The organism is Microbacterium sp. Y-01, from assembly GCF_003856715.1.
In the GTDB taxonomy this organism is placed as follows: domain Bacteria; phylum Actinomycetota; class Actinomycetes; order Actinomycetales; family Microbacteriaceae; genus Microbacterium; species Microbacterium algeriense.
In genome coordinates this window covers 1,477,580-1,534,301 of the sequence record NZ_CP024170.1, presented here as the reverse complement: position 1 = coordinate 1,534,301, position 56,722 = coordinate 1,477,580, and the positions used below count along the sequence as shown (strand labels likewise).

54 protein-coding genes and 1 tRNA gene (1 of these 55 only partly in view) are annotated in these 56,722 nt (G+C 69.7%); 19 read left to right on the top strand and 36 right to left on the bottom strand.

The window, feature by feature from the left end:
* The 16 genes from CSX12_RS07140 to prmC all read right to left on the bottom strand — a co-directional run.
* A protein-coding gene (locus CSX12_RS07140) for a protein phosphatase 2C domain-containing protein (protein ID WP_124895339.1) crosses the window boundary here: on the bottom strand, window positions 1-503 show its 5' portion. The gene continues 295 nt to the left of window position 1, outside the view; 503 of the gene's 798 nt are visible here — the first part of the coding sequence; the start codon lies at window positions 501-503; its stop codon lies beyond the left edge, outside the window.
* 81 nt (window positions 504-584) lie between these two features.
* Complete coding sequence (locus CSX12_RS07135; RefSeq protein ID WP_124895338.1) at window positions 585-1,568, bottom strand: aldo/keto reductase; 984 nt, start codon at window positions 1,566-1,568, stop codon at window positions 585-587.
* 89 nt (window positions 1,569-1,657) lie between these two features.
* Window positions 1,658-2,491 (bottom strand): large exoprotein, encoded by an 834-nt coding sequence (locus CSX12_RS18600; RefSeq protein WP_206427146.1) that lies wholly within the window; start codon window positions 2,489-2,491, stop codon window positions 1,658-1,660.
* Between the two features lie 133 nt (window positions 2,492-2,624).
* Complete coding sequence (gene yaaA, locus CSX12_RS07125) at window positions 2,625-3,371, bottom strand: peroxide stress protein YaaA (RefSeq protein ID WP_124895337.1); 747 nt, start codon at window positions 3,369-3,371, stop codon at window positions 2,625-2,627.
* A gap of 96 nt (window positions 3,372-3,467) precedes the next feature.
* Entirely contained in the window at window positions 3,468-3,728 is a 261-nt protein-coding gene (locus tag CSX12_RS07120; RefSeq protein WP_017203126.1) for a F0F1 ATP synthase subunit epsilon, read from the bottom strand.
* A 2-nt stretch (window positions 3,729-3,730) separates the two neighbouring features.
* Window positions 3,731-5,185, bottom strand: coding sequence for a F0F1 ATP synthase subunit beta (atpD, locus tag CSX12_RS07115; RefSeq protein ID WP_017203127.1), 1,455 nt, complete (start codon window positions 5,183-5,185; stop codon window positions 3,731-3,733).
* Window positions 5,186-5,206: 21 nt separating this feature from the next.
* Complete coding sequence (locus CSX12_RS07110) at window positions 5,207-6,106, bottom strand: F0F1 ATP synthase subunit gamma (RefSeq protein WP_017203128.1); 900 nt, start codon at window positions 6,104-6,106, stop codon at window positions 5,207-5,209.
* 19 nt (window positions 6,107-6,125) lie between these two features.
* Window positions 6,126-7,766 (bottom strand): F0F1 ATP synthase subunit alpha, encoded by a 1,641-nt coding sequence (atpA, locus tag CSX12_RS07105; RefSeq protein ID WP_017203129.1) that lies wholly within the window; start codon window positions 7,764-7,766, stop codon window positions 6,126-6,128.
* Between the two features lie 47 nt (window positions 7,767-7,813).
* Complete coding sequence (locus CSX12_RS07100; RefSeq protein WP_017203130.1) at window positions 7,814-8,605, bottom strand: F0F1 ATP synthase subunit delta; 792 nt, start codon at window positions 8,603-8,605, stop codon at window positions 7,814-7,816.
* Window positions 8,605-9,183, bottom strand: a complete 579-nt coding sequence (locus tag CSX12_RS07095; RefSeq protein WP_017203131.1) for a F0F1 ATP synthase subunit B — start codon at window positions 9,181-9,183, stop codon at window positions 8,605-8,607. The genes CSX12_RS07100 and CSX12_RS07095 overlap by 1 nt, the downstream gene beginning before the upstream one ends.
* 27 nt (window positions 9,184-9,210) lie before the next feature.
* On the bottom strand, window positions 9,211-9,447 hold the full coding sequence (gene atpE, locus CSX12_RS07090; RefSeq protein ID WP_017203132.1) for an ATP synthase F0 subunit C: 237 nt from the start codon (window positions 9,445-9,447) through the stop codon (window positions 9,211-9,213).
* Window positions 9,448-9,490: 43 nt separating this feature from the next.
* Window positions 9,491-10,276: a F0F1 ATP synthase subunit A gene (atpB, locus tag CSX12_RS07085; RefSeq protein ID WP_026049849.1), complete on the bottom strand. Its 786-nt coding sequence runs from the start codon at window positions 10,274-10,276 to the stop codon at window positions 9,491-9,493.
* Between the two features lie 143 nt (window positions 10,277-10,419).
* Window positions 10,420-10,938: a hypothetical protein gene (locus tag CSX12_RS07080; protein ID WP_017203134.1), complete on the bottom strand. Its 519-nt coding sequence runs from the start codon at window positions 10,936-10,938 to the stop codon at window positions 10,420-10,422.
* Window positions 10,935-12,107 carry an MraY family glycosyltransferase gene (locus CSX12_RS07075; protein ID WP_124895336.1) on the bottom strand — a complete coding sequence of 391 codons (1,173 nt, stop codon included), beginning with the start codon at window positions 12,105-12,107 and terminating at the stop codon, window positions 10,935-10,937. The genes CSX12_RS07080 and CSX12_RS07075 overlap by 4 nt, the downstream gene beginning before the upstream one ends.
* Window positions 12,104-12,799: an L-threonylcarbamoyladenylate synthase gene (locus CSX12_RS07070; protein WP_124895335.1), complete on the bottom strand. Its 696-nt coding sequence runs from the start codon at window positions 12,797-12,799 to the stop codon at window positions 12,104-12,106. The genes CSX12_RS07075 and CSX12_RS07070 overlap by 4 nt, the downstream gene beginning before the upstream one ends.
* Window positions 12,800-12,851: 52 nt before the next feature.
* Complete coding sequence (gene prmC / locus CSX12_RS07065; protein WP_124895334.1) at window positions 12,852-13,712, bottom strand: peptide chain release factor N(5)-glutamine methyltransferase; 861 nt, start codon at window positions 13,710-13,712, stop codon at window positions 12,852-12,854.
* Between the two features lie 99 nt (window positions 13,713-13,811).
* Here prmC and cysK point away from each other — a divergent pair, with 99 nt between their 5' ends.
* Window positions 13,812-14,750 (top strand): cysteine synthase A, encoded by a 939-nt coding sequence (gene cysK / locus CSX12_RS07060; RefSeq protein WP_017203138.1) that lies wholly within the window; start codon window positions 13,812-13,814, stop codon window positions 14,748-14,750.
* Window positions 14,751-14,757: 7 nt separating this feature from the next.
* Window positions 14,758-15,327 (top strand): serine O-acetyltransferase EpsC, encoded by a 570-nt coding sequence (gene epsC / locus CSX12_RS07055; protein ID WP_124895333.1) that lies wholly within the window; start codon window positions 14,758-14,760, stop codon window positions 15,325-15,327.
* Between the two features lie 4 nt (window positions 15,328-15,331).
* Here epsC and CSX12_RS07050 read toward each other — a convergent pair whose 3' ends face one another.
* Complete coding sequence (locus CSX12_RS07050; RefSeq protein ID WP_124895332.1) at window positions 15,332-15,748, bottom strand: phage holin family protein; 417 nt, start codon at window positions 15,746-15,748, stop codon at window positions 15,332-15,334.
* 32 nt (window positions 15,749-15,780) lie between these two features.
* Window positions 15,781-17,328, bottom strand: a complete 1,548-nt coding sequence (locus CSX12_RS07045) for a CitMHS family transporter (protein ID WP_124895331.1) — start codon at window positions 17,326-17,328, stop codon at window positions 15,781-15,783.
* A 145-nt stretch (window positions 17,329-17,473) separates the two neighbouring features.
* Here CSX12_RS07045 and CSX12_RS07040 point away from each other — a divergent pair, with 145 nt between their 5' ends.
* On the top strand, window positions 17,474-19,126 hold the full coding sequence (locus tag CSX12_RS07040; RefSeq protein ID WP_206427145.1) for a sensor histidine kinase: 1,653 nt from the start codon (window positions 17,474-17,476) through the stop codon (window positions 19,124-19,126).
* A complete protein-coding gene (locus tag CSX12_RS07035) occupies window positions 19,123-19,776 on the top strand; it encodes a response regulator (RefSeq protein WP_124895330.1) in 654 nt (217 codons plus the stop codon). The genes CSX12_RS07040 and CSX12_RS07035 overlap by 4 nt, the downstream gene beginning before the upstream one ends.
* 19 nt (window positions 19,777-19,795) lie before the next feature.
* Here the strand turns inward: CSX12_RS07035 and prfA are convergent, their stop codons facing one another.
* The 5 genes from prfA to lysA form a co-directional block, all read right to left on the bottom strand.
* Window positions 19,796-20,875 (bottom strand): peptide chain release factor 1, encoded by a 1,080-nt coding sequence (gene prfA / locus CSX12_RS07030; protein ID WP_124895329.1) that lies wholly within the window; start codon window positions 20,873-20,875, stop codon window positions 19,796-19,798.
* A gap of 11 nt (window positions 20,876-20,886) precedes the next feature.
* Complete coding sequence (rho, locus tag CSX12_RS07025) at window positions 20,887-22,812, bottom strand: transcription termination factor Rho (RefSeq protein WP_124895328.1); 1,926 nt, start codon at window positions 22,810-22,812, stop codon at window positions 20,887-20,889.
* A gap of 164 nt (window positions 22,813-22,976) precedes the next feature.
* A complete protein-coding gene (gene thrB / locus CSX12_RS07020; RefSeq protein WP_124895327.1) occupies window positions 22,977-23,936 on the bottom strand; it encodes a homoserine kinase in 960 nt (319 codons plus the stop codon).
* A gap of 2 nt (window positions 23,937-23,938) precedes the next feature.
* Window positions 23,939-25,243 carry a homoserine dehydrogenase gene (locus tag CSX12_RS07015; RefSeq protein WP_017203147.1) on the bottom strand — a complete coding sequence of 435 codons (1,305 nt, stop codon included), beginning with the start codon at window positions 25,241-25,243 and terminating at the stop codon, window positions 23,939-23,941.
* A gap of 21 nt (window positions 25,244-25,264) precedes the next feature.
* Window positions 25,265-26,683 carry a diaminopimelate decarboxylase gene (lysA, locus tag CSX12_RS07010; protein ID WP_124895326.1) on the bottom strand — a complete coding sequence of 473 codons (1,419 nt, stop codon included), beginning with the start codon at window positions 26,681-26,683 and terminating at the stop codon, window positions 25,265-25,267.
* Window positions 26,684-26,835: 152 nt separating this feature from the next.
* Here lysA and CSX12_RS07005 point away from each other — a divergent pair, with 152 nt between their 5' ends.
* Genes CSX12_RS07005 through CSX12_RS06990 form a run of 4 tightly spaced genes read left to right on the top strand, consistent with a single transcriptional unit; the run spans window position 26,836 to window position 30,169 of the window.
* Window positions 26,836-27,894, top strand: a complete 1,059-nt coding sequence (locus tag CSX12_RS07005; protein ID WP_192576770.1) for a YihY/virulence factor BrkB family protein — start codon at window positions 26,836-26,838, stop codon at window positions 27,892-27,894.
* A gap of 59 nt (window positions 27,895-27,953) precedes the next feature.
* Entirely contained in the window at window positions 27,954-28,841 is an 888-nt protein-coding gene (locus CSX12_RS07000; protein ID WP_124895325.1) for an alpha/beta hydrolase, read from the top strand.
* Window positions 28,834-29,415, top strand: a complete 582-nt coding sequence (locus tag CSX12_RS06995) for a TetR/AcrR family transcriptional regulator (protein ID WP_124895324.1) — start codon at window positions 28,834-28,836, stop codon at window positions 29,413-29,415. The genes CSX12_RS07000 and CSX12_RS06995 overlap by 8 nt, the downstream gene beginning before the upstream one ends.
* Window positions 29,416-29,419: 4 nt before the next feature.
* Entirely contained in the window at window positions 29,420-30,169 is a 750-nt protein-coding gene (locus CSX12_RS06990) for an alpha/beta fold hydrolase (protein WP_124895323.1), read from the top strand.
* Window positions 30,170-30,178: 9 nt separating this feature from the next.
* Here the strand turns inward: CSX12_RS06990 and CSX12_RS06985 are convergent, their stop codons facing one another.
* On the bottom strand, window positions 30,179-31,024 hold the full coding sequence (locus CSX12_RS06985) for an LmeA family phospholipid-binding protein (RefSeq protein ID WP_124895322.1): 846 nt from the start codon (window positions 31,022-31,024) through the stop codon (window positions 30,179-30,181).
* Window positions 31,025-31,064: 40 nt separating this feature from the next.
* Entirely contained in the window at window positions 31,065-32,729 is a 1,665-nt protein-coding gene (gene argS / locus CSX12_RS06980; protein ID WP_124895321.1) for an arginine--tRNA ligase, read from the bottom strand.
* A gap of 93 nt (window positions 32,730-32,822) precedes the next feature.
* Here argS and CSX12_RS06975 point away from each other — a divergent pair, with 93 nt between their 5' ends.
* The 4 genes from CSX12_RS06975 (at window position 32,823) to CSX12_RS06960 (ending at window position 35,841) form a co-directional block, all read left to right on the top strand.
* A complete protein-coding gene (locus tag CSX12_RS06975) occupies window positions 32,823-33,638 on the top strand; it encodes an SGNH/GDSL hydrolase family protein (protein ID WP_225855799.1) in 816 nt (271 codons plus the stop codon).
* A gap of 16 nt (window positions 33,639-33,654) precedes the next feature.
* Window positions 33,655-33,727: transfer RNA gene (locus CSX12_RS06970), tRNA-Arg, on the top strand.
* 226 nt (window positions 33,728-33,953) lie between these two features.
* A complete protein-coding gene (locus tag CSX12_RS06965; protein ID WP_017203158.1) occupies window positions 33,954-34,448 on the top strand; it encodes a DUF1269 domain-containing protein in 495 nt (164 codons plus the stop codon).
* Between the two features lie 4 nt (window positions 34,449-34,452).
* The gene (locus CSX12_RS06960; RefSeq protein ID WP_124895320.1) at window positions 34,453-35,841 is read left to right on the top strand and encodes a DUF1254 domain-containing protein; all 1,389 of its coding nucleotides are present in this window, start codon (window positions 34,453-34,455) and stop codon (window positions 35,839-35,841) included.
* Between the two features lie 22 nt (window positions 35,842-35,863).
* Here CSX12_RS06960 and CSX12_RS06955 read toward each other — a convergent pair whose 3' ends face one another.
* The 5 genes from CSX12_RS06955 to CSX12_RS06935 all read right to left on the bottom strand — a co-directional run bounded on the left by CSX12_RS06955 (window position 35,864) and on the right by CSX12_RS06935 (window position 41,999).
* Window positions 35,864-38,077 (bottom strand): heavy metal translocating P-type ATPase, encoded by a 2,214-nt coding sequence (locus tag CSX12_RS06955; RefSeq protein WP_124895319.1) that lies wholly within the window; start codon window positions 38,075-38,077, stop codon window positions 35,864-35,866.
* Between the two features lie 74 nt (window positions 38,078-38,151).
* Window positions 38,152-38,415, bottom strand: coding sequence for a YHS domain-containing protein (locus CSX12_RS06950; RefSeq protein WP_017203161.1), 264 nt, complete (start codon window positions 38,413-38,415; stop codon window positions 38,152-38,154).
* 20 nt (window positions 38,416-38,435) lie between these two features.
* Window positions 38,436-40,760, bottom strand: a complete 2,325-nt coding sequence (locus tag CSX12_RS06945) for a heavy metal translocating P-type ATPase (RefSeq protein WP_124895318.1) — start codon at window positions 40,758-40,760, stop codon at window positions 38,436-38,438.
* 76 nt (window positions 40,761-40,836) lie between these two features.
* Window positions 40,837-41,790 (bottom strand): heavy-metal-associated domain-containing protein, encoded by a 954-nt coding sequence (locus CSX12_RS06940; RefSeq protein ID WP_124895317.1) that lies wholly within the window; start codon window positions 41,788-41,790, stop codon window positions 40,837-40,839.
* A complete protein-coding gene (locus CSX12_RS06935; RefSeq protein ID WP_017203164.1) occupies window positions 41,787-41,999 on the bottom strand; it encodes a heavy metal-associated domain-containing protein in 213 nt (70 codons plus the stop codon). Before CSX12_RS06935 ends, CSX12_RS06940 begins: the two co-directional genes overlap by 4 nt.
* A gap of 204 nt (window positions 42,000-42,203) precedes the next feature.
* Here CSX12_RS06935 and CSX12_RS06930 point away from each other — a divergent pair, with 204 nt between their 5' ends.
* On the top strand, window positions 42,204-43,151 hold the full coding sequence (locus CSX12_RS06930) for an HAD family hydrolase (RefSeq protein WP_124895316.1): 948 nt from the start codon (window positions 42,204-42,206) through the stop codon (window positions 43,149-43,151).
* A gap of 50 nt (window positions 43,152-43,201) precedes the next feature.
* Here the strand turns inward: CSX12_RS06930 and CSX12_RS06925 are convergent, their stop codons facing one another.
* The 4 genes from CSX12_RS06925 to CSX12_RS06910 form a co-directional block, all read right to left on the bottom strand.
* Entirely contained in the window at window positions 43,202-45,535 is a 2,334-nt protein-coding gene (locus CSX12_RS06925; RefSeq protein ID WP_124895315.1) for an arylsulfatase, read from the bottom strand.
* A gap of 80 nt (window positions 45,536-45,615) precedes the next feature.
* Window positions 45,616-46,905: a hypothetical protein gene (locus CSX12_RS06920; protein WP_124895314.1), complete on the bottom strand. Its 1,290-nt coding sequence runs from the start codon at window positions 46,903-46,905 to the stop codon at window positions 45,616-45,618.
* Window positions 46,906-46,951: 46 nt separating this feature from the next.
* Window positions 46,952-47,293 carry an SHOCT domain-containing protein gene (locus CSX12_RS06915; protein WP_124895313.1) on the bottom strand — a complete coding sequence of 114 codons (342 nt, stop codon included), beginning with the start codon at window positions 47,291-47,293 and terminating at the stop codon, window positions 46,952-46,954.
* A 1-nt stretch (window position 47,294) separates the two neighbouring features.
* A complete protein-coding gene (locus CSX12_RS06910; RefSeq protein ID WP_017203169.1) occupies window positions 47,295-47,729 on the bottom strand; it encodes a DUF6325 family protein in 435 nt (144 codons plus the stop codon).
* A 216-nt stretch (window positions 47,730-47,945) separates the two neighbouring features.
* Here CSX12_RS06910 and CSX12_RS06905 point away from each other — a divergent pair, with 216 nt between their 5' ends.
* The gene (locus CSX12_RS06905; protein ID WP_124895312.1) at window positions 47,946-48,332 is read left to right on the top strand and encodes an SHOCT domain-containing protein; all 387 of its coding nucleotides are present in this window, start codon (window positions 47,946-47,948) and stop codon (window positions 48,330-48,332) included.
* Between the two features lie 4 nt (window positions 48,333-48,336).
* A complete protein-coding gene (locus CSX12_RS06900) occupies window positions 48,337-48,780 on the top strand; it encodes a DUF6325 family protein (protein ID WP_124895311.1) in 444 nt (147 codons plus the stop codon).
* Between the two features lie 32 nt (window positions 48,781-48,812).
* Here CSX12_RS06900 and CSX12_RS06895 read toward each other — a convergent pair whose 3' ends face one another.
* Window positions 48,813-51,269 (bottom strand): LuxR C-terminal-related transcriptional regulator, encoded by a 2,457-nt coding sequence (locus CSX12_RS06895; protein WP_124895310.1) that lies wholly within the window; start codon window positions 51,267-51,269, stop codon window positions 48,813-48,815.
* Between the two features lie 169 nt (window positions 51,270-51,438).
* The gene (locus CSX12_RS06890; protein WP_017203173.1) at window positions 51,439-52,068 is read right to left on the bottom strand and encodes a hypothetical protein; all 630 of its coding nucleotides are present in this window, start codon (window positions 52,066-52,068) and stop codon (window positions 51,439-51,441) included.
* Window positions 52,069-52,208: 140 nt separating this feature from the next.
* Here CSX12_RS06890 and CSX12_RS06885 point away from each other — a divergent pair, with 140 nt between their 5' ends.
* The 4 genes from CSX12_RS06885 to CSX12_RS06870 all read left to right on the top strand — a co-directional run bounded on the left by CSX12_RS06885 (window position 52,209) and on the right by CSX12_RS06870 (window position 56,659).
* Window positions 52,209-53,042: a mechanosensitive ion channel domain-containing protein gene (locus CSX12_RS06885; protein ID WP_124895309.1), complete on the top strand. Its 834-nt coding sequence runs from the start codon at window positions 52,209-52,211 to the stop codon at window positions 53,040-53,042.
* Window positions 53,043-53,058: 16 nt separating this feature from the next.
* Window positions 53,059-54,204, top strand: coding sequence for an AI-2E family transporter (locus tag CSX12_RS06880; protein ID WP_241160581.1), 1,146 nt, complete (start codon window positions 53,059-53,061; stop codon window positions 54,202-54,204).
* Window positions 54,205-54,306: 102 nt separating this feature from the next.
* Window positions 54,307-55,986, top strand: coding sequence for a SulP family inorganic anion transporter (locus CSX12_RS06875; RefSeq protein WP_124895308.1), 1,680 nt, complete (start codon window positions 54,307-54,309; stop codon window positions 55,984-55,986).
* A 1-nt stretch (window position 55,987) separates the two neighbouring features.
* Window positions 55,988-56,659 carry a GAP family protein gene (locus CSX12_RS06870; RefSeq protein ID WP_124895307.1) on the top strand — a complete coding sequence of 224 codons (672 nt, stop codon included), beginning with the start codon at window positions 55,988-55,990 and terminating at the stop codon, window positions 56,657-56,659.
* Window positions 56,660-56,722: the final 63 nt, after the last annotated feature.

Here is a 56,722-nt window from a genome sequence, read left to right as displayed (position 1 = left end):
TACGGATGCCCCTCCGCCTCCTCGGGGCTGAGCTTGCCGGCGGCGATGAGCTCCTGCACCACGGAGTGATCCGTGGTGACCTGCACGAGCCGGTCGTCGCGCAGCAGATACACGCGCGAGTCGCCGATGTTCAGCGCCACCCAGTGGGCTTCGTCGCCCTCGGAGTCGAGGAAGACCCCGGTGAGGGTCGTGCCGGTGCCTTCGTCGGTGGTGTCCGGGTGATCCGCGATGTCCCCCACCGCCAGCTCGAGGGCGTTCTCGATCCCGGGTCGACCGACCTCGCCCGCGGCGACCAGCGCCTGCAGACGACTGACGGTGCTCCGGCTCGCGATCTCGCCTCCGGCATGACCGCCCATGCCGTCGGCGACGATGAAGAGCGGGTAGTCCGCGAGGAAGGCGTCCTGGTTCGTCTCCCGTCGACGCCCCTGATCGGTGACGCCCGCCCAGGACAGCAGCAGGGGACGCTGCGCAACCGTGACGCGTTGCGTCTTCGTCTCAGCCACGTGCTGCCTCCGGTGGGTCTGCGACGGATCGGGCGGTCGCAGGATACTCACACATCGTAGTAGAACTCCTCGCCACCGCGATCACACCCGGGCACCCGGATCCTCCACCAGCGGGAACATCTCGTCGATGAGCCGGCGGTCCTCGTCGTCCGGTCGCCAGGCGTCACCGGCCGCGGCGTTGGCCTCGACCTGCGCTGCGGACGTCGCGCCGGCGATCACGCTCGACACCGAGGGGCGCGCCAGCAGCCAGCCGAACGACGCCTGCAGCATGGTGATGCCGCGCTCGTCGCAGAACGTCTGGAACGCTTCGAGCGCGTCCCAGGGCGCGTTCTCCCAGACGTGCCGCCGAGCGGACATGATCCGACTCGATGCGGGACCGCCGTCGCGATGGAACTTGCCGGTCAGGAGTCCGTTGTGCTGGGGGAAATAGGGGAAGAAGCCGAGGTCGTAGCGCTCGACCGCCGGCAGGACCTCGCGCTCGGCCGCGCGGGCCAGCAGCGAGTAGTGGTTCTGCGCCGAGATGAACCGCCCGGTGGAGCGGGCACGCGTCGTGAACTCCGCTTCCGCGACCTGCCACCCCGTGAAGTTCGAGTGCCCGTAGTAACGGACCTTCCCCTCGCGCACGAGCTCGTCGAGGGCGTCGGTCGTCTCGGCGATCGGCGTCTCCGGATCCGGCAGATGCAGCTGGTAGAGATCGATCCAGCCCGTGCGAAGGCGGCGCAGCGACTCCTCCACCGCTCGGCGGACGTACCGACGCGAGCCGCGGGCGGCGGGGAACGCGTATCCCATGTCCCGTTTCTGACCGAACTTCGTCGCGAGCACGATGCGGTCGCGGCGGCCTTCGAGGGCCTCCCCCATCAGCGTCTCGCTCGCTCCGGGTTCGGCACCGTACATGTCCGCGGTGTCGAAGAACGTGATCCCGTTGGCGATGGCCGCATCGATCACCTCGCGCGTGCCGCGAAGGGATTCGGTCGCGGTTCCCGCCCGCCCGAAGTTGTTGCAGCCGAGACCTGTGGATGTGACGAGCAGACCGGACGCGCCGACGCGACGCTGGGACAAGACCATGGGATCCACGTTAGCCGTCGCGGCGGACGGCGGACCACCGCGAACGGCTCAGGGCCCCCGACCGGAGTCGAGGGCCCTGAGTCAGGACGTCACGCGGGAGGCTGCGTGGGATCGTTCGGCGATGCCGGCGGCGCGGCCGGAGGAGCCGGCGGAGCCGCCGGGGGCGCGGTCGGCGGAGCAGGCGGAGCGGCGGGCGGAGCCTGCGGAGGTGCCGGCGGCGTCGTCGGGGGCACCGGAGGGACCGGGGCGCCGGTGGCGGGAGCCGCGGGAGCTGCCGGCGGAGCGTAACCGGGCTGCGCGGGCGGGGCGTAGCCCGGCTGGGCCGGCGCACCGTATCCGGGCTGCGCGGGCGGGGTGCCGTAGCCGGGGCCAGCGCCGTAGCCGGGCTGCTGCGGGGCTGCGGTCGGCTGGGTCGGGATGCCGTCCCAGACGGTGCGGTCCCCGAGCAGCGAGTTGGCGGCCCACGAGGCCGGCTGGATGTTCGGGTTCCAGCGGGAACCGTCGAAGGCGTTGATGCCGAGCCACACGGGCGGGAGGAAGAAGTACAGGATGACCCAGACGGCGTCCTTCTGGAGCTTCAGTCCGACGCGCCATGCTGCGATCAGGTCGAGCACGCGCGCGGCGATGCCCACGAGCGGGAGGATCAGGAACCAGCCCAGGAAGGGGATGATCGCCCCGATGATGCCGGCACCGATCAGGTAGAGCACCAGCCACGGGCTCAGATCGCCCAGCTTGTAGAAGATCATGGTGTTGTAGACGGGCACCCACGCACGCCACTTGCCCTGGACCCCCGCCTTGTCGAAGATCCGCATGTAGAACCACGAGTAGAGCGCGTAGATCAGCAGCGGCAGGACCGTGTACAGCAGCGCCAAGGCGACGATCGCACCCCCCGACAGGCCGTCATAGCCGTAGTAGTCGTCCATGTTCCCTCCAAGGAAATCGTGATGCGGGCGTTATGCGCTGATCACACTAGCGCGTCCGGGGGTCGCACGCATGCGCCGTTGGACCCGCGCGGGCGCCGCGCGCCATCGTGGCACGCGGTCCGACCACGGATGCTCACTCCGAGACGACGAGTTCCAGCACGCCGGACGGGTCGGCTTGGCGGAGCTCGAGCCCGTTCTCCTCGGCCCAGCCGCGCAGCGCGCGGAGCGATCCGATCCGTGGCCGGTCCTCTGCGAGGGCCCGCACGAGCAGGCCCTTCGACTTCTTGTTGAAGTGATTCAGCGCCCTCCCCTGGTCGGTCACGACACGGACGTACGCGGACGGCACGGTCGCCGGCACCGGACCGAGCGCCACGTAGGCCTCGCTGCGCAGATCCAGGATGAACGGCGGGGCTTCGGCGGCGATCGCCGCAGAGGTCGCTTCAGCCCAGAGGCGGCGGAGCGCGGGAACGCCGGGCAGCGAGGTGCCGGCCGCCAGGCGGTACGGCGGGATCGGGTCGAGAGCGCCGATCGGACCCAGCGGAGCGCTGTGGATCCACACGTGCGCACCCAACCAGCGACGTGACGCGGCCGGCAGCGAGCCGGCGTCGAGGGCGTCGAAGAGCACGCCGGTGTAGCGATCGACCGCCGGCATGGTGGGAGCGCCGAGCAGCGTGCGATTGTGCGCGATGTCGCCGAGCTGGCGGTCGCTCAGCTTGAGGACGCGACGGCTCGCGCCTTCGTCGGCGGCGAGCTCGCTCAGGGCCGCGAGCACCGCCGCGCGTTGCGGCCGCAGGGAGGGAAGGGCGAGCCGGTCGAGGTCGAGCGGGACGCCGTCACCGCCCTCGCGCTTCGTCTCGGACGGTGGGAGCAGGATCTTCATGGAACCTCGGTACATGCAGACGCGTCCGCCCCGGGTGCTTCCTCTGCTCGTGAACCGAGCGAGGAGCATCCGAGGCGGACGCGATGAGACGAGCTGCTAGGCGATGAGCGCCGCGTTGCCGGCGACGATCGTCAGGCTGTCGCCCTCCATGGAGAGGAAGCCGTCCTGTGCGTTCGCCAGCACCTTGGTGCCATCCGACTGGGTGATGCGGACCTGGCCCTCGGCGAGGATCGCCAGAACCGGCTCGTGCCCGCTCATGAAGCCGATCTCACCCTCGACGGTCTTGGCGACCACGAGGCTCGCCTCTCCCGTCCAGACCTCCGCATCAGCGGAGACGAGGCTGACGTGCAGCGCCATGGTCAGCCGTTCTCCTTCTGGATCTTCGCCCACTGCTCTTCGACGTCGGAGATGCCGCCGACGTTGAAGAAGGCCTGCTCGGCCACGTGGTCGAAGTCTCCGCGGGTGATCGCGTCGAACGACTCGATGGTCTCCTTGAGCGGGACGGTCGAACCCTCGACACCGGTGAACTTCTTCGCCATGTAGGTGTTCTGCGAGAGGAACTGCTGGATGCGACGTGCACGCGACACGACGATCTTGTCTTCCTCGGAGAGCTCGTCGACACCGAGGATGGCGATGATCTCCTGCAGCTCCTTGTTCTTCTGGAGGATCTGCTTGACCGTCGTCGCGACGCGGTAGTGGTCCTCGCCCAAGTAGCGGGGGTCCATGATGCGCGACGTCGAGGTCAGCGGGTCGATGGCCGGGTACAGACCCTTCGAGGCGATCTCACGAGAGAGCTCGGTCGTCGCATCGAGGTGGGCGAAGGTGGTCGCCGGAGCCGGGTCGGTGTAGTCGTCGGCGGGCACGTAGATCGCCTGCAGCGAGGTGATCGAGTGGCCGCGCGTCGAAGTGATGCGCTCCTGGAGGAGACCCATCTCGTCGGCCAGGTTCGGCTGGTAGCCCACGGCCGAAGGCATGCGGCCCAGCAGCGTGGAGACCTCGGAGCCGGCCTGCGTGAAGCGGAAGATGTTGTCGATGAAGAGCAGCACGTCCTGCTTCTGCACGTCGCGGAAGTACTCCGCCATCGTCAGAGCCGACAGGGCGACGCGCAGACGCGTTCCCGGCGGCTCGTCCATCTGGCCGAAGACGAGGGCGGTCTTGTCGAAGACGCCCGCCTCCTCCATCTCGTGGATCAGGTCGTTGCCCTCACGGGTGCGCTCACCGACACCGGCGAACACGGAGACACCACCGTGGTCCTGTGCGACGCGCTGGATCATCTCCTGGATGAGGACGGTCTTGCCGACGCCGGCGCCACCGAACAGACCGATCTTTCCACCCTGCACGTAGGGGGTCAGGAGGTCGATCGACTTGATGCCGGTCTCGAACATGGTGGTCTTCGACTCGAGCTGGTCGAAGTTCGGAGCCTTGCGGTGGATGGGCCAGCGCTCGGTCACCTCGATGGTCTCACCGGGTTCGCCGTTGAGGACCTCGCCGATGACGTTGAAGACCTTGCCCTTGGTGATGTCGCCGACCGGGACCGAGATGGCCTCGCCCGTGTCGCGGACCTCCTGGCCGCGGACGATGCCGTCCGTCGGCTTCAGGGCGATCGCGCGGACGAGGTCGTCGCCGAGGTGCTGAGCGACCTCGAGGGTGATCTCGGTGGACTCCTCGCCGATGACGATCGTGGTCTTCAGTGCGTTGTAGATGTCGGGGATCGAGTCATGGGGGAACTCGATGTCGACAACCGGACCGTTGACGCGTGCGACGCGCCCGACGACCGCGGTCGCCGGCTGGTCAGCCGTGGCGGTGGTGGTCATTTTCGTCTCTTTCCTGATGGTCTATTTGCTCGACGAGAGGGCGTCGGCGCCGCCGACGATCTCCGCGATCTGCTGCGTGATCTCCGCCTGGCGCGCGTTGTTGCGCAGACGGGTGTAGTCGGTGATGAGCTTGTCGGCGTTGTCGCTGGCCGACTTCATCGCCTTCTGCGTCGCCGCCTGCTTCGCGGCAGAGGACTGCAGGAGTGCGTTGAAGACGCGGCTCTGGATGTACACCGGCAGGATCGCGTCGAGAACGGTCTCGGCGTCCGGCTCGAACTCGTACAGCGGGTAAACGGTGTTACCGGCCTCCGACTCATCGGCTTCCGTGATCTCCAGCGGAAGCAGGCGCACGGACTCCGGCGACTGCGTCATCATGCTGACGAAACGGTTGTACACGAGGTGGATCTCGTCGACGCCGCCGTCCTGCCCACCGCGGGAGAAGGCCTCGAGCAGTGTCGCCGAGATCTCCTCCGCCGTGTGGAACGACGGGGTGTCGGTGTCGCCCGTCCACTCCGCAGCCGCCGCGATGCGGCGGAACTGGAAGTAGCCGACGGCCTTGCGACCGACGAGGTAGAACACCGGCTCCTTGCCCTGCTCGCGCAGGAGCTCGGCCACCTCGAGACCCTCACGGAGGATCTGCGAGTTGAAGGCTCCGGCCAGACCGCGGTCCGAGGAGAAGATCACGACCGCGGAGCGGTGGATCGTCTCGGGCTCACGGGTGAGCGGGTGATCGACGTTCGAGTGCGTCGCGACGGCCGACACGGCCCTCGTCACGGCCCGCGCGAAGGGAGTGGACGCCTTGACGCGTGCCATCGCCTTCTGGATGCGCGAAGCCGCGATGAGTTCCATCGCCTTCGTGATCTTCTTGGTCGTCTGAGCAGAAGAGATCTTCTGCTTGTAGACCCTGAGTTGAGCGCCCATATGTCAGTACCCCGCGCAGTTACGCGCGACGACCCTTGACGATCTTCTCCTGGTTGACGTCCTCAGCCTCAGCTGCAGCGTGCTCCTCGTGGCCGGGGGCGCCGATGGCGTGGCCCTTGCCGCCCTGGAACTCCAGGAGGAAGTTGTCCGTCTGCTTGTCGAGCTCTGCGACCGTGTCGTCATCCAGCACGTTGGTCTCGCGCAGCGTGTCGAGCACCTTGGTGTTGCGACGCAGGTAGTCGAGCAGCTCGCGCTCGAAGCGCAGCACGTCCTCGACCTCGATCGAGTCGAGCTTGCCGTTCGTTCCGGCCCAGATCGACACGACCTGCTCCTCGACGGGGTACGGCGAGTACTGCGGCTGCTTGAGCAGCTCGGTCAGACGGGCACCGCGCGACAGCTGGCGACGCGAGGCGGCGTCGAGGTCCGACGCGAACATCGCGAACGCCTCGAGCGAGCGGTACTGCGCCAGCTCCAGCTTCAACGTTCCGGAGACCTTCTTGATGGACTTGACCTGAGCGTCACCACCGACACGCGAGACCGAGATACCCACGTCGACCGCCGGACGCTGGTTGGCGTTGAAGAGGTCGGACTGCAGGAAGATCTGGCCGTCGGTGATCGAGATCACGTTGGTCGGGATGTACGCCGAGACGTCGTTCGCCTTGGTCTCGATGATCGGGAGACCCGTCATGGAGCCGGCGCCGAGCTCGTCGGACAGCTTCGCGCAACGCTCCAGCAGACGCGAGTGCAGGTAGAAGACGTCACCCGGGTAGGCCTCGCGGCCCGGCGGGCGGCGCAGGAGGAGGGAGACGGCACGGTAGGCCTCGGCCTGCTTCGACAGGTCGTCGAAGATGATGAGGACGTGCTTGCCGCCGTACATCCAGTGCTGGCCGATAGCCGAACCCGTGTAGGGGGCGAGGTACTTGAAGCCGGCGGGGTCGGATGCCGGAGCGGCCACGATAGTGGTGTACTCCAGGGCGCCGGCCTCTTCGAGCGCGCCCTTCACCGAGGCGATCGTCGAGCCCTTCTGTCCGATGGCGACGTAGATGCAGCGCACCTGCTTGTTGACGTCGCCCGACTCCCAGTTGGCCTTCTGGTTGATGATCGTGTCGATCGCGATGGCCGTCTTGCCGGTCTGGCGGTCGCCGATGATCAGCTGACGCTGGCCGCGGCCGACCGGGATCATCGCGTCGATGGCCTTGATGCCGGTCTGCATCGGCTCGTGCACGGACTTGCGCTGCATGACGCCGGGCGCCTGCAGTTCGAGCTCGCGGACGCCCTCGGTGGCGATCGAGCCGAGGCCGTCGATCGGGTTGCCGAGCGGGTCGACGACGCGACCCAGGTAGCCGTCGCCGACCGGGACGGAGAGGACCTCACCCGTGCGGGTGACCTCCTGACCGGCCTCGATGCCGGTGAAGTCGCCGAGGACGACGACGCCGATCTCGTGCTCGTCGAGGTTCAGCGCGAGGCCCTTGGTGCCGTCTCCGAAGGTGACGAGCTCGTTCGCCATCACACCCGGCAGTCCCTCGACGTGCGCGATGCCGTCGGCGGCGTCGATGACCGTGCCGACCTCCGTCGCTGCGGCGCCGGTGGGCTCGTATGCTGCGGCGAAGTCCTTCAGCGCGTCACGGATGACGTCGGGGCTGATCGATAGTTCTGCCATTGTCTTCCCTTTGTATCTGGGTGCGCGGTTCCCCGCGCGAAGTCGTGTTAGCCCGCGAGCTTCTGGCGAAGGTCGGCGAGTCGTGCGGAGATGCTGCCGTCGATCACGTCGTCGGCGATCTGCACGCGCAGGCCTCCGACGACGCTGGGGTCGATGACGAGGTTGAGGGACACCTGGCCGCCGTATCGCTGCGAGAGCGTCTGGCCGAGTCGCGTGCGCTGCGCGTCGCTGAGCTCGGTCGCCGTGTGCACCGTGGCCACGAGGCGGCCGCGCTGGCTCGAGACGATACGCATCGCCCGGCTCAGCAGCTGCCGCACCCGGCGCTCGCGCGGCTGACGCACGAGGGACGTGACGATGAGGGCCGTCGGAGCGCTGGCAGAGGCATCGACGAGGAGACGCTCGACCAGGGCGGCCTTCGCGTCCTCTCCCCCGAGCCGGCTGCCGAGAGCGAGCTCGAGCTCCGGGTTCGCCGCGATCACCCGCGAGAAGCCGAAGAGCTCTCCCTCGATGTCCGCGCCGGACTCGGCGATGGTCGCCGCCCGGATCGCGAGCTCCTCGAGACCGTCGATCAGCTCGGACGCGTTCGACCAGCGTTCAGCGACCGCGGTGCGCAAGACGTCCTGCGCCGCGGAGCCGTACTGCCCGAACACCGCGGACACGACGTTCTGCCGGGCCGAGGCCGGAGCCGAGGGGTCAGCCAGCGCGCCGCTCAGCTGAGACGATTCGCCCACGGCCCGCGCGGCCGCGAACAGCTCGCGCGCGGTCTCGAGGGTGACGTCCTTCGCTGCGGCAAGCGTCTGAGTGGATGCCGCGAGTGCCTGAGCGGTCGCGCTGCCCATTACGACTGCCCGCCCGGTACCTGAGCCTGTCGAAGGTCGGATGCTTCGAGATCGGCGAGGAAGCGGTCGACCACGGCGGCCGCGCGAGCGTCGTCGGAGAGCGTCTCGCCGACCACGCCACCGGCGAGGTCGAGAGCGAGCGAGCCGACCTCGCTGCGCAGGGAGACGAGAGCCGTCTGGCGCTCGGCCTCGATCTGCGTGTGCGCGGTGGCGGTCAGACGCGCTGCCTCGGCAGCGGCGGTCTCCTTCGCCTCGGCGACGATCTTCTTGCCGTCCTCGCGGGCGGCCTCGCGGATCTCGCCGGCCTCGGTACGCGCCTCAGCGAGCTGACGCGTGTACTCCTCGAGTGCCGCCTCCGCCTGCTTCTGCGCCTCGTCGGCCTTGGCGATGTTCCCCTCGATCGCGGCTGAGCGCTCGTCGAGCATCTTCGTCAGGCGAGGAAGGGCGACCTTCCACACCACGACGAGAATGATGAGGAACCACAGGCCCGACCAGATGATGTCGTACCCCGCGGGGAGCAACGGGTTGGGGGATTCCCCCTCCGCTGCCGCGAGGTTCGTGACAAGAGCGTTCAGCATCCTGTCTCCTTCAGAAGTCGGTGGGGATTACGGGAAGGGGATGAATCCGACGGCGATGCCGACGAATGCAAGCGCCTCGGTGAAGGCGATACCGATCCACATCAGGACCTGCAGGCGACCCGCCAGCTCGGGCTGACGGGCGACACCCTCGATCGTCTTGCCGACGACGATGCCCACACCGATGGCCGGACCGATCGCGGCGAGGCCGTAGCCGACCGAAGCGAGGTGGCCGTTGATTTCAGCGAGAACCGTAGTTGCGTCCACGGGTTTTTCCTTTCGTTGGGTGGGAGGGCTGTTGCCCGCCCGCTCAGTGCTCTTCTGCGACCGCGAGCTGGATGTAGACCGCGGTGAGGACGGTGAAGACGTAGGCCTGCAGGACGGTGACCAGAATCTCGAAGAGAGTGAAGGCACCGCCGAAGGCGAGGGTTCCGACACCGAGAACGGCCCAGCCGCCGCCTGCGGTGAAGAAGAAGAACTGGGTCGCTGCGAAGCACAGCACCAGGATCATGTGACCGACGACGAGGTTCATCAGCAGTCGCAGGGTGAGGGTCACCGGGCGGATGATGAACGTCGAGATGAGCTCGATCGGCGTGACGATGAAGTAGACCGGCCACGGGACGCCCGAGGGGAACAGGGCGTTCTTGAAGAAGTTCTTCGGGCTCTTCTTGATGCCGGCGTAGATGAAGGTGACGTAGCTGACCACGGCGAGCGTGAGCGGCACCGCGATGATGGCCGTTCCCGGCATGTTCAGGCCGGGGATGATGCCCGTCACGTTCATGAACAGCACCATGAAGAAGATCGTGGTGAGGATCGGCAGGAAGCGGTCGCCGTCCTTGCGGCCCAGCAGGTCGTGCGCGATGCCGCCGCGGACGAAGCCCAGGCCCATCTCCACGACGCTCTGGAACCGGCCGGGGACGACCTTCATGCGCCGCGTGCCGAGCCACAGAAGAAGGACGACAGCGATCACCGAGAGGAACTGGATCAGCTGGATCCGGGTCACCGGGAGCGGCCCGACGTGGAAGAGGATCGGCGGGAAGAACTCGTCGATCGAAGGGCCGTGGAACTCGCCGTCGGAGGCAAGTCGGGGGGTCAGGGTCGCAGCAAGATTAAACAGCGCGGGCTCCAGCTTCGGGGCACCGGTCTAAACCGGGGCGACGATGGTCGGTGTGCAATCAGCGCAAGCGCTCGCGGGCGAGCGGCGGGCACGTTTCAACAGTATCAGAATCTGAGGGTGCCCTAAGACCGCGGGCCCTCTTCGACGGGTCCCTCATCGATGTGATTCGCCGTGCCGGGAGCGCGATCCTCCGGAACCTCCGTCGGCAGCGTCGTGTCGCTGACGCTCGGCAGCCGCATCTGCGTGAGGACGACGACATCGATCGCGAGAGACATCAGCACTCCGGCCACGATCGACAGGAAGAACACCATCGGGTCGAGCCACGGCTGCCCCGCGAGCAGGATCATCACCAGGACGAACACGCCCAGCTTCAGCAGCCAGCCGCCGAGGACGATCGCGAAGAAGAGCTGCACGTAGAGCGGGTCGCCGTACCAGCGGTTGGCGATCAGGATGCTGATGCCGGTGATCGCGAGGAAGAGCGCGGCGAGCAGGACGCCGAGCAGCCCGCTGACGAGCCCCTCCCCCTGCGCCACGAGGAATCCCACGCCGCCGGCGACGACCGCCAGGACGCCGGTCGCCACCGCCGACCAGATCAGGGTGCGGCGCAGGATCGGCGTGCTGGAAACAGGACTCGGGCTCATGAGGGCTCCACGGGTGTCGGGTCGGGTTCGGCGTCCGCTGCGCGGCGACCGCTGCGGCTGGGGCTCAGGGTGATGAAGAGGCAGGCGGCGATGCCGAGGATGCCGAAGCCGACGCCGGGAAGGTACTGGCCGGGCCAGTCCTCCCGCGCGCCGACGTACATCAGCAGCACGGCGAGCGAGATCACGGCGGTCCAGGCGTAGAAGATCAGCACGGCGTCGCGATCGCGGTGGCCGAGGTCGAGCATGCGGTGATGCAGGTGCTTGCGGTCGGGCGAGAACGGTGAGCGCCCCGCGCTCATCCGGCGCAGCACCGCGAGGCCGAAATCGAGCAGCGGAAGCAGGACGACCAGCAGCGGAAGCAGGACGGGCAGGAAGGCACCGACCAGCTGAGACCGCCCGAGGCGCTCGGGGTCGAGGGCCGAGGGATCCATCTGGCCCGTGATCGCGATCGCCGACGTCGCCATGAGCAGCCCGATCACGAGCGCGCCCGAGTCGCCCATGAACAGCTTCGCCGGACTCCAGTTCAACGGCAGGAAGCCGAGGCAGGCGCCGATCAGCACGGCAGCGAGGAACGTCGACAGGTTGAAGTAGCTGGAGGCGCCGGAGTCGCGGGTGAAGATGTAGGAGTAGGCGAAGAAGACGCCGTTCGAGATGAGGCACACCCCGGCGACGAGTCCGTCGAGACCGTCGATGAAGTTGACCGCGTTCATCACGATCACGATCGCGAACATCGTGATCGTGATGCTCAGCCAGCTCGATACGACGATCAGGTCCCCGAACGGCAACGACAGGATCTGCAGTCCCCCGCCCACCGTGATGAGTCCCGCCGCGAGGAACTGCGCGCCGAGCTTGATCATCCAGTCGATGTCCCACAGGTCGTCGACGACGCCGATGGCCGCGATGAGCAGCGAGGCGCCGAGGATCGACCACATCGTCTGCGGCGGGATCCAGATGCTCTGGAAGAAGGGGTTCACCGCGGAGAACCCGAATGCCGCAGCGATGCCGAGGAAGATCGCGACGCCGCCGAGCCGCGGCGTCGGCGTCGTATGGACGTCGCGCTCCCGGATGCCGGGGTAGAGCTTGTAACGGAGGCTCAGCCGCCACACCGCCCAGGTCAGTGCGAACGTGATCGCGGCGGTGAGGATGATCGTGAAGAGATACTGCTTCACGAATCCCCGTCCAGCTCCTCCGGCTCGAGCAGGTCGCCGAGCACCTCTCTCAGCTGCTCGCGGCTGACGGCGCCGTCGCGCAGGATCCGCACGACTGCGGTGGCGTCCTCCGCATCGCGGCGCACGAGGGAGGTCGCATCGACGATGGTCGAGGCGATGCCGTCGCGACTGAGGCCGTCGTCGAGGTACACCGCGACGCTCTCGCCGAGCATCTTCTCGGCGTCCAGGGCGGAGATGGCCGCTGCACGGCCCGTGAGATTCGCGCTGGAGACCGCGAGCGGCCCCGTCTCCGCCAGCAGCTCGAGGGCGACGCGTCCTTCGGGCATCCGCACGGCGACGGTCCCGAGCGTCTCGCCCAGGTCCCACACCAGCGACGGCTGCGCAGGGAGCACGATCGTGAGTCCGCCCGGCCAGAAGACCTCGACGAGGCGCTCCACCGGCTCGGGGACGGACTCCGCCAGCGCGCTCAGCGTCTCCTTGGTGCCGATCAGGACGGGCGGCGGCTGGTCGCGGCCCCGCCCCTTCGCATCGAGGAGCCGCTGCACGGCGGCCGGGGAGAAGGCGTCGGCGGCGACGCCGTACACCGTGTCTGTGGGCATGACGATGAGGTCGCCGCGGCCGATCGCCTGGCGCGCATGGCGCATGCCGGCGAGCAGCTGCGACTCGTCGCGGCAGTCGAAGATGGGGGACATGACGGTTCGATTCTATGCGTCCGGGGTGTCGCGCATGCTCGGAGCCGCCTGATCAGGGTCGCAGCGCTGTGGTGGTGCGGTCTCGCAACGTGAGATCACGGTGCGTCGCCGCCGCCCTCCAGCCGTCCGCCGTGAGGATCGCCCTGATCGCCTCTCCCTGCAGCTCGCCGTGCTCGATGACCAGCAGCCCACCCGGGTGCAGCAGCCGCAGCGCGCGCGTGCTGAGCCTTCGGACGACGTCCAGACCGTCCTCGCCTCCGTAGAGGGCCATCGCGGGATCGAAGAGCCGCACCTCCGGGTCGCGCGGGACGGCGGCGTCCGGGACGTAGGGCGGATTGGAGATGACGACGGTCGCCTCACCGTCGAGTTCCGGGAAGGCCTCGTCGAGGTCCGCCAGCACGAGCGTCAGGTTCTCGACGCCGGCGACGTTGCGGCTGGCCCAGGCGTGCGCGTCGGCGGACAGCTCCGCGGCGAAGATCCGGGCGTGGGGCACCTCGGTGGCCATGGCGAGGGCGATCGCGCCGCTTCCCGTGCCGAGATCGACACCGATCGGCGCCGGCTCCGCGGCATTCAGCAGTGCGTCGATCGCGTACTGCACGACCGTCTCGGTCTCCGGCCGCGGGACGAACACTCCGGGGCCGACCGCCAGCTCGAGATGGCGGAACGGGGCCGTGCCGGTGATGTGCTGCAGCGGCTCGCGTGCGCAACGGCGCACCACGAGCTCCTCCAGCGCCGCCGCATCCTCCTCGTCGATCCGATCGCCCCGGACGATCGCCGCCTGCACCTCTCCCCTGCTCCGGCCGGTGACGTGACCGGCGAGCAGCTCGGCGTCCACCAGAGGTTCAGGCACGCCGGCATCGGCCAGGCGCTGTGCGGCGGCGCGGACGACGGCGGAGAGGGAGGAGTCGGGCATGCGTTCCAGCGTAGAGTGCCGACGGTCGTCACAATGCCCTCGCTCACAGGGCGCTCGCCTAGGCTGGTGCGGCAGCGACCCCGCACAGGAAGGCTCCTCATGCCCGGTATCCACGCCGACATCACCACCGCTTTCGGCAACACCCCGCTCGTCCGTCTGAACCGCGTGACCGAGGGACTCGGAGCGACCGTCCTCGCCAAGCTCGAGTACTACAACCCGGCGTCGAGCGTGAAGGACCGCATCGGCATCGCCATGATCAACGCCGCAGAGGCATCCGGCGAGCTGAAGCCGGGCGGCACCATCGTGGAGTCCACGAGCGGCAACACCGGCATCGCCCTCGCGATGGTGGGTGCGGCGCGGGGCTACCGCGTCATCCTGACGATGCCGGCGTCGATGTCGAAGGAGCGCCGCGTGCTGCTCAAGGCGTTCGGTGCGGAGATCGTGCTCACCGATCCCACCCTGGGGATGAAGGGGGCCATCGCGGAGGTCGAGCGCATCGTCGCCGAGACCCCCGGTGCCATCTGGATCCGCCAGTTCGAGAATCCGGCGAACCCGCAGATCCACCGGGAGACCACGGCGCAGGAGATCCTCCGCGACACCGACGGCGCGGTGGACGTCTTCATCGCCGGCGTGGGCACCGGCGGAACGGTCACCGGCACCGGGCAGGCTCTCAAGGCGGCCAAGCCCGGCGTCCAGGTGATCGCGGTCGAACCCAAGGACTCCCCCGTGCTGACCGAGGGCCACCCCGGCCCGCACAAGATCCAGGGCATCGGCCCGAACTTCGTCCCGGATGTCCTCGACCGCGAGGTGCTGGACGAGATCATCACGGCCGAGTTCGACGAGTCGCTGCGCGTCGCGCGGGACCTCGCGGCGAAGGAGGGCCTGCTGGTCGGCATGTCGTCCGGGGCGGCCGTCGCCGCCGCGCTGAAGGTCGCCGCGCGCCCCGAGAACGCCGGCAAGACCATCGTCGTCGTGATCCCGGACACCGGTGAGCGCTACCTCTCCACCGCGCTGTTCGAGGATCTGCGCGAAGCCTGAGTCGCACATGGGAATGATCGCGCGGATGCGCGAGGACATCGCGGCGGCCCGTCTGCGCGACCCCGCGGCACGCAGCTCTCTCGAGGTCGCGCTGCTCTACCCGGGACTGCACGCGGTGTGGGCGCACCGCGTCTCGCATGCGCTGTGGCGTCGCCGCCTCCGGCTGCTCGCCCGCGCCTGCTCGCAGATCTCGCGCTGGCTGACGGGCATCGAGATCCATCCGGGAGCGCGGATCGGTCGACGCTTCTTCATCGATCACGGCATGGGCGTCGTCATCGGCGAGACCGCCGAGGTGGGTGATGACGTGCTGATGTATCACGGCGTCACTCTCGGCGGTCGCACCCGCACCGCCGGCAAGCGGCATCCCACCCTTCAGGACGGAGTTGCCGTCGGCGCCGGCGCGAAGATTCTCGGCCCCATCACGATCGGCGCACACTCGGTCGTCGGGGCGAACGCCGTCGTGACGCGCGATGCCCCGGCGGACAGCATCCTCGTCGGCGTGCCGGCGAAGCCTCGTCAGCGCACGGTCGGCGATGACACGAGGGCGCTGCTCACCGCGCCCGACTACGCCATCTGAGACCTCAGCGTTCGGAGCCGCGGCGTCCCTTGGCGGCGTCGACCTTCTTCCGGAGGAAGAGGAGCGGCAGCAGGACGCTGCCGAGCGCGGTGATCAGCCAGACGATCACGGCGCCCAGCAGCCAGCCGGTGAGATCGGTGATGCGCAGACCGCCGATCGGCAGCAGCACCACGACGACGAGCGAGATCAGCGTCGACACGATCCCGATCCCGCCCATCAGCACGGGGGCGTATCTGTCGGCGACCTTGCTGACCCACGGCGAGAGCACGGTCTGCAGGATCGCGAAGATCAGCACGCAGACGACGAAGCCCCACCACTTGTCCCACTGGATCTGGAACCCGTCGAGCAGCAGATCGGCTGCGATCAGACCGAGCCCGGCGGACACGACGTACATCAGACCGCGGAAGAGAAAGGTGATCACGCGCAGAGCCTATCGCCCCGCGTGCCCGACGGTCACTGCGCCACGAAGAACGGGACGGCCCCGCTCACGATGCCGATGCCGAGCATGACCAGCGAGACGATCGCCGCGCGCCACAGCACCTTGCGGTGGTGGTCTCCGAGGTTCACGCCCGCGAGCGAGACGAGCAGCAGGATCGCCGGGACGAGCGGGCTCTGCAGATGCACCGGCTGCCCGGTGATCGAGGCTCGCGCCATCTCGACCGGGTCGATGCCGAAGTTCGCCGCGCTCTGGGCGAGCACCGGGAGGATGCCGAAGTAGAAGGCGTCGTTGGACATGAAGAACGTGAACGGGATGGAGAGGAGCCCGGTGATCGGGGCCAGGAACGGCCCGAGCGCCGGCGGCAGCACGGTGGTGATCCACGTCGCCATGGCATCCACCATCCCGGTGCCGGAGAGCACTCCGACGAGCACGCCGGCGGCGATCACCATCGAGACGACGCCGACGATGCTCGGTGCATGGGCGACGATCTCCGACGCCTGCTCCTTGACTCCGCGGAAGTTCACGAGCAGAGCGATCCCGGCCCCTACCATGAACACGTACGGCAGCGGCAGGATGTCGATCACCAGCAGGACCATCACCGCGACGGTGAGCAGGAGGTTGAACCAGATCAGTCGTGGGCGGCGCGTCGGCCGAGCCGGATCCAGCATCGTGTCGGCCATCGCCGTGTCCGCAGGGTCGACGCTTCCGGCGGCGACAGGGGCGCGGCCGCCCGCGACGACGACGAGGTTGCCCGTGCGCAGCGAGGCGCGCGCGCCCGGCTTCAGCTCGGCGCCACGGAAGATCCGCGGGACGTTCGTCAGCGCGCCTCCGTCCGCACCCGTGAGCCGCGCATCCGGGTCGAGGGCCCCGAGTCGGCGGCGCTCCCCCAGCCCGAGGAGCCAGGCGAACCCGAGTGCCACGAGGAGGCCGGCACCGAGCGCGGGCAGCATCGGCACGAAGATGTCGGTCGGCTGGAGCCCGAGCGCGGTCGCCGCCCGCACGGTGGGGCCGCCCCACGGCACGATGTTCAAGGTGCCGTTCATGAGCCCCGCGACGCACGTGAGCACGACAGGACTCATCCCGAGCCGCAGGTAGATGGGCAGCATCGCGGACGTCGTGATGATGAATGTCGTCGAGCCGTCTCCGTCCAGGGAGACCGCACCCGCGAGGATCGCCGTGCCCAGCACGACCTTCGCCGGGTCGTCTCCGAGCAGGCGCGTGATCATCCGGATGAGGGGATCGAAGAGCCCGACGTCGATCATGATGCCGAAGAACATGATCGCGAACATCAGCAGGGCCGCCGTCGGCGCCATCGTGCCGATGGAATCGAGGATCATGTCTCCGAGTCCCAGCCCTGCTCCGGCGAAGAGACCGAAAGCGGTCGGCACGAGGATCAGTGCCACCATCGGGGTGAGGCGCTTCGTCATGATGAGCGTCATGAACGTGAGCACCATCGTGAACCCGAGGAGCACCAGGATCCACTCCGGCGGCACGAACGCCACGTCGTACGTCGGCGCCTCCTCTTCGGCGGCAGCGATCAGTACGGTCAGTGCGTCAGGCATGCGGTGACTCCTTCGTCGTCGCTCCGTCCTCTCCGACGGATCTCGATGAGACTAGGCAATCGGCCGGCCCGAGGCGCGGTATGCCGCATTCCCGCGCATTGTGCGCGTAGCGTGAGTTCTGCGCATATTGCGCGAAAGGAGTCCGATGTCGAGGATGCCGAGGACCAGGCCTCGTTTCGCGACGCGCGCGCTGCTGATGCATCTCGCCGCCGTGGCCCTCGTGGTCGCGCTCTGCACCGGTGTGTATCTCGCCCTCGCGGTCCAGCAGCTGCGTGCCGAGGCCGAATCCACCGCCCTCGGCATCGCGCGGACGCTCGCGGAGGATCCGCAGGTCCGCGCCGAAGTGGCCGCCGTCTCCGCCTCTCCCGAGGAGCCCGACGCCGTCGCCCTGCGCCACGGAGAGCTACAGCGGATCTCCTCGGAGGTCATGGCGCGCACCGGCGCCCTGTTCGTCGTCATCACCGACGACGAGGGGATCCGTCTGGCGCATCCGATCCCGTCGCGCATCGGCGAGGTGGTGAGCACGCCGTTCGAGGAAGTGCTCGCCGGACGGGAGGTCGTCGACTGGCAGACCGGAACGCTGGGTGAATCCGCGCGGGCGAAGGTGCCCGTCCGCGACGACGCCGGCACCCCCGTCGGCGAGATCAGCGTGGGCTTCGAGCGCAACGGCGTGTTCGACGACCTTCCCCCGCTGCTCCTGGCGATCGGTCTCACCGCAGCGGGCGCCCTGGGTCTCGCCTTCCTCGCATTCCTGCTCCTCCGCCGCCGATGGGAGCGGCTGACCCTCGGCGTGCAACCCGAGGAGCTCGTGGCGCTCGTGCAGAATCAGACCGCTGTGCTCGACGGCGTGGACGACGGAGTGATCGCCGTGGATCCGCACGGCACGGTGCAGGTGAGCAACGCGGCAGCCGACCGCCTGCTCGGCCTCGACGCCCCTGTCGGCCGCACGCTGGACGAGCTGGAGGTCCCTGCCGCGGTGCGCGACGCGTTCACCGGCGGGGTCGACAGCACGAGCGCCGTGGTCGGCGATCGGCTGCTGTACCTCGACGCGCGCCCTGTCCGCCGAGAGGGCCGCTCGCTCGGCGACGTGCTGATCGTGCGCGACCGGACCGACCTGATCGCTCTCACGGAGCGGCTGGAGACCGTGCGGACCATGACATCGGCGCTCCGGGTGCAGCGGCACGAGTTCGCGAACCGTCTGCATGTCGCGGCCGGCCTGATCGATGCGGGGCGCGTGGACGAGGCGCGCACCTTCCTCGGAGAACTCGTCGCCCGGGGCTCCGTGGCCTTCCCCGTCGCCGGCCTCGCCCTGCTCGGCGATCCCTTCCTCCACTCGTTCCTCGGCGCCAAGGGTGTCGAGGCCGCCGAACGCGGCGTCGAGCTGCGGGTCGCGGAGGAGACCCAGCTGATCGGGAACGTGCGCGCGGCGGAGGACGTCGCGACCGTCCTCGGCAACCTCATCGACAACGCCGTCACGGCCGCGGTCTCCGGCCCGCGGGACCCGCGGTGGGTCGAGGTGTCCGTCCTCAGCGACGGCGACGCCCTCGTGTGCACCGTCGCCGATTCGGGACCGGGGCTCGGGTCCTCCGATGCGTCGACGGCACGCCACGCCGACGACGCGGACGATCGTCTGCACGGCCACGGGATCGGTCTGCCGCTGTGCACCGAGATCGCGCGCCGGAGCGGCGGCGACCTCTGGGTCATCGATCCGGGCGGCGACGAGCACGGCGCCGTGTTCGCGGCTCGCCTCGGCGGAGTCGTCGACGCTGCACCACACGAGCAGAAGGAGAACCCATGACCGAGCCGCTGCGCGTGCTCATCCTCGACGATGACTTCCGGGTCGGCCAGCTGCACAGGGCGATCGTGGACGACCACTCCGGGTTCACGGTGGTGGACACGGTGCGCTCCTGCGTCGAGGCGCGCGACAGCCTGCGCTCCTCGCGCCCGGACCTGCTCGTCGCCGACGTCTTCCTCCCCGACGGCGACGGGATCGCCTTCGCCCGCGATTCCGGTGTGGACACGATCCTCATCTCCGCGGCCGACGACGCGCAGACCGTACGGCGTGCGCTGAGGTCGGGAGCCGTCGGGTACCTGATCAAGCCGTTCGAGACGCGCGCCCTCACCGGCCTCCTCGACCGTTATGTGCGCTCCCGCAATCTGCTCGCCGGGGACCGGGCCCTGGGCCAGGAGGACATCGACAGGGCTCTCGCCATCCTGCACGGCGCCGGCGAGCCCGTGTCCCTGTCGCGTTCCGCGACGGAGCAGCTCGTGCTCGCCGCCCTCGGTGACGGCGAGGCCTCCGCCGCCGAGATCGGCGAACGCATCGGCATCTCGCGCGCCACCGCCCAGCGACATCTCGCCGCACTGGCGGGCAGGGCCGTCGTCGAGGTGCGCCTGCGCTACGGCACCACGGGCCGTCCGGAGCACCGGTACGCGGCGCGCACCTGATGCGCGCCCGCGCCGCGGCTCAGGACTCGGATCCGACCGCGGCGAGCCGCGCTTCCTCGTCGGCGGTGATCGCGCTCTCGATCAGCGGATCGAGGGCTCCATCCATGACCTGGTCGAGGTTGTAGGCCTTGTACCCGGTGCGGTGGTCCGCGATCCGGTTCTCCGGGAAGTTGTAGGTGCGGATGCGCTCGGATCTGTCCATGCCCCGGATCTGCGACTTCCGAGCGTCGGATGCCGCCGCGTCGAGCTCCTCCTGCTGCCGCGCGAGCAGGCGCGCACGGAGGACGCGCATCGCCGCCTCGCGGTTCTGCAACTGGGACTTCTCGTTCTGCATCGACACGACGATGCCGGTCGGGACATGCGTGATGCGCACGGCCGAGTCCGTGGTGTTCACGGACTGACCGCCGGGGCCGGAGGAGCGGAAGACGTCGATCTTCAGGTCGTTCTGGTCGATCTGGATCTCTTCGGGTTCGTCGACCTCGGGGAACACCAGCACGCCGGTGGTCGAGGTGTGGATGCGTCCCTGGGACTCCGTCGCCGGAACACGCTGGACGCGGTGCACTCCGCCCTCGTACTTCAGGTGCGCCCAGACGCCCTGAGCGGGGTCCGACGACGACCCCTTGATGGCGACCTGCACATCCTTGTAACCGCCGAGGTCGGACTCGTTGCGCTCGAGGAGCTCCGTCTTCCATCCCTTCGACGCGGCGTACTGGATGTACATGCGCAGCAGGTCGGCGGCGAACAGAGCAGACTCCGCGCCGCCCTCCCCCGCCTTGATCTCCATGATCACGTCGCGGGCGTCGTCCGGGTCGCGCGGGATCAGCAGCCGCCGCAGTCGCTCTTGCGCCGCCTGCAGACCCTCTTCCAGCACGGGGATCTCTGCCGCGAACGCCTCGTCCTCACGGGCGAGCTCGCGCGCGGCCTCCAGGTCATCGGCGGCGGCGATCCACGCCTCGTGCGCGGCGACGATACGGGACAGCTCGGCGTAGCGACGGTTGACGCGCTTGGCGCGCGCCGCATCGGCGTGCACCGCCGGGTCGGAGAGTTCCTCCTGCACCCGGCGATGCTCGTCGATCAGAGTCTGCACGGACTCGAACACGGCTCAGCCGATCAGCGGATGTTGTTGTCGTGCCCGTGCGCGCCCGAGGGAAGCGTCGGGATCGACTTCTGCATCTGCACGAGGAACTCGACGTTCGAGTGGGTCTCCTTGAGCTTGCCGAGAACCACCTCCAGCGCCTGCTGCTGGTCCAGGCCCGCGAGGGCGCGACGCAGCTTCCAGGTGATCTTGACCTCGTCGGCGGAGAGCAGCATCTCCTCGCGGCGGGTGCTGGACGCGTTCACGTCGACGGCAGGGAAGATGCGCTTGTCGGCCAGCTGACGCGACAGACGCAGTTCGCTGTTGCCGGTGCCCTTGAACTCCTCGAAGATGACCTCGTCCATCTTGGAGCCGGTCTCGACGAGAGCCGTGGCGAGGATCGTGAGCGATCCGCCGTTCTCGATGTTGCGGGCGGCACCGAAGAAGCGCTTCGGCGGGTACAGCGCCGACGCGTCGACGCCGCCGGTGAGCACGCGACCGGATGCCGGGGCGGCCAGGTTGTACGCGCGGCCGAGGCGGGTGATCGAGTCGAGCAGCACGACCACGTCGCGACCGAGCTCCACGAGACGCTTGGCGCGCTCGATCGCGAGCTCCGCGACCGTGGTGTGGTCCTCCGCGGGGCGGTCGAAGGTCGAGGCGATGACCTCGCCCTTGACCGTGCGCTCCATGTCGGTGACCTCTTCGGGGCGCTCGTCGACGAGCACGACCATGAGGTGGACCTCGGGGTTGTTCTGCGCGATCGCGTTGGCGATCTGCTGCAGGACGATCGTTTTGCCCGCCTTCGGGGGCGCGACGATGAGGCCGCGCTGGCCCTTGCCGATCGGGGCGACGAGGTCGATGATGCGCTGGGTCAGCTTCTCCGGCGCGGTCTCCAGGCGCAGACGCTCCTGCGGGTAGAGCGGGGTGAGCTTGCCGAACTCCACGCGGGTGGCGGCGTCGTCGACGGACAGACCGTTGATCGAGTCGACCTTGACCAGCGCGTTGTACTTCTGGCGTCCCTGCTGCTCGCCCTCGCGCGGCTGCTTGATGGAGCCGACCACCGCGTCGCCCTTGCGGAGGTTGTACTTCTTGACCTGGCCGAGGGAGACGTACACGTCGCTCGGGCCGGCGAGGTAGCCGGTCGTCCGCACGAAGGCGTAGTTGTCGAGCACGTCGAGGATGCCGGCGATCGGGATCAGGACGTCGTCCTCGCCGATCTCGGTGTCGAACTCATCGGCCGGAGCACCGTTGCGGCGCTTGTTGCGCTGGCGGTTGCGGCCGTTGCCGCCCGCCTGGTCGTCGTCGGACGACGCCTGGGCCTGCGGCTCCTGGGCGGCGCCGTTCTGGCCGCGCCCACGGTTGCGGCTGCGGCTGCGGTTGCGGCCACGGCCACCCTGCTCTTCGCCGCCGTCGCCGGAGTCTGCTGCGCTGTCGCCGTTGTTCGACGCCTCGGCCGAGGCGGCGGGAGCGGCCTGCTCTGCGGCGGGCTCAGAAGCCGAGCTCTCCGCCTCCGGCGCGCTCTTCTGCGCACCACGACGGCCGCGGCCGCTGGTCTTGGGAGCCGACTCGGCCGCTGCCTCGGCGGGGGCCTCGGCGGGGGCCTCGGCAGGGGCCTCCGCTGCCGGCTCGGCGGGAGCGTCGGCATCCGCCTTCTTCGCACGGCTGCGACGCGGGGCCTTCGCCTTCGGTGCGGCCTCTGCCGCTTCGCCGCTGCCGGAAGCGGCCTCGGCGGCCGCGCTGTCGTTCTTCGGCGCCGGCTTCTCGGGCTTCTCGGCCGTCTCCGCCTTGGCGCTGTCGGCCTTCTCCGCCTTGGCGGCCTCCGCCTTCTCCGCCTTCGCGGCCGCGGTCGCGGTGCTCGCGCGGCGGGGTGCCCGCTTGCGCGGCGGGGCGGTCTCCGCTGCCGCCGGGGCTTCGGCGGCAGGAGCCGACTGGTCGTTCTGGGTCTCGGAGAGGTTCTCCACGAGTACTCCCTTATATGTCATGGGGAATGAGCGTTGAACGCGCACAACGGGTGCTGCGCACGATCGCACGGGCTGACGCTCGGCGCCAGCCAGCCTCGGCACTTGTGCCTCAAGGGTTTGCGTGCGGGTCTTGCAAGAGTTGCAATGGGGCCAGATTCACGACGTTACGTGGAGCCCTCCGCTCGAGTCCCCACTGTACCACCACGGACGTCGACGGCGAGCAGGAGCGCCTCCCACGGGGTGTCGGTGACCTCGGCAGCCAGTTCCACGGCCTCCAGACGGCTCCCGGGCCCATCCGCAAGCACGAGGACGCTGGGGCCGGCGCCGGAGACGACGGCGGCGAAGCCCGCGGCACGCAGCGCCTGCACCAGGCGCTGCGTCTCGGGCATCGCCCCTGCGCGGTAGTCCTGGTGGAGGCGGTCGGCCGTCGCGTCCAGCAGCAGCTCGGGACTCTGCATCAGGGCGGCGATCAGGAGGGCGGAGCGCGAGACGTTGAACACGGCGTCCGCGGTCGACACCTGCGGCGGCTGCAGCGAGCGGGCCTGCGAGGTGGACATCGTGTACGCGGGCACGAGCACGAGAGGCGAGACGCCGCGGTGCACGAGGAGCTTCTTGTGCTGCGGTCCGCGCTCCGACATCCAGGCGATCGTGAGTCCCCCGAACAGCGCCGGGGCGACGTTGTCGGGGTGGCCTTCGAGTTCGGTGGCGAGGCGGAGCAGGTCCGCGTCTCCGATCTCCACGTCGCCCTCGAGCAGCCCCTTCGCCGCGAGCACCCCGGCGGCGACGGCGGCTCCGGAAGACCCGAGTCCGCGCCCGTGCGGGACGGCGTTCTCGGCGACGATGCGCAGCCCGGGGACGGGTCGCCCGGCGTCCGCGAAGACGTGCGCGATCGTCCGGACGATCAGGTTCGACTCGTCGCGCGGGATGTCGTCCGCGCCGGAACCGCTGACCTCGATCTCGAGCTCGCCTTCCGGCAGCGCCGTGACCTGGAGCGTGTCGTAGACGCTCAGCGCGAGTCCCAGCGTGTCGAACCCCGGGCCGAGGTTCGCGCTCGTCGCGGGCACCCGCACCTCGACGGTGCGGCCTTTTGCGGCACCCTCGACAGGGGCGAGGGGTGCGGTCATCGTCACTCGCCTTCCACCCGCAGCACCGAGACCACGCGCGCGACGACGGCGCTGTCGGCGAGGGCTTCGACGGTGGCGCTGAGCGCCTGCTCGGTCGCGCGGTGCGTGCCGATGATGAGACGAGCGGTGGGCTCGTCCTCGCCCTCGACGGTCTGCACCACGGTCGCCACCGACACTCCGCCGTCGCTGAGGATCCCGGCGACCGTGGCCAGGACACCGGGCGCATCGGAGACCTCGAGGGTGATCTGGTACCGCGTCGTGACGTGGCCGATCGGGACGACCGGAAGGTTCGCGCGGGTCGACTCGCCCACGCCGACTCCTCCGGCGATGTGGCGGCGAGCTGCGGAGACCACGTCGCCGAGGACAGCGGACGCGGTCTGCACGCCTCCGGCACCCGCGCCGTAGAACATCAGGGATCCGGCCGCCTCCGCCTCGACGAACACCGCGTTGTTGGCGCCGTGCACGGACGCGAGCGGGTGCGAGGTCGGAACGAGCGCCGGGTACACGCGCACGGAGATCGACTCCGCGCCGTTCGCCTCGATGCGCTCGCACACGGCGAGCAGCTTGATCACGAACCCGGCGGCACGGGCCTCCTCGATCATGGCGGCGGTGATCGACGTGATGCCTTCCCGGTACACGGCGTCCAGCGGCACGGCGGTGTGGAAGGCGAGGCTGGCGAGGATGGCCGCCTTCTGCGCCGCGTCGTAGCCCTCGATGTCGGCGGTGGGGTCGGCTTCCGCGTAGCCGAGGCGCTGCGCGTCGGCCAGCACGTCGGCGAAGTCGGCGCCCTCCGTCTCCATGCGGTCGAGGATGTAGTTGGTGGTGCCGTTGACGATGCCCATGATCCGCACGACACGGTCGCCGGCGAGCGAATCGCGCAGCGGGCGGATGATGGGGATCGCTCCCGCGGCGGCGGCCTCGTAGTAGACGGAGGCGCCGACGCGGTCGGCGGCTTCGAACAGCTCAGGACCGTGGGTCGCGAGCAGCGCCTTGTTCGCCGTGACGACGTCGGCGCCCGCGCCGATCGCCTGCAGGATGTTCGACCGCGCCGGCTCGATGCCGCCGATCAGCTCGATCACGATGTCCGCCCCCAGCAGGAGCGACTCGGCGTCCGTGGTGAACAGCTCCCTGGGCAGATCGACGTCGCGCGGGGCGTCCACGTCGCGCACGGCGATCCCGGCGAGTTCGAGTTCGGCGCCCGCACGGTCTGCGAGCTCGTCGCCGTGGCGCAGCAGGAGCGCCGCGACCTGCGAGCCGACCGCTCCTGCGCCCAGCAGCGCCACGCGAAGTCGTCGGTAGTCAGTCATGGTTGCTCCTTCGGAGGTGGGTCATTGTTCTCCCTCGGGGGCGTCCGCCCCTTCGATGCCCGCATCGCGGGCCAGCACGTCGTCCATGGTCTCGCCGCGGACGATCACCGTCGCGCGCCCGTCGCGCACGGCGACGATGGGCGGGCGCGGCACGTGGTTGTAGTTGCTCGACAGCGGGGCGCAGTAGGCGCCGGTCGCCGGGACCGCCAGCAGGTCGCCGGGAACGAGGTCGTCCGGCAGGTACTCGTGGTCGACCACGATGTCGCCCGACTCGCAGTGCTTGCCCACCACGCGGCTCAGGCGGGGCTCCCCCGTGCCGACGCGCGAGGCGAGGCGGGCCGAGTACTGCGCGCCGTACAGCGCCGGCCTGGCGTTGTCGCTCATACCGCCGTCGACGCTCACGTACCGGCGCACGGCTCCGGACGCGACCGTGACGTCCTTGGTGGTGCCGACTTCGTAGAGCGTGACCCCGGCGGTGCCGACGATGGCACGGCCGGGCTCGAACGACAGCGCCGGAACGGGGATGCCGCGCGCCGCGCAGTCGTCGGCGACGGCGGAGACGATGGCTCCGGCGAGTTCCTCGATCGGGGTCGGGTCGTCGACGCGAGTGTAGGCGATGCCGAAGCCGCCGCCCAGGTTGAGCTGGGGAACCGGACCGTCCTCGAGCAGCGCCGCGTGCAGGTCGAGCACGCGCGACGCGGATTCGCGGAAGCCGGCGACACCGAAGATCTGCGAGCCGATGTGGCAATGCAGCCCGGCGAAGTCAAGACCCTCGATCTCGCGGATACGGGCCACGGCAGCCTCAGCCTCCGGAAGAGGGAACCCGAACTTCTGGTCTTCGTGGGCCGTGGCGAGGAAGTCGTGCGTCTCGGCGTGGACGCCGCTGATCACGCGGACCATCACCCGCTGGGTCGCGCCGGTGCGCGCGGTGATCGCCGCGAGCCGTTCGATCTCGATCGCGCTGTCGACGACGATCGTGCCGACGCCGACCTCGACGGCGCGTTCGAGCTCCGCCACCGACTTGTTGTTGCCGTGGAATCCGAGCGAGCGCGGGGCGACCCCGGCCGCGAGGGCGACGGCCAGCTCTCCCCCGGTGCAGACGTCGATGCGCAGCCCCTCGTCGATCACCCAGCGCGCGACCGTCGTGCACAGGAAAGCCTTGCCCGCGTAGTAGACCTGAGCCGTCGTGCCGTTGTCGGCGGCCGCTCGATCGAAGGCGACACGGAACCGCCGGGCCCGACCGCGCACCTCGTCCTCGTCCATGACCAGCAGCGGCGTGCCGTACGTGCGCACGAGTTCCGGAGCGCTCACCCCGGCGATCGCGAGAGCGCCGTCACCGTCGCGGACTGCGGACGCCGGCCACACGCCGGTCGCGAGGTCGTTCGCGTCGTCGGGGACGACGAGCCATTCCGGAGCAAGCGAATCGGCAGGGAGAAGCACTGAGCACCAATCGTGGGACGGATCTCGGGCGGAGCGCGCGCATCGAGGTTGCCCCCGATTCTAGGGCAACGGCCGGAAGCTCCTGCTCACGGTGACGGCCCGCGTCAACCCCTTGCGGAGGGCCGCCGACGCCCTCGTAGGGTGGAGGCGTGGTGGACACGGATACACGAGACAGCGGGTCGCGCACGGACACGGCGAAGAAGCCCGGACTCATCGAACGCGTCAGCGCGCCCGTCATCGCCTGGGCGCTGGCCAGGCGGCCGGTGCGGGCGGCGCTGCTCTACAGCGAGCGACGCGGACCGATGCTCGCCGACAGCGTCACCTACCGGGCGCTGTTCAGCGTGTTCGCCGGCGTGCTGCTCGGCTTCTCGATCGCGGCACTCTGGCTCGCGGGGAACCCCGACGCCTGGCGCGCGATCATCGACGCGGTGCAGGCTGCGGTGCCAGGGCTGATCGGCAAGGACGGCGTGATCGACGCCTCCGACCTGCGCACGCCCGCCTCGTTCTCGATCGCCGGGATCGTGTCGCTGGTCGCCCTCATCGGCGCGGCGCTCGGAGCCATCGGGTCGCTCCGCACCGCCGTGCGCGTGGTGGCCGGGACCGTGCAGGACGACATCCTCTGGATCTGGGTGATCCTCCGCAACCTCGCCCTCGGCATCGGCATCGGCGTCTCCTTCGTGCTGGCGGCCGCGGTGACGTTCGCCGGCCAGCTCGGCGTCTCCTGGATCGCCGACCTGCTGGGACTCCCCGCCGACTCCGCTGCCGTCGCCTGGACGGTCCGGCTGCTCTCCCTGCTCGTGGTGTTCGCGCTCGACGCCGGTCTCATCATCGCGATCTTCCTGCTGCTGTCCGGTGTGCGGCCCGCGGCACGATCGCTGTGGGCCGGAGCTCTGCTCGGCGCCTTCGGTCTGATCGTGCTGCAGGAGCTCTCCGGGCTCTTCGTCGGCGGCGCGACGAGCAACCCTCTGCTTGCCTCTTTCGCCTCGCTGCTGGCCCTGCTGATCTGGCTCAACCTGTCATCGCAGGTGATCCTCGTCGCGTGCGCGTACATCGTGACCGCCGAGGAGGAGCGCAAGGACCGGCTGCACGAGCGGTTCGGCGCTTCGACCTTCGTCCAGCGCCGCCTGCAGCGCGCGGAGGTGGACGTCCGCATCGCGACGGCCGAGCTGCGTGCGGCGCAGCGCGCTGCGTCCGGCGACGACGCCGACTGACGCCCCGGCTCCCCCGTTGTGACCCATGCTGCTAGGTTGGTCACAACGAGGAGGAGTCCATGACCGCACGTCGCTCGGAACAGGTGCTCCCCTGCGCCACCGTCTCGGTCGTGGAATGGGTCCCCCGACAGGAGACGGGCGTTCCGGTCGTGCTGTTGCATGGAGGCGGAGCCGACAGCGCCGAACTCTCCTGGGGCGGCATCGGCCCTCGGCTCGCGGACGCCGGCCACCGCGTCATCGCCCCCGACCACCCGGGCTTCGGTCGCAGTCCGCGTGCCGCCCGGCCTCTCACACAGGAAGGCCTCGTCCGCTATGTCGGCGAGCTCGTCGACGCGCTCGACCTCGAGACCTACGCCGTCGGCGGCCTCTCCCTCGGCGGCGGCATGACGCTCGGGCATCTGCTCGACCGCCCCGGCAGGGCCCGTGCCGCCATGCTCCTGGGCTGCTACGGGCTGATGCCCCGCCTCGCCGAGGGGATCCGAGGCGCTGCCGTCCACTTCGCGACCTACGTCCTGCTGCACACCGGCGCCCTTTCCGCGATGACCCGCCGATACGCCCGCGACCCCCGCCTGATGGAGCGCGGACTGCGCGACCTCGTGCGCGATCCGGACGCGCGCACTCCCGAGCTCGTGGCCGCGGTGCTCGCCGAAGCGTCGGAGGGCACCGGCCTCGAGGTGTTCGGCGAGTGGCAGCGAGAGCAGGTGCGCTGGAACCGGCTGCGGACCGTGTACACCGAGCGACTGCCGTCGATCCGCACTCCCACGCTCTTCCTGCACGGCGACAGAGACACCGGCGTGCCACTCGCGCGGATCGAGACCGCCGCGCGGCTGCTCCCCGGCGCACAGCTGGTCATCGCCGCCGGTGCGGGGCACTGGGTGCAACGCGATCGCGAAGACGTGGTCCTCGCCGCCATGCTCGATCACCTCGGGCGAGCCGGCCGTGCCTAGGCCGCGGATCCCCGACCGCCGCGAACGCCTCCTCGATGCGGCGGAGGGGCTGGTGCTCGCCCGAGGGTTCGATGCGGTGAACGTGGCGGCGATCGCCGCGGAGGCCGGGGTGGGCAAGGGCGCCGTGTACCTGGAGTTCGCGAGCAAGCACGCGATCCTCGATGCGCTCCTGCAGCGCGGCAACGCGCGCATGGCGGACCGCGTCCGCAGAGAGTTGGGTGATCATCCCTCCCTCAGCGCGGCCTACCGGTCTTCGGCGCGCGCGCTGCTGGACGACCCGCTGATGTCCGCGGCCTTCCTCGACGACCGGGGCGTGCTCGGCGTGCACGCCCTGGATACGACGGACGACAGATACCGTGAGCGTCACACCGCCGTCATCGCCTGGGTGCGGCATCTGCAGGCGCAGGGCCGGATCGTCGAGGACGTGACCGCGGACGCACTCGCCCTCGCGCTGTCCAGCGCGACGATCGGCCTCCTGTCCGCAGCACGACTGCTCGGGCCGCTGGATGCGGCTCAGCTGGAGTCCGCGATCGATGCGATCGGCCGGATGGCCGCTTCCCTCGAGAAGGAGTGAGCCGATGCATCTCGACATCCCCGCACCGAGCGGTCTGCGCCCGCTGCTGCTCCTGCACGGCGGCGGCGTCGCCGGCTGGATGTGGGATCCGGTGCGCGCACACCTGCGCGGCGACCACCGCATCCTCGTCCCCGATCTCCCCGGGCACGGTCGCAGCGCCGACGAGCCCTACGTGTCGCACGCGGAGACGGTGCGGGAGCTCATCCGCATCCTCGAACGGGAGCGAGAGCCCGCAACGGTCGTCGGCTTCTCCCTCGGTGCGCAGCTGGCCGTGCTGCTCGCGGCGGAGCGCCCCGACCTGGTGGCGCGGGTGACGGCCGTCAGCGCCCAGGCCGTCCGGATGCGGGGCACCCGCCTGACCCTCGCACTGCTGTCCGCCACCGCCGGCCTGGCGCGCAACGAGCGCTTCGCGCGCGCGCAGGCACGACAGCTGTTCATCCCCGAGCCGCTTCTCGACGAGTACCTGCACACATCGGCCGCGATCTCCCGGCAGACCCTGATCGCCGCGGTGTCGGCGAACCTGCGTTTCACGCCTCCCGACGGGTGGGCGCACTTCCCGGGCCCCGTCACGCTCGTCGTCGGCGCCGCCGAGCGAGGCCTGCTGCACCGCTCAGCCGCAGCCCTGCGCGCCGAACGCGACGCCAGCACGATCATCGCCGTCGACGGCTGCGGGCACGGCATCCCGCTCCAGCGGCCGGACTGGCTCGCCGGTCACATCGACGGCTCGGTCGATCCGCGACCGTCGGTGCGCTAGCCGCACCGGTCAGTTCGGGCAGACGCCCTTCGCCTGCAGTGACTCGTCGGAGACGATCGCCCCGTCCACGTCCAGGTCGATCACGGCCGTGTCGTCCACGATCTCGAGCCCGGAGAGAGTGAGTCCGGCCGGCAGCCGGTCCGCGATGCACACCCGCTGCGGCTGTGTGAGCCCCTCCCCGAGCGACCCGAGGTTCGAGCCGAGCTGGTCCAGGTCGATGTCCAGCCCCCCGATGCTGGCGGAGACGGGCGTGAGCTCGATGTCGCCGTCCACCGCGCTCGGCGTGACGGTCAGGGAGAGCGGGACGGCCGCCCCGAGCAGGCTGATCGAACCGCCGACGGTCGCGTTCGGTGCGGCGAACTCCACCGTCTCGACGGGGAGGTCGCTCCCGGCGAGCAGGGAGGTGAACTGCGTCTGATCGACGGTGACCGTTCCGGATGCCCCGCCGAGGTCACCACCGCGCAGCGGCACGCTCGTGGCCGTGACGTCTGCCGCCCCCGTGATCCCCTCCAGCGTGACGGAGTCCGTCGACAGGTGCAGCGTGTCGAGCGTGCCGGAGAGGAGCTGGGGAAGCAGGATGCCCTCGGTCTCGACGTCGAGCTGCTGGTCTGCGGGCAGATCGAGCTTCTCGATCACGACGGAGCGGACGACGCCCGGAAGCACCGCACGCGCGACGAGCTCCGCTGCGACCACGAGCAGGGCGAGCACGACGACGACGATCAGCACGACCCAGGGCCAGCGGCGACGGCGCCGCCGCGTCGGCTGCTCGCCTGCGGCGGCGGAACCGGGGATGACGAGCGTCGGATGCTCCGCCGCGGCGTCCGGGTACGGCAGGGTGTGGTTGTCGTCGCTCATGCCTGCCATCCTGCCTCACGGGCGAACCCGCACACCTGCACTACATGCGCTCCGGTGCGGAGACTCCGAGCAGATCGAGGCCGTTGCGGAAGACCTGCCCCGCGGCGTCGTTGAGCCACAGGCGGGTGCGGTGCACGCTCTCGATCGGGTCGTCGCTCAGCGGGATCACGCGGCAGTTGTCGTACCAGCGGTGATACAGACCCGCCAGCTCCTCCAGATAGCGCGCGACCCGGTGCGGTTCGCGGACCTCTGCAGCGAAGGCCACGATCCGCGGGAACTCCTGCAGGGCACCGAGCAGGGCCGCCTCGGTCTCGTGCGTGAGCGTCTCGGGGGCGAACTCCGAGCGGTCAACGCCCGAGTCGGCCGCGTTCCGCGCCACGTTGTAGGTGCGCGCGTGCGCGTACTGCACGTAGAACACCGGGTTGTCGTTGGTGCGCTTCTGCAGCAGCTCGGGGTCGAGGTCGAGCGGGGAGTCGGCGGGCGAGCGCTCCAGCGAGTAGCGGAGCGCGTCCGTACCGAGCCAGTCGAGCAGGTCGTCCATCTCGATGATGTTGCCTGCGCGCTTGCTCAGGCGCGCGCCGTTGATCGACACCATCTGGCCGATCAGCACCTGGACGTTCTTCTCCGGGTCATCTCCCGCAGCGCCGGCGATGGCCTTCAGGCGGTGGACGTAACCGTGGTGGTCGGCGCCGAGCAGGTAGATCTTGTTCTGGAAACCGCGGTCGCCCTTGTTCAGGTAGTACGCGGCATCGGCGGCGAAGTAGGTGTACTCGCCGTTCGAGCGGCGGATGACGCGGTCCTTGTCGTCCCCGAAGTCGGTGGTGCGCACCCAGACGGCACCGTCCTGGTCGAACACGTGGCCCTGCTCGCGCAGGCGGTCGACGGCCTGATCGATCAGACTCGAGCCCGATGCGTCCTTCGCGTGCAGCGTGCGCTCCGAGAACCACACGTCGAACGGCACGTTGAAGCGGTCCAGCGAGGCGCGGATCTCGGCGAGCTGGAACTGGTAGGCGAGTTCGCGTGCCACGACCAGCTGCTCATCCGCTGCGAGGTCGAGCAGGTCGGGGCGCGCTTCACGCACGCGGCCGGCGAGGGTGGCGATGTACTCCCCCGGATAGCCGCCCTCGGGGGTCGGCTCCCCCTTCGCTGCGGCGAGCACGGACAGCGCGAACCGCTCCATCTGCGCACCCGCGTCGTTGATGTAGTACTCACGCACGGCGTGGGCGCCGCTGGCGAGGAGCAGACGCACGATGGAGTCGCCGAGCGCGGCCCACCGCGTGTGCGCGATGTGGAGAGGACCGGTCGGATTCGCCGAGACGAATTCGACGTTGACGCTGACGCCCGCCTGCGACGAGTTCGTGCCGTAGGCGGAGCCGGCATCGACGATCACCTGCGCGAGCGCACCGGCGGCCGCCGCGTCGAGGCGGATGTTGATGAACCCGGGGCCGGCGACCTCGGCGCTCGCGATGCCGTCGACATCCGCGAGACCTGCGGCGATCTGCTGCGCGAGCTCGCGCGGGTTCGTCCCGAAGGGCTTGGCAAGGCGCATCGCGATGTTCGACGCCCAGTCCCCGTGGTCGCGGTTGCGCGGGCGCTCGAGCACGATGTCGGCTGCGCTGAGCTCCAGCGGCTCGCCGGGGCGTCGCTCCTCGGCGATCGGAGCGAGGACGGCGAGAAGGGCGGCGGCGAGGGTTTCGGGGTTCATAGCCTCCCCAGTTTACGGGGCGCCGGGGCGCTTCCCGACGGCGCGATGAGCGACAGAATTCGCATTCGGCCCGCGGTGATCTACTCTCATGCCATGCCCGCCTCCGTCTCCCGCCGCCGACTGCGCACCGCAGGCGTCGGCATCGCGCTCGTGCTCGCCGCCGCCGCGGGCGTTCTCGGGGTGTGGCGGCCGTGGGCATCCCCGCCGTCGTCGGCCCCGGTCGGCGTCGGTGTCGAGGGCGGGAACGGCGTCGCATCCGTGATCGCCCCGGCCCCGCTGGTGCTTCCCGAACACCCCAGAGTGCTCGTGTTCGGCGACTCCTGGACGTACGGGTCCGCGGCCGACGAACCCACGCTCGGCTACGCCTACGTGCTGGCCGATCTGCTCGACGGCGAGACGATCGTGGACGGCGTCCGCGGCAGCGGGTATCTGAAACCGGGAATCGACGGTCCGACCTTCGGAGAGCGCATCGCGGCGCTCGACCCCGCCCTGGCTCCCGACCTCGTGCTCATCCAGGGATCGATCAACGACCGCGAGCAGGGTGCTGCCGGCTACCGCGAAGCCGTGACGGCCGCGTGGGATGCTCTCGCCGCGAAATACCCGGAGAGCGCGATCGTCGTCCTGGGCCCCGCTCCACACGTCCTGCCAGTCGGAGCAGGCACGGCCCGCATCGACGTCGACCTCTCGGAGCTCGCCGCCGCACGCGGATGGTGGTACATCTCTCCCATCGCCCAGAACTGGATCACGCCGGAGAACTACCTGGATGTGATCGACGTCGACCCGGGACGCCGCCATCCCTCGACCGAAGGCCACCGTTACCTCGCCGAGAAGGTCGCGGCAGCGCTCGACGAACTGCGCGCCGCCCCGGTCACAGAGGCGGGCGGGTCGGAGACCACCCCCGACGAGTGATATTGTCGATCGGTACGCCTCCGTAGCTCAGTGGATAGAGCGCCGGTTTCCGGTACCGTAGGTCGCAGGTTCGACTCCTGTCGGGGGCACACACATGACGCAGAAAGGCCGCTCTTCGGAGCGGCCTTTCTGCGTACGCGCCTCTGCGCCGTCACCGTGCTTCCCCCTCGCGGGAGCGCCAAGCTCCCCCGGGTGATTTCCCGCTCTTCCCGCCACTTCCGGGCACGCCCGTGCCTAGCCTGGCTCGAGGGGGCTGACGGCTCCCGCATCCGGCGGTCGGGGCATCGCGCCCCGGCTCAGAGAAGGGAAGAGCTCATGGCTGAACTGATCGTCATCTCCTACGATTCCGAGACGCAGGCCGAAGGCGCCTACGAACAGATCCAGGCGCTGCAGAACGACCTGGTCGTCGAGCTTGCGGGCCTCGCGCTCGTGAAGGTCGATCAGAACGGCAAGACCAAGGTCGAGTATCCGGGGGCCGCGGGCAACGTCGGTGTCGGAGCGGTCGGAGGCGCGCTGTTCGGCATGCTCATCGGCCTGCTGTTCTTCGTCCCGGTGGCGGGGCTCCTCTTCGGCGGGCTCTTCGGTGCGCTGTTCGCCGGCCTGGACAAGACGGGGATCGACGCGGAGTTCCGCGACCGGGTGAAGAGCACGGTGTCCGCCGGCAAGTCCGCCGTCGTGGTGTACGCGACGAAGATCACCGAGGACAAGTTCGCCGCCGCCCTCGCGCCGTATCAGGGCACCGTCGTGCAGACCTCGCTCTCCGCCGAGGAAGAGGCGGAGCTCATCCACGACCTCGGTGGAGCGAAGTGATCTGATGGCGGCAGATCTTCCGGGCCGTCTCGCCGACGTGCGCATGGACGGCGAACTCCCCGCGCGCACCGACATCCCGCTGATCTTCGACGAGCTCGACCACCAGTTCGCGTGCCAGGCGTACCTGTGGGCGCTGCCGCTGGTCTCCTATGCCCAGTGGAAGACACAGCACTACGACGTTTTCGGCGCCACCAGCAGCGACCTCGTGCGCTACCTCAGCTATCGCGATCGGCTCGGCCTCATCACGGCCAACGCGACGACCCCGTACATCCTGAACTTCTTCGATCTGTCGCAGACCGGTCCGCTCGTCATCGAGCTGCCGCCTGGTCCGACCGCCGGCGGAGTCTCGGACTTCTGGCAGCGGGAGATCGGCGCGATGGGCGAGATGGGACCGGACCGCGGGGAGGGCGGCAAGTACCTCGTGCTGGCCCCGGGGGTCGATGCTCCGGACGGGCTGGGTGAGGACTACCGAGCGCTGCGCTCCTCGGGCGTGAACATCATGTTCGGGTTCCGGACCCTCGATCCCGACCCCGAGCGCTCGGACGCGCTCGTGCGTGCCGTGCGGATCTATCCGTACGCGGATCGCGCCCACCCCGCGCCGACGCGGATCGTGTCGCCGGAGGGCAGACCGTGGAGCGGGGACCAGCCCCGGGGAATCGAGTACTGGCGTCGCCTGCACGACATCTACCAGTCGGAGGTCGTCGACGAACGGGATCGCTTCCACCTCGCCATGCTCCGGCAGCTGGGCATCGAGAAGGGCAAGCCGTTCGCTCCGGACGAGCGTCTCACGCGGATCCTCGAGCAGGGCGCCGCGGCCGGAGAACTCATGGCGCAGGCGAACACGTTCGCCAAGCGCTTCCCGCAGGGGACGTACTGGCCCGACCGGGCGTGGGAGCTCGCGATCGTGCTCGACAACTCCGCCCAGCGGGGAGACGGCTACGATGAGCTGCTGGAGCGGGCGTCGTGGTTCTACGAGGCCGTGTCGTTCTCTGAGGCGATGAAGAGCACGACCCCGGGCGTCGGCCAGGCCTACCTGGGGTCGTATACGGACGGAGCCGGCGAGTGGCTCGACGGAGGGCGGGACTACACGCTGCATGTGCCCGCCGACGTGCCGGCGAGGCTGTTCTGGTCTGCGACCGTGTATGACGCGACCACGCGCTGCCTGATCGACAACCCTCAGCAGCGCGGCGATCGCGGATCCCGTGACGAGCTCGTCCGCAACGCCGATGGATCGGTCGACCTGCACTTCGGACCCGCCGAGCCCGCGGAGGGCGAACGGAACTGGGTGCAGACCATCCCGGGTAAGCACTGGTTCTCCTACTTCCGCTTCTACGGACCGCTGGAGCCGTACTTCGACCGCAGCTGGAAGCTTGGGGACATCACCCCGCGCTGACTCCGGGGTGACGACGCGCCGATCATCGATCGAGGATCGCGCGCGTCGTCACCTCCGGTCGAAGGTCGAGGCGACGCAGCAGCTGGGCGTTCAGCGCCACGACGATGGTCGACAGCGACATGAGGATCGCTCCGACCGACATCGGCAGGACGAACCCGATCGGAGCGAGCACGCCCGCCGCGAGCGGAACCGAGATCAGGTTGTAGCCGGCCGCCCACCACAGGTTCTGCTTCATCTTCCGGTAGGCGGCCCTCGAGAGCTCGATCACGGACAGCACGGCGCGCGGGTCGTCGCCGGCGAGGATCACCCCGGCGGATGCGATCGCCACATCGGTTCCGGCGCCGATCGCCAGTCCCACGTCGGCCTGCGCCAGGGCAGGGGCGTCGTTCACGCCGTCTCCGACCATCGCGACCTTGCGCCCTTCACGCTGCAGCTCCTGCACCTTCGCGGCCTTGTCCTCCGGACGCACCCCGGCGAAGACCCGGTCGATCCCGAGGTCGGCGGCCACGGTGTGGGCGACCGCCTCCGCGTCACCCGTGATCATCACCACCTGCACACCGAGCGCGTGCAGCGCGTCGACCGCCTCCCGCGACTCCGGACGCACCTCGTCGGCGAGCTTCAGCGCACCGACGACCCGACCGTCGCGGAGCACGTGCAGGATGATGGCGCCGTCCGCGCGCCAGCCATCGGTCACCGGGAGTTCGTCCGCGCCCTCCTCGGAGAGCAGATGAGGACCGCCGACGCGCACCGTCGCCCCGCCGACAGTGGCCGTGACGCCCACCGCGGGCGACGAGCGGAAGTCGCGGCTCTCGGGCACGGAGAGTCCGCGGTCCGCAGCGGCGCGCACGATCGCCCTCGCGAGCGGATGCTCGCTGTCGGCCTCCGCCGCAGCGGCGAGCGCGAGCACCTCCGTCTCCTCCTGCCCCTCGACGGCCGCCACCGCCGACACGATCGGCTCTCCCTTGGTCAGCGTGCCGGTCTTGTCGAACAGCACCGTGTCGACGGTGCGCATGCTCTCCAGTGCCAGACGGTCCTTGACCAGCACGCCGCCTCGCGCCGCCCGCTCCGTCGCGATGGAGACGACGAGCGGGATCGCCAGACCCAGCGCATGCGGGCAGGCGATCACGAGCACGGTGATGGTGCGGATCACGGCCGCGTCGGGGAATCCGACGAGAGTCCAGACGACCGCGGTGATGGCCGCCGCTCCGAGGGCGAACCAGAACAGCCATCCGGCTGCCGTGTCGGCGAGACGCTGCGCTCGCGACGACGAGTTCTGCGCCTCCGTGACGAGGCGCTGGATCCCGGCCAGGGTCGTGTCGTCGCCGGTCGCGGTGATCTCGACGCGGAGCCCGGAGTCCGTCGCGACGGTACCCGCCGTGACGAGGTCGCCGATGTCGCGGGCGACCGTGCGGGACTCCCCCGTGACCATCGACTCGTCCATCGAGGCCCGACCGTCGATGATCCGGCCGTCGGCGGGGACGCTTCCGCCCGGCCGGACGATCACGATGTCGCCGACGGCGAGCTCGGTGGGCGAGACCACGACGACCTGTCCGCCCTCGACGCGCTCCGCCTCATCGGGGAGGAGGGCGGCGAGCGAGTCGAGCGCCGACGTCGTCTGAGCGAGGGAACGCATCTCGATCCAGTGGCCGAGCAGCATGATCACGATCAGGAGCGCGAGCTCCCACCAGAAGTCGAGCTCGTGATGGAGGATGCCGAGGCTCGCACCCCACGACGCCAAGAAGGCCACCGTGATGGCGAGGCCGATGAGCAGCATCATCCCGGGCTTGCGCGCCCGGAGCTCGCTCACCGCGCCGACGAGGAAGGGCCTGCCTCCCCAGACGTACATCACGGTGCCGAGGACCGGCGAGACCCAGGAGAGACCGGGCACGTCGGGGAGCGTGTAGCCGAGGATCATCGCGAACATGCCGGACAGCGCGACGGTCGGCACGGCCAGCAGGAGCATGATCCAGAAGAGTCGCCGGAACTGGGCGACGTGGTCGCCGTGCCCGCCGTGACCCGCGTGGTCGCCGTGCCCGCCGTGACCCGCGTGACCGGCGTGCGCGTCGTGACCGGCGTGCGCGTCGTGACCCGCGTGACCGGCGTGACCGGCCGGACCCGCGTGACCGGCGTGCGCGTCGTGCTCTGCTTCGGGCGCGGCGGAGTGGGATCCGCCGGCGTGTCCGGCGCCTGGATGGGTTCCGGTGCTGTCGCTGTGCTCGTGGTTCGGGGTGCTCATGGACCTCTCCTCTGCGGAAGACGGTACCCGTTCGGGGCCGGAGTGTCGCCGGCCCCGAACGGGACGGAGTGTGATCAGGCTGCTGCGGCGGCGTACTTCGCGGGGTCGGCGTCGAAGGCCGGGCCGCACCCTGCGCAGCAGAAGTAGTAGCGCGTGCCGTCATGATCGCGGAAGAGCCCTGCGGCTTCCGCGTCGGCGATCACGACGGGGCTGCCGACCATCACCGGGCACTCCGCCATGCCGTCGGCGGGCGTGGCGAGCAGGTCTCTGCGTCCTTCGGCGGACACGCGACTGCCGCGGTCGATGCTGCAGCAGGACGCTGCGGGGGAATCGGACATGTGATGCTCCTCTTTCGATCTCAGTGGGTGTCCGCGGAGGCGGCCGGCACCGAGCGCTCGCGCCGTGCCGTGGTCTCCGACGGGGAGGGGTCCACCGCCTGGCTCCGGAAGGAGCGGAGGCGGAGGCTGTTGCCGACGACGAAGACGCTGGAGAACGCCATCGCCGCACCGGCGAGCATGGGATTGAGCAGCCCGAGCGCCGCGAGCGGGATCGCGGCGACGTTGTACGCGAAGGCCCAGAACAGGTTCCCCTTGATCGTGCCGAGCGTCTTCCGGGAGAGCCGGATGGCGTCCGCCGCACTGCGCAGATCTCCGCGCACCAGGGTGATGTCGCTGGCCTCGATGGCGACGTCGGTGCCGGTGCCCATCGCCAGCCCGAGGTCGGCCTGAGCGAGGGCGGCCGCGTCGTTCACGCCGTCCCCCACCATCGCCACCACCCTGCCCTCGCGCTGGAGGCGCGTGACGACGTCGACTTTCTCCTGCGGCAGCACCTCGGCGATGACTTCGGTGATCCCGACCTCGGCCGCGATCCGCTCTGCGACGGTCCGGTTGTCACCTGTGAGGAGGATGGGCGTCAGTCCCAGACGCTTCAGCTGCACGATCGCCTGAGCACTGGTGGGCTTCACCGCGTCCGCCACGACGAGGACGCCGCGCGCCTCTCCGTCCCACCCCACGGCGACGGCCGTCTTGCCCTGGCTCTCGGCCTCGGCCTTGGCTGCGGCGAGCGCGGCGGGCAGGTGCTGCGACCATTCGGCGAGCAGCGACTCCCGGCCGACCAGCACCGCGTGCCCGTCGACCATCCCCTGCACCCCCTTGCCCTCGATGTTGGCGAAGTCCTCCGGCGCCGGGAGCGCTCCGGTCTCCTGCGTCGCCGCCTTCGCGATCGCCTGGGCGATCGGATGCTCGGACGCGTCCTCGGATGCTCCGGCGAGGCGCAGCAGCTCGTCCCGCCCCACGCCCTCCGCGGTGTGGACGCCGGTGAGCGTCATCCTCCCGCTGGTGACGGTGCCGGTCTTGTCGAGGACGACCGTGTCGACCGTCCGTGTGGATTCGAGAACTTCCGGCCCCTTGATCAGGATGCCCATCTGAGCGCCGCGTCCGGTGCCGACCAGCAGCGCCGTCGGGGTGGCGAGACCGAGCGCGCACGGGCAGGCGATGATGAGGACGGCCACGGCGGCCGTGAAGGCGGCGGACGGGGGGAAGCCCGCTCCGAGCCAGGCGCCGAGCGTGCCGAGGGCGACGGCGATCACGATCGGGACGAAGATCCCCGAGACGCGGTCGGCCAGCCGCTGCACCTCGGCCTTCCCGGTCTGCGCCTCCTCGACGAGCTTCGCCATCTGCGCCAGCTGCGTGTCGGAGCCGACGCGCGTGGCCCGGACGACCAGTCGACCTCCGGCGTTCACGGTGGCGCCGGTGACGGCGTCTCCCTCTCCCACCTCGACCGGCACCGACTCCCCCGTCAGCATCGATGCGTCGACGGCGGAGGTTCCCGAGACGATCACCCCGTCGGTGGCGATCTTCTCCCCCGGCCGCACCACGAACTCGTCGTCGGGCTTCAGGTCCGTCGTGGGGATCCGCATCTCGATGCCGTCGCGCAGCACGGCGACGTCCTTCGCCCCGAGTTCCAGGAGCGCACGCAGCGCCGCCCCGGCCTGCCGCTTCGAGCGCTTCTCGAAATAGCGGCCGGCGAGGATGAAGGTCGTGACCCCGGCGCCGACCTCGAGGTAGATGTTGGCGGCGCCGTCGCTCGGCGCCACCGTGAGTTCGAACGGGTGGGTCATCCCCGGCACCCCGGCGGTGCCGAGGAACAGGGCGTAGAGGGACCACAGCAGCGCGGCGACGGTACCCAGGGAGATGAGGGTGTCCATGGTGGCCGCGCCGTGGCGGAGGTTCGTCCAGGCGGCCCTGTGGAAGGGCCAGGCCGCCCAGACGATGACGGGGGCGGCGAGCGCGAGCGAGAGCCACTGCCAGGAGGTGAACTGGAGGGCAGGGATCATCGCCATCGCGACGACGGGGACGGTCAGCACGATCGAGGCGATCAGCCGGTGCCGGAGATCCGTCAGCTCCCTGTCCGATGCAGACTCGGCATCGGGCGCCGGAGTCGTCGCCACGGGCGCGGGAAGCGCTGCGGTGTACCCGGTCTTCTCGACCTCGGCGATGAGCACAGACGGGTCGATTCCCGCCGGCGCCGTGATCTTCGCCTTCTCTGTGGCGTAGTTCACGGTCGCCGTCACGCCGTCGATGCGGTTGAGCTTCTTCTCGATCCGCATCGCGCACGAGGCGCACGTCATTCCGCCGATCTCCAGCTCCACGCTGGCTGCGGCTGCGTGCTGCGTGTCGGTCATGATGATCTCCTCGATCCTTCGCGTTCCCCGCCCGGGAGCGCGGCTCCTCGGCGCGGGCGTCGGTACAGCACGGGTCTCAATGCCCTTCGTGGTCGTCGCCGGTCCCGGCTGGCGTCTCACCGGTGGGAGCGGCGGCCTCGATCACGAACGGCGCGGTGTGCACCGTCCCGTCGACCTGGAAGTCGAGGTAGAGCAGATATCGTCCAGCGGTCGGGGCCTGCACGGTGAAGCGCACCTCAGGACCGGAGAGCTCCTCCGCCTGCGGCTCCTCCCCATGGGCGTGGACGTGCAGATACGCGAGGTCCCCCTGGCGCAGGGCGACGAGGTGCCCGAAGGCGCCCAGATACGGCTCGAGCGTGGTGACCGCCTCGCCGTCTCGGGTGACCTCCACTGTCAGCTCGCTTCCGGTGCCGGCGACCACGTCGCCCCGGACTCGCACGTCGAACCCGTCGACACTCGCGGTCGTCCTCGTGTCGGCCGGCGCGGCCGGGGCGAGGGGGCCGGTGACGTCGACCATCCGCGACAGCGTCGCGCTGACGCCTCCTTCCCCGGTGAAGTCCGCGTACACCCGGTACGTGCCGGCGGCATCCCACGTCCACGGCAGCGACCACGTCCCGGTGGCGGTGTCCAGCTCGGGGTGGACGTGCCGGTATGCGGTGCCGTCACTGCGCACCACGATGAGGTGGAGCTGCTTGTCGTGCGCGGTCTCGTAGCCGGTGACCGGATCGCCGAGCGCATCGGTGATGCGGAACGACAGCTCCCCCGGTGCGCCGGGGTCGGCCGGCGCGGAGATCGGTCCGAGGACGTACCCGGATGCGGCGATCGTCACTCCGCTCATGTCTTCCTCCTGTGCGGCCGCGGGGCCCGCGGTGTGTCGTTCCTGCTCGGTCGGGGTCTGGTCGTGCCGCGCTTGATCCGTCCATGCGGAGACGGCGGCATCGGGCACCAGCGCGCCGGCGGTCGCGAAAGCCGCTCCGAACACGACGACGAGACCTGCGCCGTAGATGCCGAGACGGCCTGCGGTGTTCATCGGGAACGCGTCGCCTGGTAGCCGGCCTCGTCGACGGCAGCGAGGATCGCGTCGTCGTCGATCGGCCCGGCGCTCGTGACGACGAGGCGGCCCGTCCGAGCACTCACCTCGATCGAATCGACGCCGGGCACCTGGCTGACCTCGCCCCGGATCGCGACCTCGCAGTGGCCGCAGCTCATTCCGGTGACCTGGTACTCGCTCGTGCGCATGACCTCTCCTCTTCTCGATTCGGGATACCCCCATGGGGTACTTGTCTTTCCCAACCCTATACCCATGGCGGGTATTCCCGGCAACACGAAGACGCCGGATATCGGGGGCGTCCTCACCCTTCCCGGGCGACCTGCCGCGTCGCCTCTCGCCGTGGCGTGCCATGCTGGAGTCGCTCATCACTCCACGGGAGTCGAGGTTTCGAGATGACGGATCGGACGGCCCTGCCCTCATGGCGCGACACCCGCACGCGCCGAGACATCGAGGCCTTCGTGGCCGCCGTGAGCGAGGGACCCGATGCGGTGCCGGTGGCGGAGCGCGTCGCGGTGTTCGACAACGACGGCACACTGTGGACCGAGAAGCCGATGCCCACACAGCTGCACTATGTGGTCGAGCAGTGGCGCGCAGCAGCGCAGCGTTCCCCGGAACTGGCCGAACGGCAGCCCTACCGCGCGGCGGTGAGCGGCGACTTCGGCTGGCTGAGCGCCGCGATCGACAAGCACTACGGCGGCGACGACACCAACCTGCAGATCATCATCCAGGCGCTGGTCGGCCTCACGGACGGCGTGAGCGTCGAGGAGTACGCCCGATCCGTGGCGGAGTTCTACCGCACCGCACAGCACCCCACGCTGCGGCGTCCGTACTCCGCCGCCGTGTACCAGCCGATGGTCGAGCTCCTCCGCCACCTCGAGCTGCACGGCTTCACCTGTTACATCGTCTCCGGCGGCGAGCGCGACTTCATGCGCCCCATGACGCAGGCCAACTACGGCATCCCGCCCGAGCGAGTGGTCGGCTCTGCTTTCGGCCTCACCTGGAACGAGGAAGACGCGTCCGTGCACTACTCCTCATCGCTGGCCTTCTTCGACGACGGCCCCGAGAAGCCCGTGCGGATCTGGAGTCGGATCGGGCGACGGCCGCTCTTCGCCGGCGGCAACTCCAACGGCGACATGGCGATGCTCGACTTCGCCCGCCGCGGGCCCCGCCCCGGTTTCGCGATGCTCGTCCACCATGACGACGACGATCGCGGCGACGCCCCCTACGACGCGGGAGCCGAGAAGGCGCTCTCCGTCGCCGCTGACCGGGGGTACACGGTCGTGAGCGTGCGCGAGGACTGGGCGACGGTGTTCCCCGGAGACGGGGCGGGCCCGGTCTGACGGGCGCGGGGTCCGGGCGAACACCCCGCCGAGGACCCCGCGTCCGCGTCTCACTCCCGCGAGAGCATCGCGGCTGCCTCGAGCTCCAGGTCACGGTACTGCTCCGTGCTGACGTCGATCCCGACGCCGAGGAGCTTCCCGCCCGTGAACGGGAACGGGTTGCCGTACTGGCGACTCACCGGATCCGCGCTGTCCCATCCGACGCAGAGGCCGTCGCCGCACAGCGTGAACTTCCCGACCTGCGCCCGCATGGGACCGGAGGCGACGGCGCGATCGTCGACGTACAGTGTCGCCGTGCCGACGGATTCCCCGTGCTCGCCCGCGCCTTCACGGACGAAGTCGACGCCGACGGTGTGCGGGCCGGGCGTGAGCCTCTCCGACGTGAACGTCTGCTCCGGGGGGATGCCCAGGAAGTTGTAGACGTAGGCGAGTCGGTCGTCCTTGATGAACAGCGTGTGCCCGCCGAACCGCGAGCCGTGCGCGAAGATCACCCCCTGCGCCCCCTCGTCGAGCACGACGTCGGCGACGATCTTGTACGAGCGCCCGCGCAGGTTGACCGCGACGCTCTCGGGCACCGCGTCGGTCCCCGGATAGTAGACGTACCGCTCGCGGGGCGCCTCGGCCTGCGGCCGCGCGACACCCAGGATCTCCCGTGCGGAGCGGTCGTCGAGGGGAAGCGCGAAGTTCGCCTCCGCCTGCTGGAACCAGGCGGCGATGAGCTCCTGCAGCTTCTCCGGGTGGCTTTCGGCCAGGTCGTTCGACTCCGATCGGTCCTCCGCGACGTGGTACAGCTCCCAGACGTCGTCCTCGAAGTGTCCCTTGCCGCTGAGCGGCGCGTGCACAGCGGCCGCCTTCCATCCGTCCTTCCAGATGCCGCGGGTGCCGAGCATCGAGTAGTACTGCACGCTCTTCCTCGTCGATCCGTCCGGTTCGGCGTCGAAGCTGTACTTCATCGACACGCCGTCGAGCGGGTGCTGGGCGACTCCGCGGAAGGTCTCGGGCATCTCGATGCCGATCACATCGAGCACCGTCGAGACGATGTCGACCGAGTGGTGATACTGGTGGCGCAGTTCGCCCTTCGCGCGGAACCCGGCCGGCCAGTGGATCACCATCGGGTCGCAGGTGCCGCCGGCGTACTGCGAGTAGCGCTTGAACATCTGGAACGGTGTCGAGAACGCCGCAGCCCAGCCGGTCGGGTAGTGGTTGTAGGTGTCGGCGGACCCGAGCCGGTCGATCATGGTGAGGTTCTCGGCGAGGTCGTCCGGATAGCCGTTGAAGAACTTGTTCTCGTTGACCGATCCGTCCGGCGAGCCCTCCCCCGACGCGCCGTTGTCGGCGCAGTAGAAGACGAGCGTGTTGTCCAGCTGGCCGGTTTCCTCCAGATAGTCGATGATGCGTCCCACCTGCGCATCGGTGTACTCCGAGAAACCGGCGAACACCTCGGCGAAGCGGGCGAACAGCCGTCTCTCGTCGGCGGAGAGCTCCTCCCAGGGACGGACGTGGTCCGCCGGATTGGCCGCCTCCTCCGGCAGCGGATTGAACGGGGTCAGCGCCGTTCCCTCCGGCAGGATGCCCTTGTCGATCATGCGCGCGAGAACCCACTCGCGGTAGGCGTCGTAGCCGTCGTCGAAGGCACCGCGGTACTTCTCGATGTATTCCTCCGGCGCATGGTGCGGCGCGTGGTTGGCTCCGGGACAGAACCACATGTACCAGGGCTTCGACGGATTCGAGGCCTGCTGGTTGCGGATCATCTTGAGCGCCTGGTCGGCGAGGTCCTTCGACAGGTGGTAGCCCTCCTCCGGCGTCGCCGGCGCCTCGATGAAGTGGTTGTCCTCGACGAGGTCGGGGTACCAGTTGTTGGTCTCGCCGCCCAGGAAGCCGTAGAAGCGGTCGAAGCCGAGTTGGAGCGGCCACATGGATCGATTGCCCCCGGGGGCGATGTCCTCCTCCGGGACGTTGTGGTTCTTCCCGACCCAGAACGTCGAGTAGCCGTTCTGCTGGAGGATCTGCCCGATCGTGGCGCATTCGGCGGGCAGGCGTCCGGCGAACCCGGGGAAGCCGTTCGTGCCCTCCATGATGACCCCGGCCCGGTTGACGTGGTGGTTCCGGCCGGTGAGCATCGTCGAGCGGGTCGGCGAGCACAGCGCCGTCGTGTGCCATTGCGTGTAGGTGAGGCCGCCGCGGGCGAGCCGGTCCATCGTCGGCATGCTGATGCGCCCGCCGTACGGCGACCAGGAGGCCAGCCCCGTGTCGTCGTACAGCACGACGAGGATGTTCGGTGCGCCATCCGGTGCTGACGTCAGCTCGTACGGTGACCAGTCCGGCACCGAGTCTCGGACGTCCAGCGTGATCTCACCGGCGAAGTCCGAATTGAATTCCGGCATATCTGTCTCCTTCGATCGGGGTGCAGCTGACCAGCGTCGAGGCGAGTATCCCCCGCACGGGCGGGTGGAGCGGATGCTGCTCACCCCGGCGGGGTGAGCGTCCGCGGACGGCGCACCAGCTCGACCACGATGGCGAAGACGACGAGCCAGGCGGCCACAGCCACCACGGTGGCGAACGAGACCGGTCGCGTGGTGATCACGACCAGCAGGGCGACCGCCATCGCGACGACGACGATCACCCCGTGCAGGCGATCCACCTGTTCGCCGAACCGGCCGGTCGACAGGCCCCGCCGCTCCCACGTGCCGCGGACGGCGGCGAACCCGCTGTTCAGGAGGCCTCGGCTCGCGACGGCGCTGCGGCTGGTCCCGCCGAGCCAGGCCCACGCGGCGACGAGGACGCCGACGAGGGCCAGCGCGAGGATCGTCGAGCTGAGCAAGGAGGTCACCTGATCGAACAGCGCCTGCGCTGCGGACGCGGACATGACCGACGGACTCACCGCCGTCACGAAGAACGATCGCCCGATGCCCATCCCCGCCGAGAGGAGCAGGAACGCGCCGGCGAAACCGATGCTGGTCCACAGGAGCGCCCGTGCGCGGTTCAGCGCGAGCAGCACGCCGACCACGATCAGACCGAGTACGAGCCACGGCATCCAGAAACCCGCGACGACCGCGATCTGGTAGATGCTCCGCGTCAGCACGAGCGCGTCGGCCTGAGCGATGGGGACCGAACGGTCGATCGCGGGGATGAGGTCTGCGAAGCCGACCCCGCGTTCGGCGAGAGCGTCCTTGACCCGGTCCACGACGACGCCGAGGTCGAGCGACAGGACGCCGTCGTCAGCGAGCTGCAGCGCGGTGTCCGGGCTGTTCTGCATGATCGCGACCGCGCGTTCATGGGCAACGCGCAGCGACTGCGCCCAGATGTCCGCAAACTGGTCGGACCGGACGACATCGTGGACCACGCCGTCCACGAGCGATGCGAGACCGCTCGCCGCCGGAGCCTCGAGCAGGCTCAGCGCCGAGGCCGCGCGCGGCGGAAGGTCGAGTGCACGCAGGCCGTCGAAGACCTCGCCGACGACAGCGTCCAGGTCGACCTGCTCCTGGATCGCGTCGCCCACCTGCGCAGCGACGAAATCCTGCACGTCGGGATCCTGAGCCAGCGGGGCGAACGTCGCGACGAAACGGTCCGCGTCCACGAGCTGCAGGCGCGCCCAGGTCCCCATCGCCGCGATCGGGGCGATGAGCACTGCGAGAGCGAGGACGACACCGGCGAGGATGCTCCGACCGCTGGTACGTCGGCGCGGCACGCGCAGCGCGGCGTTCTCCTGCTCCAGGAGCACGACTCTGGCACGCAGCTCGTCCAGTTCGCTCATCCGCGACCTCCCCTGTCCGTTCCCGCCGCAGATGCGGCGAGCGCCGTCAGCTCAGCAGCTTCTGTTTGGCGGCGACGAACTCCTCGTCCGACAGCACGCCGGATTCCTTCATCGCCGCCAGCTGCTGCAGCTTCGCGATCATGTCGTCGGCGCCGCCCGACGTCGGCGGTGTGGGCGCGGCGTAGGACGACGCGGCGTTCTGCGCGGCGGCGTCGACCTGCGCCTGCCGCTGCGCCGCTTCGTACTGCTCCTGCTCGTACTCCTGCTGCGCCTGCTGCTGCTGGTGCCGCGACATGGCACCGCCGACGGCGCCGGCCGTTCCCGCGACGACGGCGGTCCTCGCGGCGAGTCCGATCAGACCGGGGCGACCGAATCTTCTCAAGGGCATGTCATTCACCTTCCTGATCGAGGATGTCCATCATGGCGTTCACCACCGGCGCCGGCACCCGCTCGCTGCGGAGCACCTCGCCCCCGGCCTCGGCGAGTCTCTGCGCGAGAACACGGGCGAAGGCGAGTTCCAGCACGACGATGGCGGCGGAGCGGCCCGGCGCGAGAGCGCCGGCCAGCGCTTCGGCGTCCTCCTCCCCGGCGAGACCGGCCGCGATCGGCTCGAATCCGGTGAGCCCGAGCACTCCCCCGTCCGACTCGAGTTCGACGATCTGCACCTCGCCGCTCTCGGACTTGGTGACGATCACGACGTCGAGGAGACGGACGACGCCGCTGTCGACGAGATCGGCCAGCGCGCGGAACGTGGCCGGATCGGGCCGCTCGCCCTCGAATCCGACGAGGTAGAACTCCGCAGGACCGAAACGGAAGTCGTTCATGGATCTGCCCTTCCCCGCAGGAGGCGACACGACCCCCGATGCGGACTCTGTGCGCTCATGCTCGCAGCGCGGTCGCCGACGGCGTCGACCTCCTCACCCCGAGCGGGTGAGAGCGCCGGAGGCGGGGTCGCCCGGTTCGGGTGAGCGGGGCGTGCTCCCCGGGGCCGGCACTGCCACGCTCCCGGTACGCGACAACTTCGACGAAAGGGGACCGACGTGTCCATTTGGGAAAGCTTCTGGGACATCATCTGGTGGTTCTTCTGGGTCTTCGTCTTCATCTCCTACCTGATGGTGCTGTTCAACATCGTGGCCGACCTGTTCCGCGATCATGCGCTCAACGGCTGGTGGAAGGCGGTCTGGATCATCTTCCTCATCTTCGTGCCGTTCCTGACGGCGCTCGTGTATCTGATCGCCCGCGGCAGTGGGATGGCGGAACGGAGCGCATCGGTCTATCGCGAACAGCAGCACGCCGCGGACTCGTACATCCGCAGCGTGGCCGGCTCCAGTCCGAGCGACGAGATCGACAAGGCATCCAAGCTGCTGTCGGCCGGCACGATCACGCCCGACGAGTTCGCCGCCATCAAGGCGCGCGCGCTGAGCTGACGCCATGACTGAGGTGGTCGATGCCATGCTGCAGGCGCTCGGCGACCTGGAGTTCGTCGTGGTCCGCCTCGACGACGACCACCTCAGCCGGAACCTCCTCGAGGCACTGCTGCGTCAGGTCGAGTCGGGCGGCCTCCGCCTGGTGGACGTCCTGGTCCTCCGCCGGACGGACGACGGCCGCGCCGAGCTGACCGAGATCGATCGCGACGACTTCGCACTGGCCGGACTCGGCCTGGACCTGCCCGGTCTCATCTGCGAGGACGACGCCCACCATTTCGCGTCCGCGATCGCAGCCGGATCCTGCGCTGCGCTGCTCCTGGTGGAGCCCACCTGGGTGGAGCGGCTCTCCCACGACATCGATCACCGCGAAGATCGCGTCCTCGCGACACAGACGATCCCCGCCCCTGTCGCCAACGCCTCCCTCGCTCTCGCACTGCGCCGGCTGTGAGACCGCACCATGCCGCCCCGGTGCCCGGCGCGTCAGACGGTCGTCCGCACCGCCTCGCGTCGTGAGGAGACGCCGAGCTTGCGGTAGATCGCACGCTGATGCGTCTTCACGGTGTTGATCGAGACGGCCAGCTCCCGTGCGATCTCGTGGAGCGTGCGAGCCGTCTGGAGCTGCTGGAAGACGTCGCGCTCCCGATCGGAGAGCGCATCGACCCGCGATCCGGTGGCGTCGCTCGCCAGACAGCGACCGATGAAGTCCTCGAACTGGGTGCCGAAATGCACATGCTCGTGCAGCAGCCGGCGGACCGCCGACTCGCGCGGTCCGAACGGCAGCCGGATGTCCTCCGCCGACGCGACGGCGATCGCCGCCTCGCACAGCTCCTGCGCATCCTCCTGATGTCCGGCGTGACGGCGGAGGACGGCGGCGGTGATGAGGGTCGCGGTCTTGACGTAGGAGACCTCGCCGAACGCCCGCAGCGCGCGCAGCATTTCCAGGGCGGCGGCGTACTCCCCCGCTCGGCGAAGCACTCCGGCGAGCGCGACGTTCACGACCGGCAGGTCGGGGCACTGGAGGTATCGCCGCGCGATCCGGATGGCCCTGTCCTGCCGGCCGACCGCCTCCTCGAGCAGAGCGACGGAGGACTCCCGGAAGGCCGGCCAGGAGACACCGTGGACGACCTCGAGCGGAATGTCCTGGACGCCGATCGCCGCTCGGCGGCAGACGGCCACATCTCCCTTCTCTGCGGCGGCGTAGGCGACCATCATGCGCCCGAGGCTCGTGAACGAGCGGTCGGAGCCGCCGTTGGCGACCAACGTGCCGAACACCCGGTGCGCTTCGTCCGACTCGCCCGACCAGTACGCGACGTAGCCGGCAGCGGCGGTGGCGCTCCCTCCTGCGTACGTGCTCCAGGGAAGGGCGACGTCCTCCTCGGCGCGCACGGCAGCGAGGGACTCGCGAGCGTCGATCAGACGACCGGCCCACGTCTGACCGAACGCGAGATGGCCGAGGGCGCGCGCGGCGAGCTCGCCGTCGCCCGAGCCGCTCGCCTCCCTCGCCGCAGCCGCGAAGTACTCGATGGGCACCGTCGGGTTGCCGCGGTGACGGATCTCGGTCCAGCCGAGCAGATAGTTCAGAGCCGCACGGTCCCACAGCTCGGTCGAGTCGGCATCCAGCAGCATCCGTCGGACGCCGGCACTCGCCGCAGCGACCTCCGCGCGCTCGTCGGCGATGAACAGGCGCGCGATCTGCAGCGTCGCAGGTTCGCCGCCGTCCTCTCTCCGAGCCAGTGCCCGCTCCGCTCGCCGATACAGCTCCCTGGCCACGCGGTGGTCGCCGAGGACGTCGCTCGCGCACGCGCGCACGAGCACCACTTCGGCATCCTCCGGTGAACGTCGCAACATCTCCGTCGCGGTCCGCTCGACGTCCGCGGCGCTCGCGCCGACCACGAGCCCGACCCAGTGGCGCAGCAGCGTGCGCCGAGCGGTCGCCGCGTCAGCTGCCCGCAGCGAATGGGCGATCGATGCCATCGGATCGTCCTGTTCGAGAGCTTCCGCCGCTCGACGGTGACATGCCGCGATCCGCTCGCCGTCGAGGCTCGCGATCTCGGCGCAGCGGCGCACGAAGGACGCATGCCAGCGATAGACCGGTCCGTGAGAGCCCTCGAATCTGTCGAGGAACAGACCGAGTCGCACGCACGTCTCGAGCAGCTCGCCGGCGTCGGGGCGTCCGGTGATGCGTCGCGCGAGTTCGGGCGTCAGCTCTCCGCAGACGCTGCCGTCCAGGACGAAGTCGGCGACGTCGGCGGGCAGGGCGCCCAGCACGTGCTCTCGCACATAGTCGCCGAGAAACCTCGACGCACTCTGTGCCGGAGAGTCGGGCCGTGCGCCGCCGATCATCATCAGGCGCACAGCGATCGGCCAGCCCAGCGTCTCCTCGAAGATCGTCTCCGGCGCGAGCCGCTCCGGGGCGGCATCATGAAGCAGACGAACCTCCTCCGCGGTGAACCCCAGCGTCTCCGCGCCGATGAACGACTGCGGGTGCGTGACGCGATGGCGGGACAGGGTCAGCTCCAGCAGCGTCGTCCCGACGAGCACGATGCGCAGCCCGTCCGGTGCCTGATCGGCGAGCATGCCGAGCAGGCCGCTGCGCCAGTGCTCGCCGGCACGGTGCGCGTCGTCCACGATGAGGTACGTGGGAGCTTCGATCTCCTCCAGCGCCCCGCAGATCTCCTGGTAGGCGCGGGCGGGATCCTCCAGATCCCGGGCGAGGGCGAGCGGGCGTCCCACGCGCTCGAAGCCGGCGAGAAGGGCGTCGACGACGCCCTGCGTGACGCGACCGGGATCTCCGTCGGAGGGACTGAGCGCGAGCCAGGCGACCTGGTCGAGCCCGGAAGCCCAGTCGACGACCGCGATCGTCTTGCCGTATCCGCTCGGCGCGCTGACGACCGTCAGCGAATCCCGCTCCACTGCCGCGGTGATCGCCGTGCTCACTCGCTGCCGGCGGATCGCGCCGGGCTGGGGAGACGGCGGCCGGAACCGGACCGCAGGTCCTGGCCTCGTCGAGCGCACGGGAGGCGACATGCCCCAAAGCTAGTGACGGGCCCCGACCGCCTCAAGATCATCGTCGGGTCCTCGCCCGGGTGATTTCCTTCCTCCCCGCTCAGATCTTGATCGGGAAGGTCGCCAGGAGGATGACCCCGACGAGAGCCAGGACGACGCTGAGCACGAGGAACACCAGACGACGCCATCGTGCTCCCTGGTGCTGCGACAATGCGGCGAAGAACAGGACGAGCGCGAAGAGCACGGTGAGCAGAGAGTAGTCGTCGCCCCGCTGGTTGTTGCGCAGAGCCTCGTCGAACTTCTCGTCGGCCCGGTCTCGGAGCTCGGCCGCCTCCTTCTCCCCCGGCGGCACGTACTCGGCCATCGCGAATGGGCCATCCGCGATACGGCCCTCGGCATCCCAGGCCTGGAAGGCCACCGCGAACTCGTCGGTGAACCGCTCCTCGATGAAGTCGACGAGCTCGTCGTCGCCGTCTCGCTCGGCGAGCACCCATTCGGTGTAGATCGTGAGGTCGTACTGTCGGGCGGCCTGCGCCCTGGCCTCGGCCGAGGCCGCCTGCACGCGCGCGCTGGACGCCTGGCTGAAAGCGATCGACATCTCGCCGCCCCACTTCGACGCCTCGAAGCCGCACCAGGCGGTGACGACCGCGGTGACGGACAGGAGGAGCACAGTCAGGACGTCGAGCACGCCGCGAGTGCGTTCGCGGGCGTTCCCGGTCCGTTCGTCCATACCGAGATCGTGGCGGTCCCCGTGCGTCTGATGCCCCGAGCCTCACCCTCGACGGGTGACCGCTGCGCGCGCCGCATGCGCATCGACGAACACCCTGGGGTGATGAGGCAGCGCGCATCCACACCGGCCGGTCATCGCTCGTGAACCTGGACGCCCTGTTCCCGAGTGGGCTGACCGGATGGCAGATCGCCTTGGCGCTGCTCTCCGTGCTCGTCGGCTGGCTGCTGTCCCGACTGGTCAGGAAGGGCGTGCTCAAACTCGCCGAACGCACCCCCGGCATATCGAACTCGGTGGCGCAGCTGTGCGCACGATTCACGCAGTACTCGCTGCTGCTGGTCGGGGTGGGCGTCGGCATGGCCTTCCTGGGGGCGAACGTGCAGCCCCTGCTCGCGATGACCGCGATCGCCGTGGTCGTGCTGATCCTGGTGCTCCGCGGCGTCGCAGACAACTTCGCCGCCGGTGTGCTGATCCAGTCGCGTCAGTCGGTGAAGATCGGCGAGGAGATCGTGGTCGAGGGCCCGGACGGCACACTCCGCGGTGTCGTGCAGGAGCTCAACGGGCGCGCGGTGCTTCTGACCACGGTCGACGGGCGTACGGTGCACGTGCCCAATGCGCTGCTGCTCACGGGCGTCCTCGTCAACGACTCCCGCCACGGCGCGCGTCGCAGCGAGCTCGACATCCGGATCCGACGCGCTGCCGACCTCGACCTCGACGACGTCATCGCGCTCGTCTCCCGCGCCGCAGGCGGCGTCGACGGGGTGCACGCACGCGAACACCCCGGCGTCTCCGTGGCATCGGTCTCTCCGGAGCGCTGGATGCTCATCCTCCGGATCTGGCATCACCCACTGCACGGCACCGCCGTGGTGTCCGCCACCGTCCGGGGCGTGGCGGAGACGCTGGAGAGGTCGGGCGTGCAGGCCGTCGTCGCCCCTCGACAGGGGCCGCCCCCTCTCGTCACCCCCGAGACGATCTGACGACTACGCTGACCGCGTGACCTCTTCGACTGCCCACGGCCCCGCTCCGGACCGCACGTTCTCTCCCAGCCTGCGAGTGCTGCTGGTGCTGGCGGCGACCGTCGTCGCCCTCGCCGGCGTCTTCTTCATCCGGGATGTGTTCGGGCCGGTCGCGCTGGCCATCGTGATCGTCATCATCTGCGAGCCGTTCCGGCGCCCCCTGGATCGGCGCGGCTGGCCGGCGTGGGCCGGCACGACAGCCGTGATCGTTCTCGCCTACCTGATCCTCCTCGCGATGGCCGCGCTGCTGTGGCTCGCCGGCACCCAGTTCGCACGCCTCATCGGAGACCTCGTCTCGGAGGGCGGTCTGGCCGGCACCGCCGACGACGTCGTGAGCTGGCTGCAGACGCTCGGTCTCGATGAGGAGGCCTCCGCCGCCGCGGCCTCCGTCCTCGATCCGGACACCCTGATCGGGATCGCGCAGAGTCTGGGAAGCACGGTCCTCAGCGTCGCGACCGCTCTCTTCTTCGTCTGCGCGTACATCATCTTCCTGGCTGTGGACGCCTCGCGGTACCGTCAGGCTCCCGCGCTCTTCGGGGCGACGAAGGGCGAGGTGCTCGAGCGGATCGCCCGCCTCAACACGGGAATCCGGCGGTACTACGTCGTCAACGCCGCGTTCGGAGCCGTCGTGGCGATCATCGACGGGCTGGCACTGTGGTGGATGGGCGTTCCTGCGCCGGTCGTCTGGGCGATCCTGGCGTTCGTCACCAACTTCATCCCGAACATCGGATTCGTCCTGGGCCTCATCCCTCCGGCGATCCTCGCCTTCGTGGTCGGCGGGTGGCCCCTGCTCCTCGGTGTGATCGCCGTCTACTGCGTCGTCAACGTGGTCCTGCAGGTCCTCGTGCAGCCGAAGTTCGTCAGCGACGCGGTGGACCTGAGCCTCACCCTGAGCTTCCTCTCGGTGATCTTCTGGACGTTCATCATCGGACCCCTCGGCGCGATCCTGTCGATCCCGCTCACCCTGCTCGCACGGGCCCTCGTCCTGGAGGGAGACCCGGGATCGGTGTGGCTGCGCTGGCTCTCTGGTGACAGGACCGCGGTGCCCGCCCCTCCCGCTCCCGCAGCACCGGTGGCGGTGCCAGCACGTCGGCGGAAGCGCCATCTGGGGCGCCGCGCGTAAATCACCCGGAGGAGGTTGCGCGGGCGGACTGGTCGCGGCATCGGACGCGGTGGGATCGTGGATCCGGAGTCGGCTCGCGGGAGTCCGGTCGAAGGAGGTCGCATGCAACGTCCACTCGCGGGACTGACGACGCGGAACCTCGCCACGGAGCTGACCGCGGGCGTCACCCTCCTGGCCATCGCGATCCCGCTCAACATCGGCTACGCGCAGATCGCGGGGCTGCCCGCCACCGCCGGACTCTACGCACTGATCGTCCCCACGGTCGTCTACGCCCTGGTGGTGTCGTCACGCCAGCTCGTCGCCTCGCCCGATGCGGCAGCCGCCGCTCTCGTCGCGTCGTCGGTCGGCGGGCTCGCCGTGGCGGGCAGTGCGGACTATGCGACGCTCGCGCTCGCCCAGGCCGTCATCTGCGGCGTGCTGTTCATCCTGCTGGCGGTGTTCAAGCTCGGATTCCTCGCCAACTTCCTGTCGAAGCCGATCCTCGTCGGGTTCGTGGGCGGACTCGCGCTGGACATCATGGTGAGTCAGATCGCCAAGATGCTCGGCGTCTCGATCGATTCCGGCAAGGAGTTCACCGGCAAGGTCGCCGACCTCGTGAGCGGTCTGGGCACGCTGAACGGCTGGTCCGTGCTGATCTCGGTGTGCTCCGTCGCCGTGCTCCTGGCCGGACGCGCCTTCCTGCGAGCCGTGCCGTGGGCTCTCATCGTGCTCGTGGTCTCGACGATCGCCGTCGTCGTCTCCGGGCTCGACCAGCAGGGCGTCGACGTCCTTGGCGAGGTTCCGGCGGGCGCTCCTGCGTTCACCTGGCCGATGATCGACTGGACGATGTGGCTCGCCCTCGTGCCGTCGGCGATCGCTCTGACTCTCGTCACGACCGCCGAGGGGCTGCTGGTCTCGCGCTCCTACGCCGAGAAGCACGGATACCCGTTCCGGGCGAATCGCGACCTGCTGGCCTTCGGTGTGGCGAACGTCGCCGCGGGGGCCCAGGGCAGCTTCTCCGTCGGCTCGTCGACATCGCGCACGGCCGCGATGGACCAGGCGGGCTCGCGGACGCAGCTCCCCGCGCTCGTGCTCGCGGTGGGCACCCTTCTGCTTCTCCTGTTCGGCACCGCCCTGCTCGAGGACATCCCCTCACCCGCGATCGGCGCGATCGTCGGCGTCGCCATCATCCCGCTGCTGGGCATCCGAGACTTCGCGGATCTGTGGCGCAAGGACCGGTTCGAGTTCCTCATCGGCGCGACGTGTTTCCTCGTGACCCTCTTCATCGGCTCCATCCCCGGGATCCTCGTCGCGTTCGTGCTCGCGCTCATCAATCTCGCCAAACGCGCCTCCAACCCCGCCATCGACGTCCTCGAATCGAGCGGAGACCCCGGGGAGTCCCTGCTGGAGGACGCACCGGCCGGCACCGTCACGGCACCGGGAGTCATCGTGATCCGGCTCGCCGCTCCGCTGTTCTTCGCCAACGGCGCCGTCTTCACGGGTGCGGTGAAGGACGCCGTCCGGTCCGCGGGCGAAGGAGCCGTGCGGCATCTCGTCGTGGACATGGAAGCCGTCACGGACGTCGACATCACCGGGGCGGAGTCGTTCGCCTCGCTGAAGGAGTGGCTCGCCGACCACTCGATCTCCCTCGCCTTCAGCAGGGTGCGGCCCAACACGCTGCACCGCCTCACCGCGCTCGGCCTCCTCGACGCCGAACAGGTCTACCCCACCAACCGCGCCGCGCTCGCGGATCTGACCGCGCCCGCGGTGCAGCGCCGTTCCACGGAGAGAGAAGGACTCTGACATGGGTACCGTCATCGGAGAGGTCCTCCCGCTCGCCCTGGGCGTCGCCATCAGCCCGATCCCGATCATCGCCGCGATCCTCATGCTGCTCTCCCCCAAGGCGCGCGTGACCAGCGTCGGGTTCCTCCTGGGCTGGGTGGTCGGCATCGTGGTCGCGGTGACCGTGTTCACCCTGCTGTCGTCGATCCTGCCCGCTCAGGACCCGGACGCATCGCGCCCCGTGCGCGGCATCATCCAGATCGTGCTCGGGCTGCTGCTGTTCCTGCTCGCCTTCTCGCAGTGGCGCAAGCGCCCGAAGGCCGGGGAGCAGGCGGCGTTGCCGAAGTGGATGAAGGCGATCGACACGATCACCTTCATCGCGGCGGCAGGACTGGGCTTCCTGCTCTCGGCCCTCAACCCCAAGAACCTCATTATGGCGGCCGGCGCCGGCGTCGATATCGGTGCCGCCGGGCTCTCGGCTGGCTCGTCGACCCTCGTCATCGCGGTGTTCACACTCATCGCCGCATCGACGGTCCTCGTGCCGGTCATCGGCTACCTCATCGCCGCGGACAGGCTCCGTGCACCGCTGGACGCGCTGCGTGGCTGGCTGGCCGCGGAGAATGCGGTGATCATGGCCGTGCTGCTGCTGGTCATCGGCGTCTCGATGATCGGCAAGGGCATCGGGAGCTTCTGACCCGCAGCGGCCGCAGAGATCACCCGGATGAACGGTCCCATCCCCCGTTCTCGTCGAGGGAGC

Coding starts and splice junctions, on each gene's coding strand:
- CSX12_RS07135 (WP_124895338.1), bottom strand. CDS start 1,568: ATGGTCTTGTCCCAGCGTCGCGTCGGCGCGTCCGGTCTGCTCGTCACA.
- CSX12_RS18600 (WP_206427146.1), bottom strand. CDS start 2,491: ATGGACGACTACTACGGCTATGACGGCCTGTCGGGGGGTGCGATCGTC.
- yaaA (WP_124895337.1), bottom strand. CDS start 3,371: ATGAAGATCCTGCTCCCACCGTCCGAGACGAAGCGCGAGGGCGGTGAC.
- CSX12_RS07120 (WP_017203126.1), bottom strand. CDS start 3,728: ATGGCGCTGCACGTCAGCCTCGTCTCCGCTGATGCGGAGGTCTGGACG.
- atpD (WP_017203127.1), bottom strand. CDS start 5,185: ATGACCACCACCGCCACGGCTGACCAGCCGGCGACCGCGGTCGTCGGG.
- CSX12_RS07110 (WP_017203128.1), bottom strand. CDS start 6,106: ATGGGCGCTCAACTCAGGGTCTACAAGCAGAAGATCTCTTCTGCTCAG.
- atpA (WP_017203129.1), bottom strand. CDS start 7,766: ATGGCAGAACTATCGATCAGCCCCGACGTCATCCGTGACGCGCTGAAG.
- CSX12_RS07100 (WP_017203130.1), bottom strand. CDS start 8,605: ATGGGCAGCGCGACCGCTCAGGCACTCGCGGCATCCACTCAGACGCTT.
- CSX12_RS07095 (WP_017203131.1), bottom strand. CDS start 9,183: ATGCTGAACGCTCTTGTCACGAACCTCGCGGCAGCGGAGGGGGAATCC.
- CSX12_RS07080 (WP_017203134.1), bottom strand. CDS start 10,938: ATGAGCCCGAGTCCTGTTTCCAGCACGCCGATCCTGCGCCGCACCCTG.
- CSX12_RS07070 (WP_124895335.1), bottom strand. CDS start 12,799: ATGTCCCCCATCTTCGACTGCCGCGACGAGTCGCAGCTGCTCGCCGGC.
- prmC (WP_124895334.1), bottom strand. CDS start 13,712: ATGCCCGACTCCTCCCTCTCCGCCGTCGTCCGCGCCGCCGCACAGCGC.
- cysK (WP_017203138.1), top strand. CDS start 13,812: ATGCCCGGTATCCACGCCGACATCACCACCGCTTTCGGCAACACCCCG.
- epsC (WP_124895333.1), top strand. CDS start 14,758: ATGGGAATGATCGCGCGGATGCGCGAGGACATCGCGGCGGCCCGTCTG.
- CSX12_RS07045 (WP_124895331.1), bottom strand. CDS start 17,328: ATGCCTGACGCACTGACCGTACTGATCGCTGCCGCCGAAGAGGAGGCG.
- CSX12_RS07040 (WP_206427145.1), top strand. CDS start 17,474: ATGTCGAGGATGCCGAGGACCAGGCCTCGTTTCGCGACGCGCGCGCTG.
- CSX12_RS07035 (WP_124895330.1), top strand. CDS start 19,123: ATGACCGAGCCGCTGCGCGTGCTCATCCTCGACGATGACTTCCGGGTC.
- thrB (WP_124895327.1), bottom strand. CDS start 23,936: ATGACCGCACCCCTCGCCCCTGTCGAGGGTGCCGCAAAAGGCCGCACC.
- CSX12_RS07015 (WP_017203147.1), bottom strand. CDS start 25,243: ATGACTGACTACCGACGACTTCGCGTGGCGCTGCTGGGCGCAGGAGCG.
- CSX12_RS07000 (WP_124895325.1), top strand. CDS start 27,954: ATGACCGCACGTCGCTCGGAACAGGTGCTCCCCTGCGCCACCGTCTCG.
- CSX12_RS06990 (WP_124895323.1), top strand. CDS start 29,420: ATGCATCTCGACATCCCCGCACCGAGCGGTCTGCGCCCGCTGCTGCTC.
- CSX12_RS06985 (WP_124895322.1), bottom strand. CDS start 31,024: ATGAGCGACGACAACCACACCCTGCCGTACCCGGACGCCGCGGCGGAG.
- argS (WP_124895321.1), bottom strand. CDS start 32,729: ATGAACCCCGAAACCCTCGCCGCCGCCCTTCTCGCCGTCCTCGCTCCG.
- CSX12_RS06975 (WP_225855799.1), top strand. CDS start 32,823: ATGCCCGCCTCCGTCTCCCGCCGCCGACTGCGCACCGCAGGCGTCGGC.
- CSX12_RS06965 (WP_017203158.1), top strand. CDS start 33,954: ATGGCTGAACTGATCGTCATCTCCTACGATTCCGAGACGCAGGCCGAA.
- CSX12_RS06960 (WP_124895320.1), top strand. CDS start 34,453: ATGGCGGCAGATCTTCCGGGCCGTCTCGCCGACGTGCGCATGGACGGC.
- CSX12_RS06955 (WP_124895319.1), bottom strand. CDS start 38,077: ATGAGCACCCCGAACCACGAGCACAGCGACAGCACCGGAACCCATCCA.
- CSX12_RS06950 (WP_017203161.1), bottom strand. CDS start 38,415: ATGTCCGATTCCCCCGCAGCGTCCTGCTGCAGCATCGACCGCGGCAGT.
- CSX12_RS06945 (WP_124895318.1), bottom strand. CDS start 40,760: ATGACCGACACGCAGCACGCAGCCGCAGCCAGCGTGGAGCTGGAGATC.
- CSX12_RS06940 (WP_124895317.1), bottom strand. CDS start 41,790: ATGAACACCGCAGGCCGTCTCGGCATCTACGGCGCAGGTCTCGTCGTC.
- CSX12_RS06935 (WP_017203164.1), bottom strand. CDS start 41,999: ATGCGCACGAGCGAGTACCAGGTCACCGGAATGAGCTGCGGCCACTGC.
- CSX12_RS06930 (WP_124895316.1), top strand. CDS start 42,204: ATGACGGATCGGACGGCCCTGCCCTCATGGCGCGACACCCGCACGCGC.
- CSX12_RS06925 (WP_124895315.1), bottom strand. CDS start 45,535: ATGCCGGAATTCAATTCGGACTTCGCCGGTGAGATCACGCTGGACGTC.
- CSX12_RS06920 (WP_124895314.1), bottom strand. CDS start 46,905: ATGAGCGAACTGGACGAGCTGCGTGCCAGAGTCGTGCTCCTGGAGCAG.
- CSX12_RS06915 (WP_124895313.1), bottom strand. CDS start 47,293: ATGCCCTTGAGAAGATTCGGTCGCCCCGGTCTGATCGGACTCGCCGCG.
- CSX12_RS06910 (WP_017203169.1), bottom strand. CDS start 47,729: ATGAACGACTTCCGTTTCGGTCCTGCGGAGTTCTACCTCGTCGGATTC.
- CSX12_RS06900 (WP_124895311.1), top strand. CDS start 48,337: ATGACTGAGGTGGTCGATGCCATGCTGCAGGCGCTCGGCGACCTGGAG.
- CSX12_RS06890 (WP_017203173.1), bottom strand. CDS start 52,068: ATGGACGAACGGACCGGGAACGCCCGCGAACGCACTCGCGGCGTGCTC.
- CSX12_RS06875 (WP_124895308.1), top strand. CDS start 54,307: ATGCAACGTCCACTCGCGGGACTGACGACGCGGAACCTCGCCACGGAG.
- CSX12_RS06870 (WP_124895307.1), top strand. CDS start 55,988: ATGGGTACCGTCATCGGAGAGGTCCTCCCGCTCGCCCTGGGCGTCGCC.